Genomic DNA, 57,671 nt, shown 5'->3' on the forward strand with positions numbered 1-57,671 from the left:
GGCTTCCCCCTGTGAGAGTAGGACGTCGCTAGGCACCTAAAAAGTCGAGGATTTATTCCTCGGCTTTTTTGTTTTGTAACATAATAATAAAATGATATAACAATTTAAATGTTAAAATTTACATAATAGGTTAGGATATATAATATACTTCGAGGTATCAATGGATATGAATGAACCACACTCCAGTGAAAAACCTGGCTTAGCAGACTGTCGACTGATAGAATCTACGATGTATAGAACGCCATGAAGAGAGATCCTGATCACTTGCTGGGATACCTGAAAAATAGAAAGAGGCGGTGTCTCACAATGTGCCTCGCCTAAAACATTCGATATATAAACCCGTAACTTATTGCTCAAAGAATGAAGTAGGACGAGCTTTACTAGTTAATTACGTATTAGGTTTATAAAACATATTGTGGTTGGATAATGAGGGGGTAAAAATGAGGCGTAACATCTTTTCAACTATATCTATCTTGTCTTTCATCATTACCTTTTTTATGTTAGGTTATGATTCAACAAAATGGTATGGTAGTTTTTTTAACTTCCTTTATGATATAAGTATATTTACGCCATTTTCATTAGGAGGACTAGGAATAATTAGCGCATTTTTGGGTATTAAAGGTGATATTCGTATGGTTCTTATTGTGCTCAATGCTTTTTTATTATTCATTTTCTTAGGTGCATATTTAATAGGGATCTTCGGATTTCAAAATCCTTAATAAAGAACTGCAGGTTTTATTCCTGCAGTTCTTTTAATTTTTCTTTAAAGGAACATTAAAGGTATAATTCCTTTTAATTAATAAATGATACATCTAAAGGAAGAAACACAAGGTATAATGGAACTAATACGAGGAAAAAGTATGGCAAGATTGAAAGGAAGAAAAATTTGGGAAAACAACAAATTTGGTATGAAGTAGAAGAAAACGAGTCAATTGAAGATTGTTTGGCAAGAATGCGTCGAGATGGTTATATGGCAGTTGGAAGAAAAGAAGAACCGATTTTTCACTTAGTCAATGGAGAACCAACGTATTTACGTCAAAAAATACAGTTTAAAGCGATGTTATGGCAAGATTCCGAGTGAATTTGACTAAAATCCGAACATTTACAAATCACTAAAATAAATTGTTCGCATTTTTGCATTGACGATAGTGAAATGACTTGTTAAAATATGAGTAGGAAAAACAAATAAATCCCACATATATGCTAGAGGATCGGCTCTAGTGTCTCTACCCGGCACCGTAAATGCTGGACTATGCGGGAAAGCACTTTTGGCATGTTACGGGAAGGTTTGTGTGCAGAAATGTACATTTGCATATTCTTTTCATAATAAGTCCTCAAGTAAGCTGCTTTCACGTGTATGGTAGGGAGTAGTTTATTTGAGGATTTTCTTTGTTATAAAAAGTAAAAAATGTAGTAGCTATAATATATTTGATCATTTTTCTAACGTTAAAAAGGAGCGACAATCATGAATCCGAAAATCGGTGTCATTATGGGGAGTTCAAGTGACTGGGAAACAATGAAACATGCATGTGATATTTTAGATGAATTACAGGTGCCGTATGAGAAAAAGGTTGTATCTGCACATCGTACTCCTGATTTAATGTTTGAGTATGCAGAATCAGCACGTGGACGAGGTATTCAAGTAATTATTGCTGGAGCAGGTGGAGCTGCGCATTTACCTGGAATGGTAGCAGCTAAAACAACGTTACCGGTAATCGGTGTACCTGTGCAATCCCGTGCTCTTAACGGTCTTGATTCTTTATTATCAATCGTTCAAATGCCTGGTGGTGTACCTGTAGCAACAGTAGCAATTGGCAAAGCAGGAGCGACGAATGCAGGCTTGCTTGCAGCGCAAATTTTATCGACAACAGATGCAGAGCTTGCTAATAAACTAGATGCTAGACGTGAAGCCACAAAACAACAAGTACTGGAAAGCACAGGTGACTTAGTGTGACGAAGATAATTTATCCAGGGCAGACGATAGGCATTATTGGAGGAGGGCAGCTTGGCCGTATGATGGCACTTGCTGCTAAAGAAGCAGGCTTTAAAATTGCCGTTCTTGAACCATCAATGGATTCACCAGGTGGACAGGTTGCGGATGTACGTATTGTAGCCCCATATGATGATGAGGCAGCTTTAGAAGAGCTTGCCGAGGTAAGTGACGTAATAACGTATGAATTCGAAAATATCGATTATGAAGGCTTAAAACGTTTATCACAAATGGCTTACGTCCCACAAGGAGCAGAGCTAGTACGCATCACACAAGACCGAGTGACTGAGAAAGAAGCGATTATGAACGCAGGTTGTCCAGTAGCCCCTTATTTGGTTGTAAATACATATGAAGAATTACTAGCCAATATCGACAGGATTAGTTATCCTTGTATAGTCAAAACAGCAAGAGGAGGCTACGATGGCAAGGGGCAGCAGCTTTTAAAATCTGCAGAAGACCTACCGTTAGCAAAAGGACTTTTCTCTCATTCACAATGTATTGTTGAGGGATTTGTACCTTTCGTTAAAGAGGTGTCTGTCATTGTTCAAAGAAACGGTAATGGTGAATCATATTGTCAGCCAGTTGGAGAAAATATTCATGTTCATCATATTTTACATGAAACGATCGTACCAGCTCGTATAAAAGAGGAAACATCATTGGCTGCAGAGCGGGAAGCCTTTAAAATTGCTGATTATATAAACTTAGTAGGGACATTAGCTGTAGAAATGTTTGTATTAGAAGATGGTGGAATCGTTATTAATGAATTAGCACCAAGACCTCATAATTCAGGTCACTATTCTATAGAAGCATGTAACGTTTCACAGTTCCACCAGCATATACGTGCTGTTTGTGGTTGGCCATTATGTAAACCACAACTTTGGGCACCATCTATTATGGTAAATGTTTTAGGGCAGCATGTCATGCCACTTAGTAACTCAATTGCTAAATATCCTGAATGGTCTATACATCTTTATGGGAAAGCTGAAGCTAAGGTGAACCGTAAGATGGGCCACGTAACGATTATGACAAAAAACTTAGAAGAAACACTACAACAAATCGAGAGTTCTGGCATTTGGTCAGAATAGAAGGAGAAACGCAATGATCGAACGTTACACAAGACCCGAAATGGGCGCAATTTGGACAGAACAAAATAAATATCAAGCTTGGCTAGAAGTTGAAATTTTAGCATGTGAAGCTTGGGCAGAATTAGGCGACATTCCAAAAGAAGATGTAGCTAAAATCCGTGAAAATGCTTCATTTGATGTTAATCGTATTTTAGAGATTGAGCAAGAAACACGTCATGATGTTGTAGCATTCACTCGTGCCGTATCTGAAACACTTGGCGAAGAGCGAAAATGGGTGCACTATGGTTTAACTTCTACGGACGTAGTTGATACAGCCCTTTCTTATATAATTAAACAAGCGAATGATATTTTACGTAAAGACATCGTGAATTTCATTGATATTATTGCTGCAAAAGCGAAAGAGCATAAGCATACGGTTATGATGGGACGTACACACGGTGTTCATGCTGAGCCAACAACTTTCGGTTTAAAACTAGGTTTATGGTATGAAGAAATGAAACGTAACCTAGAACGCTTTGAAGCAGCAGCAAAAGTAATTGAAACAGGAAAAATGTCTGGTGCAGTTGGAACATATGCCAATATCGATCCTCGAGTTGAGCAATATGTATGCGATAAATTAGGACTAGCAGCATCACCTATTTCAACACAAACATTACAACGTGATCGCCATGCTCAATATTTTGGGGCGTTGGCATTAATCGCAACATCAATTGAGAAATTTGCAACAGAGATTCGCGGCCTGCAAAAATCTGAAACGCGTGAAGTTGAAGAAGCATTTGCAAAAGGTCAAAAAGGCTCATCAGCGATGCCTCATAAACGTAATCCAATCGGGTCTGAAAACATGGTTGGTATGTCACGTTTAATGCGTGGCTATATGGTAACGGCTTATGAAAACGTAGCATTATGGCATGAACGTGATATTTCACATTCATCAGCAGAGCGCGTTATTTTACCGGATGCAACGATTACACTTAACTATATGTTAAACCGCTTCGGTAACATTGTGAAAAACTTAACAGTATTCCCTGAAAACATGAAACGTAATATGGGTCGCACTTTTGGTTTAATTTATTCTCAACGTATCTTATTAGCACTTATCGATAAAGGATTAGTGCGTGAGGAAGCGTATGATACAGTACAACCTTTAGCGATGCAGGCGTGGGACGAGCAAGTTCAGTTCCGTACGTTAGTCGATGCAAGTGAAAAAATTACATCGTATTTAACAAAAGAAGAGCTAGATGATTGCTTTGACTACAACTACCATTTACAGCATGTAGATATGATTTTTGAGCGTCTTGGACTTAACTAAGTAGAGTCACTAGCGGATGTTACAGAATTGAATCGTATACGTACGATTCAATTCTGAACAATACGCGTGTATTTCATAATATCTGGGGGAGTAACGAAATGACTAAAGGTCAACTTTTGTATGAAGGTAAAGCAAAAAAATTGTATACAACAGAGGAGCCAAATGTGTTACTCGTTGAATACAAGGATAGTGCAACAGCGTTTAATGGTGAGAAAAAAGAAGAAATTGAAGGCAAAGGCGTATTAAATAATCGCATTACCTCTTTAATTTTCGAAAAATTACAAGCAAACGGAATTGCGTCACATTTCGTAAAACAATTATCTGATACGCAGCAGCTTGTAAAAAAGGTTGAGATTATTCCAATTGAGGTCGTAGTTCGTAATATAGCTGCAGGTAGTTTAGCTAAACGTCTTGGCCTTGAGGAAGGTACACCATTAAAACGCCCAATCGTTGAGTTTTATTATAAAGACGACGAGCTAGGCGATCCGCTCATTACTACGGAGCATATTGACGTACTTGATCTTGCAACACCTGAAGAAGTGACAGCCATTTATGATGGTGCACTTGTAGTAAACAAAGTTTTGCAACCTATATTTGCAGATGTGAACGTTACACTAATTGACTTTAAATTAGAGTTCGGACGTGACAACGATGGAAATGTACTACTGGCAGATGAAATATCACCAGATACATGCAGACTTTGGGATGCAACTACAAAGCAAAAGTTAGACAAAGATGTCTTTCGTAGAGACCTTGGTAATTTAACTGAAGTTTATACTATTATACTTTCTAGACTCGGAGGCAAATAACAATGAAAAAAGTTAAAATTTACGTAACATTACGTGAGAGCATTCTTGATCCACAAGGTTCAGCTGTACAAGGTTCTTTAGTGAAAATGGGTTACGCTGAAGTAGAAGATTTACGTATCGGTAAATATCTTGAACTAGTAATTAAAGATACAGAACGTGATATTGATACTCTAGTAAAAGAAATGTGTGAAAAGGTTTTAACTAACGTTGTAATCGAAGACTACCGCTACGAAGTCGAGGAGGCTAACTAATCATGAAATTCGCAGTACTCGTTTTCCCTGGGTCTAACTGTGATATCGATATGTATCATGCGATTAAAGACGAGCTAGGTGAAGAAGTAGAATATGTATGGCATACAGCAACAGATTTAAGTGGATTTGATGGCATTTTAGTACCAGGAGGATTCTCATACGGGGATTATCTTCGCTGTGGTGCGATGGCAAACCAATCTAATATTATGGCAGAGGTCAAGAAGGCAGCAGATGCTGGAAAGCCAGTATTAGGAGTATGTAATGGATTCCAAATCTTAACTGAAGCAGGTTTATTACCAGGAGCATTACTTCGTAACAAAAATTTGAAATTCATGTGCCGTACAATTCAGCTTAAAGTTGAAAACAATAATACATTATTCACAAACCAATATGAGCAAGGTCAAATTATCAATATTCCAATCGCACATGGTGAAGGTAACTACTACTGTGACGAGGAAACTTTACAACAATTAAAAGATAACAATCAAATCGTGTTTACATATTCAGGCGAAAATCCAAACGGTTCTTTAGAAGATATCGCAGGGATTACAAACGAGCGCGGCAATGTGCTAGGTATGATGCCTCACCCAGAGCGAGCTGTTGATGCATTGGTGGGCGGAGCAGACGGTCTAGCAGTATTTAAATCAATTGTGAAGCAGTGGAGGGAAAATCATGTCAACAACTAAGTTTGAGCCAACAGCACAGCAAATTAAAGAGCAAAAGCTATACGCTGGTATGGGGATGTCAGACGAAGAATTTGCAATGGTAGAAGGTATTTTAAAACGTCTACCAAACTGGACAGAGACAGGTCTTTTCTCCGTAATGTGGTCTGAGCACTGCTCATACAAAAATTCAAAACCAGTGTTACGTAAATTCCCTACAAAGGGTCCACAAGTTTTACAAGGTCCAGGTGAAGGTGCTGGTATCGTAGATATTGGTGATGAACAAGCAGTTGTATTTAAAATGGAATCACATAACCATCCATCAGCAATTGAGCCTTATCAAGGTGCTGCTACAGGAGTTGGTGGTATTATCCGTGACGTATTCTCAATGGGTGCACGTCCAATTGCGATGCTAAACTCACTACGCTTTGGCGAATTAAAATCAGCACGTGGTAAATATTTATTTGAAGAAGTAGTTGCTGGTATCGCAGGTTACGGTAACTGTATCGGGATTCCTACAGTCGGTGGCGAGATTCAATTTGATCCTTGCTATGAAGGCAACCCACTAGTGAATGCAATGTGTGTAGGTTTAATTGACCACAAAGATATTCAACGTGGAATCGCAGCTGGTGTAGGGAATACAGTAATGTATGTGGGTGCTAAAACAGGTCGTGACGGTATCCATGGTGCAACATTTGCATCTGAAGAGTTAACAGAAGAATCTGAGAATCAACGTCCAGCAGTACAAGTAGGAGATCCATTTATGGAGAAACTTTTACTTGAAGCATGTTTAGAAGTTGTAAAATCGGACGCGTTAGTAGGTATTCAAGATATGGGTGCTGCTGGTCTTACTTCTTCATCAGCAGAAATGGCTTCTAAAGCTGGTTCTGGTGTAGAAATGAACTTAGACTTAGTACCTCAACGTGAGACAGGCATGACAGCATATGAAATGATGCTATCTGAATCTCAGGAGCGTATGCTACTTGTTGTGAAAAAAGGTCGCGAAGATGAAATTAAAGCGATTTTCGATAAATACGATTTAGATGCTGTGGCAATTGGTTGCGTGACGGATGATAAAATGCTACGCCTATTACATAATGGCGAAGTTGTAGCTGAAGTACCTGCTGATGCACTTGCAGAAGATGCACCAGTTTATCATAAGCCATCTGCGGAGCCTGCTTACTATGCTGAGTTCCAGGCGATGGAAAACACAGAACCAGTGGTAACTGATTATAAAGAAACATTAAATGCACTTTTAAAAGCACCAACAGTTGCTTCAAAAGAGTGGGTTTACGATCAATATGATTATCAAGTTCGTACATCAACAGTCGTTGCACCAGGTTCGGATGCAGCAGTAATCCGCGTTCGTGGTACGAACAAAGGATTAGCGATGACTACAGACTGTAACTCTCGTTATATTTTCCTAGATCCAGAGGTAGGCGGTGCCATTGCTGTAGCAGAGGCGGCTCGTAATATCGTAGCCACAGGTGGTACACCATTAGCGATTACTGACTGCTTAAACTTCGGTAATCCTGAGAAACCAGAAATCTTCTGGCAAATTGAAAAATCAGCTGATGGTATTTCAGCTGCTTGTACAGCACTGAATTCACCAGTAATCGGCGGTAATGTATCTCTTTATAACGAGCGTTCTGGTGAAGCGGTTTACCCAACACCAACTATCGGTATGGTTGGACTAATTGAAGATTTAGCACATGTGACAACTCAAGAAGTAAAAGCTTCTGGTGATGTAGTATTTGTGATCGGCGATACAAATACTGAGTTCGGTGGTTCGGAGCTTCAAAAATTATTAAATAATGGGGTTATTTCAGGGAAAGCACCAGCTATTGACCTACAGATTGAAGCTGCACGTCAAGAAGCATTGCTTAAAGCGATTAAAGCTGGAATTGTACAATCTGCACATGATGTAGCAGAAGGTGGACTTGCAGTTGCGCTTGCTGAAACAACATTTAGCGCGAATGGCTTAGGTCTTGATGTGACATTAACAGGCTCTGCTACAACAGCATTATTCAGTGAAACACAATCTCGTTTTGTTGTAACTGTGAAAGAAGAAAGTGCAGCTACATTTGTAGAAATGGTAAAAGACGCAAAGAAAATCGGTGTCGTAACAAACGATGCGCTTGTTAAAATCAACGGTGACAACGGTGTGCTTGTAGAAGGTACAGTGGAGGAATTCCGTTCTAATTGGAAAGGAGCAATCCCATGCTTGCTGAACTCAGAGGCTTAAACGAAGAATGTGGGGTGTTTGGTATTTGGGGCAACTCAAATCCAGCACACCTTAGTTATTACGGGCTTCATGCTCTTCAACACCGTGGCCAAGAAGGCGCTGGAATCGTCGTTTCTGACGGTCAGCATCTTCGCGCGGTGAAAGGCGAAGGACTAGTTAATGATGTTTTCAACGAAGAGAAATTAAAGGCAGTGGACGGAAAAGCAGCAATTGCTCATGTCCGTTATACGACTGCTGGAGGTGGCGGTATAGAAAATGTACAGCCGTTATTATTCCACTCCTCAACTGGTAGCCTTTCAATTGCTCATAACGGTAATTTAGTCAATGCAACACACTTAAAACAGTACTTAGAGCGTCAAGGGAGCATTTTCCATTCTAGCTCCGATACTGAAGTGCTAGCGCATCTTATTAAGAAAAGCTCGCATTCACCATTCCGTGCGAAGGTGAAAAATGCCCTATCGTTATTAAAGGGTGCGTATTCGTTCTTAATTATGACTAAAGATGAAATGCTTGTTGCACGTGATCCACATGGTTTACGTCCATTATCTCTTGGGAAGCTAGGAGATGGCTGGGTTGTAGCCTCTGAAACTTGTGCATTTGATTTAATAGGTGCAGAATTTGTTCGATCTGTTGAACCTGGTGAGTTATTAATTATTAACGATGAGGGTGTAAAATCTGATCGTTTTGCAGATATGGATAAACGTGCAATGTGCGCGATGGAGTACGTTTATTTAGCACGTCCTGATTCTGATATTGATGGTATTAACGTCCACATGGCGCGTAAACGTATGGGCAAACAGCTTGCTCGTGAATGTGCACATATAGAAGCTGATGTTGTAACAGGTGTGCCTGATTCAAGTATTTCAGCAGCAATCGGCTTTGCAGAAGAAAGTGGCATTCCGTATGAGCTAGGTCTTATTAAAAATCGTTATGTAGGTCGTACATTTATCCAACCGACACAGGAATTACGTGAACGCGGTGTGAAAATGAAGCTTTCTCCAGTTGTTCAAGTCGTAAAAGGTAAACGTGTAGTGATGGTGGACGATTCAATCGTTCGCGGTACAACTTCAAGACGTATTGTAAAAATGTTAAAAGATGCAGGGGCTGCAGAAGTACATGTTGTCATTTCTTCACCACCGATGACAGATCCTTGCTATTACGGTATTGATACTTCAACACATGAAGAATTGATTGCATCTAGCCACAATGTAGATGAAATACGTGATGCTATAGGAGCCGATTCACTAACATTCCTTTCCGTTGAAGGTATGGTGGAGACGATTGCAAGACCATATGAAGATGAAAACCGAGGATTATGCCTAGCATGCTTTACAGGTAAATATCCAACAGAAATTTTCCCAGATACAATCTTACCGCACGAAAAAGAACTATTACGTTAAGAAAAACATCTAAACACGTCTAGCGATGATAACAAATCTAGATTCAGATGTGCCAAGGCGATTTGGATGATAAGGAGGAACTCTGCGTGTCAAAAGCATATGAACAAGCAGGTGTAAATATTGAAGCAGGCTACGAAGCCGTAAAACGAATGAAGTCTCACGTTGAACGAACAAACCGTCTAGGTGTGATGGGCACGTTTGGTGGTTTTGGCGGTATGTTTGACTTGTCAGAACTAAATCTTAAGGAACCTGTTCTTATTTCAGGTACAGATGGTGTTGGGACAAAGCTAAAGCTAGCGTTTATGGTGGACAAGCACGACACGATTGGTGTGGACTGTGTAGCGATGTGTGTCAATGATATCGTAGCGCAAGGTGCTGAACCATTGTACTTTTTAGATTATGTAGCCCTTGGCAAGGCAGAGCCAGCGAAAATTGAGCAAATTGTAAAGGGTGTTGCAGATGGCTGTGTGCAATCTGGTGCGGCATTAATCGGTGGAGAAACTGCAGAGATGCCAGGTCTTTATGATGAAGATGAGTATGATTTAGCTGGTTTTGCAGTAGGGGCTTGTGAAAAATCAGCCATCGTAACAGGAGAGAAAATCGTAGAGGGTGACGTGCTTGTTGGTATTGCTTCAAGTGGGGTGCATTCAAACGGTTACTCATTAGTGCGAAAAATTGTTTTTGCAGATAATCATTACGCAGTTGATTCGATTGTGGAAGGCTACGAGGATCTTGGTCCTATCGGGGAAGCCTTGTTAGTACCAACAAAATTATATGCGAAACCTGTACTTGCAGCTTTAAAAGCAGCAGACGTTCATGGCTGTGCACATGTAACTGGCGGCGGTTTTTATGAAAACCTACCACGTATGATGCCAGAAGGTTTAGCAACTGAAATTGACTTAGGATCTTGGCCTGTCTTACGTATTTTTGAGTTTTTAAAAGAAAAAGGCCAGTTAGAGGACAAGGATTTATATAATGTCTTCAACATGGGTATTGGCTTCGTGTTAGCTGTACCTGCTGATGAAGTAGATAAAGTGCTTGCTACAGTAGAATCGAATGGTGAAATAGCATACAAAATCGGTCGCGTTGTGAAAGGCGAGGGTGTTGTATTCAATGGCTCACATGATGGGAGCTTAGTGTAATGACGGCACCAACTAAAATTGCCGTTTTTGCTTCAGGTAGCGGCAGTAACTTTCAAGCTATTCAAGAGGCTATTGAACGTGGTGAACTACATGCAAAGATTGAACTTGTTGTTACAGACAAGCCTAGTGCATTTGTAGTGACACGGGCTGAGAACTATAATATTCCAGTGCTAGCTTTAAGTCCGAAAGAGTTTTCTTCAAAAGCAGATTACGAGACTGCTATTATCGAGGCTCTCCATAAATGTCATGTAGAATGGATTGTGCTTGCAGGTTATATGCGCTTAATTAGTGAAGTATTACTAACTGCATACCCACAGCGCATTGTGAATATTCATCCTTCATTATTACCAGCTTTCCCTGGGAAGGATGCCATTGGTCAAGCGATGGAACACGGAGTTAAGATAACAGGTGTAACCGTCCATTTTGTAGATGAAGGTATGGACACAGGGCCAATTATTGCCCAATCGGCAGTTCAAGTTGTTGAAGGTGACCGTGAGGCAACAGAAATGGCTATCCATAAAGAAGAGCATGGACTATATACAAAAGCTTTGCAGCAATTATTAAAGTAATTCAGTGGTGAGGAGTTAGGCCTTCTGGAACAATACAGCCTAACACTACTCTATCAATAATAGCAAGACATATTCGTGGCAAACACGATGAAAATTGGTTCATCACCAAAAGTTGTGGATGACTTTTGTTAAAACGTCTACTATGAAAATAAGTTGATTAGAGTGGAGGCTGGGCGACTCCTTGGGGATTAGCGGCTCATCGGACGCCCCCAGGAAGCTCTGCTCTGCGCGAAAGCGAAGCGTCAGCGGCAAAGCGCCCAGCCGGAACGGAAATCAACCACACGTTCTGGTGGTGATCCCAAAAAACAGGAGGATATTGTTGTGACAAAACGTGCATTAATCAGTGTTTCCAATAAAGATGGTATTTTAGAATTTGCAAAGGAACTAGTAGCATTAGGTTATGAAATTTTATCAACTGGTGGTACGAAAAAAATGTTACAAGACAATAATGTTGCCGTAACAGCAGTAGATGAAGTAACTAAATTCCCTGAAATTTTAGATGGTCGTGTAAAAACTTTAAATCCAATGATTCACGGTGGACTATTAGGAAAGTTTGACGATGCTTCTCATCAAGCACAAATGAATGAGCATGGAATTGAGCCAATTGAGATTGTTTGTGTCAATCTTTACCCGTTTGTTGAAACAATTTCAAAGCCTAATGTAACTTGGGATGACGCTATCGAAAACATTGATATCGGTGGTCCAACAATGTTACGTTCTGCAGCAAAAAACCATCAATATGTAACAGTAATTGTGGATAGCAATGACTATGCGAACGTATTAGAAGAACTTAAAGCAAATGGTGCAACGACAATAGAAACACGTCGTAAGTTAGCTGCAAAAGTTTTCCGTCACACAGCCGCTTATGATTCATATATATCAAACTACTTAACAGAAGAAGAGTTTCCAGAGAGCTTAACAATGACATATGAATTAAAACAAAACTTACGCTATGGTGAAAATCCTCATCAAAAAGCAGCGTTCTATCAAAAACGTCTAGGCTCTGACTTTTCATTAGCTTATGCTACGCAATTACATGGTAAAGAATTATCATACAACAATATTCAAGACGGGAATGCCGCATTACAAATTGTCAAAGAATTCGAAATGCCTGCAGCAGTAGCTGTAAAGCACATGAACCCTTGTGGTGTTGGAACTGGCGCAACATTAGAAGAAGCGTTTGATAAAGCGTATGAAGCAGATCCAACGTCTATTTTCGGTGGTATTATTGCTTTAAATATGGAAGTAGATGTAGCAACTGCTGAAAAATTAAGCCATATATTTTTAGAAATTATCATTGCACCTGCTTTCTCTCAAGAAGCACTGGATATTTTAACGAAGAAGAAAAATATTCGCTTATTAACAATTCCTTTCGAGCAAGCAAAACAAGACAAATTCAATGTTGTATCAGTCGAAGGTGGTCTTCTTGTACAAGAACCAGATCGCTATGGCTTTTCTAATGCAGATATTAAAGTTGTCACAGACCGTGAACCGACAGCACAAGAATGGGAAGCATTACAACTTGGCTGGGCAGTTGTGAAGCACGTTAAATCTAACGCGATCGTTGTTACAGATTCTCAAATGACACTTGGCGTTGGTGCTGGTCAAATGAACCGTGTTGGAGCAGCTAAAATTGCATTTGAGCAAGCAGGCGAAAAAGCAAAAGGTGCAGCGCTAGCATCAGATGCATTCTTCCCAATGAGCGATACTGTAGAAGCCGCTGCAGCGGCTGGTATTACAGCCATTATTCAACCGGGTGGCTCTATCAAAGATCAGGATTCAATCGATAAAGCTAATGAATACGGCATTGCGATGGTATTTACTGGCGTACGTCATTTCAAGCACTAAAATATCCAAAAACTAGACCGAGATGGGCAACATCTCGGTCTTACGCACAAAAAGGAGGATTCCCTAAAATGAAAGTATTAGTTATTGGAAGCGGCGGTCGAGAGCATGCTATCGCCAAACAATTTAGTATTTCACCATCAGTTAATAAAGTATTTGTAGCACCTGGTAATGATGGCATGAGGGGCGATGCGGAAATCGTTGCTATTGATACTATGGATTTTGCAGGTCTTGCACAATTTGCAAAAGAAAATGCAGTAGATTTAACCTTTGTAGGACCTGAGCAACCACTTGCTGAAGGCATAGTTGATTTCTTTACTGCTCGTGGTTTAAAAGTATTTGGTCCAACAAAGGCAGCAGCACAAATCGAAAGCAGTAAATCATATGCGAAGGAAATTATGAATAAATATAAAATCCCAACAGCAGCCCATGAAACGTTTACTGAAGCTGCAAAGGCTATAGCTTATATTAAAGAGCAAGGTGCACCAATCGTTATCAAAGCAGATGGTTTGGCAGCTGGTAAAGGTGTAGTTGTAGCAATGACTGAAGATGAAGCAATTGAAGCTGTAGAGGATATGATTGGAAACCAACGCTTTGGTGAATCATCTTCTCGTGTTGTCATTGAAGAATTCCTGGACGGAGAAGAATTCTCCTTTATGTCATTTGTCCATAAAGGTCAGATTTATCCAATGGTGATTGCTCAAGACCATAAACGTGCTTATGATGGCGATAAAGGACCAAATACAGGTGGTATGGGAGCCTATTCACCAGTACCTCAAATCGCACAAGAAGTAGTGGACGGTGCTTATAAGACGATTGTTGAACCGACCGTGAAAGGTATGGAGGCAGATGGAGTATCGTTTACAGGGATTTTATATGCAGGATTAATTTTAACGAAAAATGGTCCGAAAGTGATTGAGTTTAATGCACGCTTTGGAGATCCAGAAACACAAGTAGTTTTACCACGTATGGCATCCGATTTTGGGGCATTTATGACAGCATTGATGGATGAAAAGCCATTTGATTTGCAATGGTCTGAAGAAGCCATGTTAGGTGTAGTAATCGCCGCTGAAGGCTATCCTGGGGACGTTGAAAAAGGAAATACATTACCTAACCTAGATTCACTATCAGCTTCACACGCAGTATTCCATGCAGGTACAAAGCTTGTAGATGAGAACTTTGTTGGGAACGGTGGCCGAGTTTTATTAGTTGGCGCTAAGGCATCTACTTTAAAAGAAGCACAAGAAAAAGTATACGCAGGCATTGCAACTGAAAAATGGAACAATTTCTTCTACCGCAAAGATATCGGCTGGCGTACGTTTAAGTAGTCGTTGAGTAACTAAATATCAGGCGTAATGATTAGGGAGATATAGATTTATAATTACTCGATAAAAGGATATTTTATTTACATTTTGCTTAAGTTTATCATCATAGCGTGTGGTTGATTTTCGTTCCGACTGGGCGCTTTCCTGGGGGCGCCCAGTCTCCACTACAATCAACTTAGATACATAGCATATGTTTTATTAAATGTCGCCCAAAGTTTTAGTATAAATTTAATTAGAAGAAGCTCGTTTGCGTTGCAGGCTACTAAATGGTTAATAACAAATATTTTATAGTTTTGTGAAATTTCTTTAGGTGTATTGATTTGGGAAAAATAGGTTTATTATTGAGTGATAAAAGGGTTTTTTGTGTTGCTATTTTGCTATTAAATTCCCATTTTAACTGATTGTAGCGTAGGGCTACTCGACTCCCGCGGGAAAGCGAGACAGACGAGACCCTGCACGGAGCGGAGCGGAGGAAGCGGCTCGACGCTCGCCCGCAGGAAAGCGAGTAGCCCGTAGCGGAAATCAGAGCCTTCTAATTAATGAAAATGATAACGCACTTGAATTAAATTTTTTTAATCATACTTTGAAACTTCTTATTGTTTTCAAACGTAGGATTAAAAAGGATGAAAGCCGTCTCAACAATACAGTTGAGACGGCTCCTTTGACTAAGAAGGATTTTGTGCTTTATTTGTAGAACTTTTACTTTCTGAGGAATTTTGATTTGAAGTGCTGGAGTCAGATTGCTTTGATGCAGTTGCATTTGATCCTGACGTATTTCCAGAAATAGCAGAGGAGAAATCCTTCATGAGTTTATCGATGTGTTCAGATGACATAGAATTTTGGCCGCTGAACATACTTTGCATAGAAGAGTTGCCGGTGCTATTGTTGTTGCTCATAGCACTCTCCATACAAGAGCTCATTAAAGCTTTAGTTGGGCAATACTTAAAGATACCCTCAGCCATTTTAAAGGCACNATTGTTGTTGCTCATAGCACTCTCCATACAAGAGCTCATTAAAGCTTTAGTTGGGCAATACTTAAAGATACCCTCAGCCATTTTAAAGGCACCAAATGCAATCATCAATCGACCTTTCGTACATTCAGGATTTCTTGAGACCTTAGCGATACCGAATGCCGTTAAACTTACACCCATTGCAAAGCGACAAAAGGCATTTTTTTCGCTTAAATTTGTTTCGTGCATCATATAATATTTCCTCCTTTAGTCATTGTGGAAAAAATAAAGCGGGGTGCACTTTGCTTTATGAAAGTGCTGTGTTACGATTGAAACAAGATGATTGCATAAAGCATTAATTTTATGAAAGAAAGCGTTTATGCAGTAGTAGTATGTGATTTCACGTAGGATTTACACAATGAAATTTTACGTAATTTAGGAAGGGGCGAATAGAATGGATCCAGTATGGAAAATTACAGAATTACGTCAGCAATTAGCTGTAATAGATGGTAAAAAGGCACCGGATATTGTATTAAAAAATGCACGTTATTTACATAGCATGCTCAAACAGTGGGTAGTAGGGAACATTTGGGTTTTAGGAGATCGTATTGTCTATGCTGGTGATAGAATGCCTCCGTTATTAGAAGGAACAGAGGTCGTCGATTGTACGAATAAAACAATTGTACCAGGATATATTGAGCCACATGTTCATCCGTTCCAGTTATACCATCCGCAATCTTTTGCTGATTTTTGTGGACAACTAGGAACGACAACTTTTATTTCAGACAATTTAAGCTTCGTTTTATCTTTAGAAAATAAGAAAGCGTTTTCAATATTGGATAATTTGAAAAAGCTACCGTTTTCATTTTATTGGTGGACTCGTTTTGATTCGCAAACTGAAATGGAACAGGAGGAAGAGATTTTTTCTAATACGTCCATTTTAGAATGGTTGGAACGAGATGATGTTTTACTTGGAGGAGAATTAACGGGCTGGCCAAGGTTGTTACATGGAGATGACCAAATGCTCTATCGTATGCAAATGGCTAAGGGCTATGGGAAAAAAATTGAAGGACATTTCCCTGGTGCATCAGAACGAACTTTAGCACGTATGAAGCTACTTGGTGCAGATGGTGATCATGAAGCTATGACAGTAGAAGAAGTAGAGCGACGTATAATGCAAGGATATGCTGTAACGCTGCGTCATTCTTCAATACGTCCAGACTTACCAGATCTATTAAAGGGGATAGTTGAAAAAGAGCTACCTATTTTTGATCATTTAATGATGACAACAGATGGCTCACCACCTGCATTTCATGAGGATGGTGTGATGGATAAATGTATTCAAGTAGCCTTAGATGCAGGTGTAGCACCAATAGATGCTTATCAAATGGCTTCCTATAATGTGGCCCGTTATTATAATATGTCCAACTTACATGGCTTTATCGCAACGGGTCGATTTGCCTCCCTTAATATTTTACAAGATGAATGGCATCCAGTTCCTGAGAGTGTACTTTCGAAGGGAGTTTGGCTAAAACGCGACGGAGAGCAAGTGCAAAAACTTGCTGAAATTGATTATTCAGCGTTACCTACATTTGACTTAGATTTTTCATTAACGTCTCATGATTTTCAATTCTCGATGCCATTTGGAATTGAGTTGGTCAATGATGTTATTACGAAACCATATAACTCATTAATTACTAGAGAAGGTCAGCTTGCAGATCATGATGAATGTTATTTAATGCTCATGAATAGAGATGGCAATTGGCATGTTAACACGATGATTAAAGGTTTTGCTACTAGTGTTCAAGGATTTGCCTCATCTTATTCGAATACAGGCGATATTTTACTAATCGGAAAAAATAAAGACGATATGATCAAAGCCTTTGAAGAAATGAAGGCAATGCGTGGTGGTATTGTCCTTGTTGAAACAGGCGAAGTAATTGCTACCGTTCCTTTAACAATTGGCGGTTTTTTATATGATGGAGATGTTAAGGAGCTAGCAGAAAAAGAGAAGTTCTTAAAACAAGCATTAGCGGATCGGGGATACCACTTAGGAGATGCAATTTATTCTTTACTATTCTTACAATCGACACATTTACCATATATCCGTATAACGCCAAAAGGGATTTTTGATGTTATGAAGAATAAGTTATTATTACCAGCAGTGATGCGCTAATTGAAGTTTTCCTATGGTTGATGTAATCGATAAAAGGAGAGTAATGCTTGTGTTCAAATCGAAGAAACTAATTATCGCAATGGCTTTTAGCACCTTATTAATAGGAGGATGTTCAAAAGATTCTTTAGAAGTGAAAGAAGATGATACAAACAAGGTTGACGATGGAACTGCTATTGAAGAGCCTGTTCAAGAAGTGGCATATGTTGCTCCGTTAACAGGTGAAGCTGTAAAGGAAGAAATTACGCAACGCCCAATTATTGTTACCGTTAATAATCACCCGAAAGCACGTCCACAATCAGGAATAGAAGCGGCAGATATCATTTATGAAATGCTGGCAGAAGGTGATGTTACGCGTTTATTAGCAGTTTATCAAAGTGAACTGCCAGAAAATGTAGGGCCTGTTCGTAGTGCTCGATCTTATTTTGTTGATCTTGCGAAAGGCTTTGATGCATTTTACGTAGCACATGGTTATAGCCCAGAGGCAAAATCGATGCTTGATAATAATGTAGTCGACAATATAAATGGTATGGAATATGATGGCATACTTTTTAAACGTTCAAAAGACCGTGTTGCTCCACACAACTCGTATATTACGTCTGAAAATATATTAAATGGAGCGAAAAAAGTAGGCGCTTCAATGAGTTACCATGAAAAAGTACGTGAGGCTTTTTATGAACCCGATGAACGTGGTAAAATAGGCAATGAAACAAGTCGAGTTGACATTTACTACGGAAATAGTGAGAATTTCCATAATTCGTATTCGTATGATAAGCAAAGTAATCGTTATGGACGACAATCGGCTGGCGTTGACACAAAGGATATTTTAACAGGCGACACATTATCATTTTCAAATGTTCTATTTTTTGAAATGAAACATCGAACGATTGATAATGAGGGGCGCCAAGATATTGATTTAACTTCTGGTGGAAATGCGTATGTATTTCAAAATGGCTATATGAGAGAAGTCAAATGGGCTAATATTGATGGGATACCAATGGCTGTAGAAGAGTCTGGGGAGCTTGTGAAGCTAGTACCAGGGAAGTCTTGGGTTCATTTCGTACCAACTTCACCAGGGTTACAAGCAATGGTGAAAACGCAGCCTTAAAGGGAGGAAGATTGCATGCAAATCGAAAAAATTCGAGGGCATCAAACAGATCAATTATTTAAAGCAGTGTTAGAGCTGAAAGACATCGAAGAATGCTATAAATTTTTTGATGATTTATGTACGATTAGTGAAATTCAATCGCTGGCACAACGCTTTGAGGTTGCGCATTTACTACGTTTAAAGAAAACCTACGAATCCATTAAAAAGGAAACAGGTGCAAGTACAGCAACTATTTCGCGTGTACGTCGTTGCTTTGATTATGGGAATGATACATATGATGAAATGTTAGGTCGTTTGTATCCAGATGAAAAGCCGTTTCAAGCACCAAAAGAATAGTAGGTAAAGAGGCTGGGTAGAGTTTTTACCCAGTCTTTTTCATTTTTTTGTAGACAGTCATAAGCTATACTTGTAAACGAATAGATAGAAAATGATAGGTGGTAAAAATAGATGGATTATTTAGAATGGAGACATGTGTTCAAGCTAGACCCAGCTAAAGATATTTCAGATGAGGCACTAGAAAAAATTTGTGAATCAGGTACAGATGTTATTATAGTTGGTGGAACAGACGGTGTAACTTTAGACGGTGTATTAGATTTACTTGTTCGTGTAAGACGCTTTGAAGTACCAATAGCGCTTGAAATTTCTGCGATTGATTCGGTAACACCAGGTTATGACTATTATTTCATTCCAACCGTGTTAAATAGTGATGATCCAAAGTGGATTAAAAATTTACACCATGAAGCCATTAAAGAATATGGAGATATTATGGTGTGGGATGAATTAGTCGCTGAAGGTTATTGTATTTTAAATCCGGATTGTAAAGTAGCGGAAGTAACGAATGCGAAAACTGATTTATCCATTGATGATGTCGTTGCCTACGCACGTTTGGCAGAAAATTTCTTTAGACTACCTGTATTTTATGTAGAGTATAGCGGTACTTATGGTGATATTGAAGTTGTAAGTGCTGTGAAAAATGAACTGAAAAATACTCGACTGTTTTACGGTGGTGGCATTACATCTGCTCAGCAAGCAGCAGAAATGGCAAAATATGCAGATACAGTAGTAGTTGGTAATATTATTTACGAAGATTTAAAAGCTGCACTTGCGACTGTTAAGGCTGTAAAAAATAATATATAATTTAACTTCTTTCAGCAGAAGTTTCCCCACCTCTATAGGGGTGAGATGAATACGGATTTAAGTTACTTTTCAGTGGGTGTCCAAACACCTGTACCTGTCGCTACGCTTTCGGTACAAAAGACACCTGCTGAAAGAAGTTAAAGCCTCCGGCGAATGTCACAGAATCGGAAAGGAGTTCTTTGTGCAAGCACAAAGCCGATTCCGGACGCAATTATGCCGAGGCATAATTGATGAAAAAATGTTTGTAAGGCGGTGCAAAATGGAGCAGTTAACGAAAAACTTATTAGCAGGTATGAACCCTGAGCAGGAAAAGGCGGTCAAAACAACTGAGGGACCGCTTCTTATTATGGCTGGTGCTGGATCAGGGAAGACACGTGTATTAACACATCGTATAGCATACTTAGTAATCGAAAAAGAAGTATACCCATCAAAGATTTTAGCAATCACATTTACAAATAAAGCTGCACGTGAAATGCGTGAGCGTATTGATGGAATTCTTGGTAACGGAACTGGCGATAGTATGTGGGTATCGACATTCCACTCAATGTGTGTGCGTATTTTACGACGTAATATTGATCAGCTTGGGATATCACGTAACTTTTCAATTTTAGATTCTACTGACCAGCTATCAGTTATTAAAAATGTTATGAAGGATGAAAATTTTGATACTAAGCGTTTTGAGCCTCGTGCGATTTTAAATGCGATTAGTTCAGCAAAAAACGAATGTAAAACTGCGGACGATTATGCAGGTCAAATCAATGAAAATAATCCTTACGAAAAAACGATTGCCCGTGTTTATCAAGGTTATGAAAAAAGACTACGTCGCAATCAGTCACTCGATTTTGATGATTTAATCATGACAACTATTACATTATTCAACCGCGTACCAGAAGTGCTTGAATACTATCAAAATAAATTCCAATATATTCATGTAGATGAATATCAAGATACGAATAAATCCCAATATTTACTCGTTCAGTTGCTTGCTAAGAAATTTAAAAATATTTGTGTTGTAGGTGATTCAGACCAATCGATTTATCGTTGGCGTGGTGCAGATATTGGCAATATTCTTTCATTCGAAAAGGATTATCCGAATGCTAAGGCCATTATGCTTGAGCAAAATTATCGTTCAACAAAACGCATCCTACAAGCGGCAAATGACGTCATTCAAAATAATACAACACGTTATCCAAAAGAACTGCGTACAGAAAATGCAGAAGGTGAAAAAATTGTGTTGTACAAAGCGTATAACGAGCAAGAGGAAGCGCAATTCGTTGTACAAACAATCCAACAGCTTATTCAAAAAGAAGATCGTACATTTGATGACTTTGCGATACTATATCGTACAAATGCTCAGTCCCGTGTGATGGAGGAAGTGCTTGTTAAGTCCAATATGGCTTATCAAATAGTTGGTGGTACTAAGTTCTATGATCGTAAAGAGATTAAGGATTTACTTGCCTACTTGCGCCTTATTGCCAATAATGATGATGATTTATCACTCGCACGTATTATTAATGAGCCAAAGCGTAGTATAGGTGCAACTTCCTTTGAAAAAATGGCTCGTTATGCGATTGAACAGGATCGCTCTATTTTTGATGCTATGAATGATCTTGTATTCATGGGTCTTTCAGGGAAGGCTGCTAATTCAGCTGAGCAATTTTACGCAATGATTAAAGGCTTTACAGAGATGCAAGAATATTTATCGGTGACAGAAATTGTAGAGCAGGTCATTGACAAATCTGGTTATCGCGCAATGCTACAAAACGAAAAGACGATTGAAGCGGAAAGCCGCTTAGAAAATATTGAAGAGTTTTTATCAGTAACAAAGGCTTTTGAAGAGCGTAGTGATGATAAAAGCTTAATCTCCTTTTTAACAGATTTGGCTCTAATTGCAGATATTGATGCACTTGATAAAGAGGACGCTTCGAAGGGCAACATTATTTTAATGACGATGCATGCCGCAAAGGGCTTAGAATTCCCTATCGTCTTTATCATTGGAATGGAGGAAAATATCTTCCCGCATTCTCGTTCACTTGATGATATGGATGAAATGGAAGAAGAACGACGATTGATGTATGTCGGCGTGACGCGTGCCGAGGAACGTTTATATTTAACGAGTGCACAAAGTCGTACGATTTTTGGTCGTTTTAGCTATAACAATGTGTCACGTTTCTTAGGTGAAATTTCGGAGGATATTACAGAGTCAATATCCAAAGGTGGCTCGAAGCCTGAGGTTCCGTTTGCCTCTAGTAATCGTTCTGCAGGTGGCTATCAAAAACGTACACTTGGAGCGGTTCAGAAAACACAGTCTGCAACAGCTCGTTTACAAACAACTGGTGGAGACCAATTTGGCTGGAAGGCTGGAGACAAAGCGATCCATAAAAAATGGGGAACAGGTATGGTTGTAAGTGTAAAAGGTGAGGGTGATAGTACAGAGCTAGATATTGCCTTTCCACAACCTATTGGTATTAAGCGATTACTAGCACAATTTGCACCTATTGAAAAAGGGTAAGCGAGGGAACTTAAATGAACGAAATCGAACAGCGCGTTGTGGAGTTAAATAAATTATTACACGAATACGGTCATGCCTATTACGTGTTGGATAAACCTGTCGTAGCAGATAGTGTTTATGACCAATTATTACATGAGCTTATTGCATTAGAGGAAGCGAATCCGTCACTTATTTACCCAGATTCACCTACACAGCGTGTTGGTGGAGCTGTGGTAGCAGGCTTTAAAAAAGTGACTCACGATTACCCTATGCTAAGTCTTTCAAACGCTTTTAATGAAGAAGACTTACGTGAATTTGACCGTAAAGTGCGTCAAGCAATCGGTGATAACTTTTCCTATGTTTGCGAGCTGAAAATTGATGGTCTTGCCATTTCATTAAAATACGAAAATGGCGTTTTTGTACAAGGAGCAACGCGAGGAGACGGTGTTGTCGGGGAAGATATTACAGCAAATTTAAAAACGATTCGGGCAATACCTCTTCGATTGAAGGAACCACTTACAATTGAAGTACGTGGTGAGGCGTATATGCCTAAAAAATCATTTGAAAAATTGAATACCCTACGTGCTGAAAATGGAGAAGAATTATTTGCTAATCCGAGAAATGCAGCTGCTGGTTCATTACGTCAGTTAGATCCTAAAATAGCAGCGAGTCGACAGCTATCAACCTTCATTTATGCAATCGGGGGAGATGGCGAGGCGTATGGTATTGACGGTCATGCGGAGATGCTCGATTATTTAGAGGGACTAGGCTTCCCATCAAACAAAGAGCGTCAACGCTGCTCAACGATTGAAGATGTACTAGCATTTATCGGAAAATGGACTGAAAACCGTCCGAATTTAGCCTATGAAATTGACGGTATTGTTATTAAGGTGGATCGTTATGCGCAACAAGACGAGCTTGGTTATACAGCAAAGAGTCCACGTTGGGCAATTGCCTATAAATTCCCTGCTGAGGAAGTAGTGACAACATTACTTGATATTGATTTAACCGTTGGGCGTACAGGTGTTGTTACACCGACTGCTATTTTATCGCCTGTTCAAGTAGCGGGTACAACGGTTCAACGTGCATCATTACACAATGAGGATTTAATTCGAGAGAAAGATATTCGACTAGGAGATACGGTCATTATCCGAAAAGCTGGAGATATTATTCCACAAGTTGTAGGTGTAATATTGGAGCAGCGCCCTAAAGACTCAGTGCCATATGTAATGCCTGAAAATTGTCCTGTTTGTGATAGCGAACTTATTCGTATTGAAGGAGAAGTGGCATTACGTTGTGTAAATCCAGCATGCTTTGCACAAATTGCGGAGAGCATTAAATATTTCGTATCGCGTAATGCTATGAATATTGACGGTCTTGGTGATAAAGTCGTTGAGCAATTATTACGTGCAGATTTAATTCATGATATCTCTGATTTGTATCACTTAACTGTAGAAAAGCTTGTCGAGCTTGAGCGTATGGGAGAAAAATCAGCTACGAATTTAGTCAATGCTATTCAGGCTTCCAAGGAAAATTCGATGGAGCGTTTACTAATTGGATTAGGGATACGACATGTTGGTGAAAAAGCAGCAAAAATTGTTTCAGAGGAGTTTGGAACGATGGAAGCGGTGATGGCAACAACAGAGGAGCAACTAGTGGCGATTCATGAAATCGGCGATAAAATGGCTTCATCACTTGTCGAGTATTTTTCAAATGAGGATGCATGTGCAGTCATTGAGCGCCTTGCTGAAGTAGGCGTAAATATGACGTATAAAGGTAAAAAGATTGAGGTAGCTGTAGGGGATAATCCTTTTGCAGGTAAAACAATCGTATTAACTGGTAAACTTGAGCAATTGACACGTAACGAAGCAAAGGCGAAAATAGAAGAGTTAGGTGGTATTGTTACAGGTAGTGTCAGCAAAAAAACTGATCTTGTCATTGCAGGAGCAGATGCGGGTTCTAAACTAACAAAAGCCGAGCAATTAGGTATTGAAGTTTGGAATGAAGACAGCCTGATCGAACAATTTAACCTCGTCCAATAATGGAAAATATTATAGTTAAAGTATGCTGAATTGTCCTAGCCACTTGGTGGGAAGTAAATGGATTTATATGTCTTTTTCGGTCCATAGGTGGTGTGAACAATTCGTCGAGCAGAATTTTAATTTCAGTAAAGGAGTACTAAGATAATGAAGTCATTTCGACTCATTCCAGCAATTGTCGCTGCTGCAATGCTAGTCGGCTGTGTGCCTTCTAATAAGAAGGAAACAGAGCTTACACAGGAGACGCAACAGGAAAAAGCGGAAACAACAATTATTCCAAGCTTACAGATTGATGAATCATATTATAGAACGCTAACTCCTTACAAACAAAGTGCTAGCAGAGGATTAGTAGTTTCAAATATTTTTACAAAATATGATATGAAGGAAGTTGAAACAGGTTTAATGCGTCTTTCTCAAGATGAGTTTGATACAGAAAACTACTTCTTCCAAGAGGGGCAATATTTAGCGGAAAGCACAGTGACAGATTGGCTTGCACGTAGTTCACAAACGAAGGATGGTTTAAATCCTCCAACGACGGACTCAATGCCAGCAGAAGAACGTGCAACAAAGGCTCCAATCTATTTATCACATATTGTTGAGCAAAATTATTTAACTAAAACTAGTGATAACAAAGTAAAATTAGGCGGTATTTCGATAGGACTTTCCTTAAACACTATTTATTACTATCAAAAAGAAAAATATGGGGAGTACTATGAGAAGCCAATTGAAGAGGCAAAACTCGTTGAGCAAGGAAAGAAAATGGCCGCTGAAATTGTGTCCCGCCTAAGAGCTCGTGATGAATTGAAAGATATACCGATTGTAGTAGGCTTGTTTAAACAAAAAGCTCGCAATGACATTATTCCAGGAACGTATTTTAGCTATGGCGTATCAAAAGCAGGACAAAACGACGTAGCTGATTGGAAAGGTATTGACGAAGAATATGTTCTTTTCCCAACGAGTGAATCACAAGATGTATACCGAGATGTTAGCAATAACTTTAAGAATTTTAAACAAGATATAGATAAATACTTTTCTAACTATACTAGTGTAATAGGAACAGGCTTCTACAAAGATAAAAAAATTCAAAAGCTAAAGATTGAAGTGCCTATCCAATTCTACGGTAAGTCTGAAATTATAGGCTTTACTCAATATTTAACAGGTGTTCTGATCAATCAATTTGATAACATCAATGTTGAAGTGAATATTACCTCAATAAATGGTCCAGAGGCATTGATCGTAAAGAATTCCAGCGAAAAGGAACCATACGTCCATATCTATTAATTTATAGTCAGCCACGTGCTGACTATATTTTTTTTGGAAGAAAAATGAGATTTGTTCGTTGTAAGAAATCAGAATGATGGATAGACTTTTTAGAGCGACGGAAAGAGCGATCGAATCGACGGAAGCTCTCCCCGATTTGACAATTAGAAGAGCTGCAGCACACAATCCAAGCCCTTCTCCCAAAAAGCGAAGTCTATATGAAGGACTCTAAAGGTGGCCCTTAAAGACAACACTTCGTCATAGTAGTGAAAGTTTCTTTATTTTTGGTGAAAGTTGTGATTTTTAATATGAAAAATGTTATGATTACTTGCATGGTTAACTTTATTCAACCCTATTGTTATCGACAAAAACAATGAATTGAGTGAGTATTCGGAGGTGTGGAAAAATGGCAAAATTAACAAAAGAAGAAGTTAAGCACGTTGCAAATTTAGCACGTCTTGCAATTACTGAAGAGGAAGCAGAGAAATTTGCTGAACAGCTTGGTAAAATTACAGACTTCGCAGAGCAACTAAACGAGTTAGATACAACGAATGTTGAACCAACAACTCATGTTTTACCACTAGTAAACGTAATGCGTGAAGATGTTGCAACAAAAGGCTTAGACCGTGAAGTAATGATGTTAAACGTAAAAGAACAAGAAGATGGTCAAGTAAAAGTACCAGCTATCATGTAATACTAAAACATAGGAGGATTCCTCATGACGTTATTTGAACGTTCAGCAAAGGAGCTACAAGCTGACATTAAAGCGGGTAAGCTAACAATCGCTGATTTAACAAAAGAAGCATACGAACGTGTGGCGAAGCTTGACGGCGATGTACAAGCTTTCCTTGCTTCAAACGAAGAAAAAGCAACTGCACAAGCAGCTGAAATGGACAAAGTGCCATTTGAAGAGCGTGGACCACTTTTCGGTCTTCCTATCGGTGTTAAAGACAACATCGTGACAGAAGGATTAGAAACAACTTGTGCTTCTAAAATTTTAGAAGGCTTTATGCCAATTTACGATGCAACAGTAGTTAAAAAGCTACGTGAAGCTGGTATGGTCACTATCGGTAAATTAAACATGGACGAGTTTGCAATGGGTTCTTCAAACGAAAACTCATACTATAAAACAACAAAAAATCCATGGAACTTAAACCACGTACCAGGTGGATCTTCAGGTGCGTCTGCAGCAGCAGTAGCAGCAGGTGAAGTACCATTCTCACTTGGTTCTGATACAGGTGGTTCAATCCGTCAACCAGCAGCATACTGCGGCGTTGTAGGGATGAAACCTACATATGGTCGTGTATCTCGCTTTGGTTTAGTTGCATTTGCATCTTCTTTAGATCAAATCGGGCCTATTACTCGTAATGTTGAAGATAATGCTCTATTACTTGAAGCAATTGCAGGATTAGATCCTAACGATTCAACTTCTGCAAACGTAGAAGTACCAAACTACGCAGCAGCCCTTACAGGTGATGTAAAAGGTTTACGTATCGCTGTGCCAAAAGAATTCCTTGGTGAAGGTGTTGGCGAAGCAGCACGTCAATCAGTGCTTAAAGCATTAGAAGTATTAAAAGGCTTAGGTGCTACAGTAGAAGAAGTATCACTTCCTCATTCGAAATACGCACTTGCAGCATACTATATTCTTTCTTCTTCAGAAGCGTCTTCTAACCTTTCTCGTTTCGACGGTATCCGTTATGGTTTCCGTGCAGAAAATGTTAATAATTTGATGGACCTTTATAAAGAAACACGTGCACAAGGCTTTGGCGATGAAGTAAAACGTCGTATCATGCTTGGTACTTACTCACTAAGCGCAGGTACGTATGATGCTTACTACAAAAAAGCTCAACAAGCACGTACACTTATCAAAGCAGACTATGACAAAGTATTTGAAGACTTTGACGTAATCATTGGACCAACTTCTCCAACACCAGCATTTAAAATTGGTGAAAACGTCGATGATCCAATGACGATGTATGCAAATGATATTTTAACGATTCCTATGAACTTAGCTGGTGTGCCAGCCATTTCAATTCCATGTGGCTTTGAAAATGAACTGCCATTAGGCTTACAAATTATCGGTAAATATTTCGACGAAGCAACAATTTACCGTGTAGCTCATGCTTTTGAACAAGCAACGGAGTTCCATAAACAAGTTCCTCAAATTTGGGAGGGAAAATAACATGAACTTTGAAACAGTCATTGGTTTAGAAGTACACGTTGAGTTAAAAACGAACTCAAAAATCTTCTCACCAGCACCAGCTCACTTCGGTGCTGAACCAAATACAAATACTACAGTTATCGACCTGGGCTATCCTGGTGTCCTTCCTGTACTTAATAAAAATGTTGTAGATTTCGCAATGCGTGCAGCACTTGCACTTAACATGGAAATCGAGCAAGAAACAAAATTTGACCGTAAAAACTACTTCTATCCAGATAATCCGAAAGCTTATCAAATTTCTCAATTCGATAAACCAATCGGTAAAAACGGCTGGATTGATATCGAGGTTGACGGCTATACAAAACGTATCGGTATTACGCGTCTTCATATGGAAGAAGATGCAGGGAAGCTTTCTCACTCTGGTGACCACTCTTTAGTTGACTTTAACCGTCAAGGTACACCACTTGTAGAAATCGTTTCTGAGCCAGATATTCGTACAGCAAACGAAGCGTATGCTTACTTAGAAAAATTAAAATCAATTATCCAATATACAGATGTATCTGACTGTAAAATGGAAGAAGGTTCACTACGTTGTGACGCTAACATTTCAATTCGTCCATATGGTCAAGAAGAATTTGGTACGAAGACAGAGCTTAAAAACCTTAACTCTTTCAACTATGTTCGCCGTGGTATAGAGCACGAGGAAGTGCGCCAAGCTGATGTCCTTCTTTCAGGTGGGGTAATTGAGCAAGAAACTCGTCGCTTCGATGAAAAAACAGGTAAAACAATTCTTATGCGTGTGAAAGAAGGAACAGATGATTATCGTTACTTCCCAGAGCCAGACTTAGTTCGTCTATCGATCTCTGATGAATGGTTAGAGCGAGTTAAAACAGAAATTCCAGAGCTTCCAGATGCTCGTAAAAAACGCTATGCTGAAGAATTAGGCTTAACTCCATATGATGCAGGAGTTCTTGTTATTTCAAAAGAAATCTCAGACTTCTTCGAGGCTATGGTAGTTAAAGGTGCAGATGCAAAGCTTTCAGCAAACTGGCTTATGGGTGATGTTTCTGCATACTTAAATGCTGAACAAAAAGACCTTAAAGATACTGCATTAACACCAGAAAACCTTGCAGAAATGGTGAAATTAATTACTGACGGTACAATTTCTTCTAAAATCGGTAAAAAAGTATTTACTGAATTAGTAGAAAATGGCGGTTCTGCAGCAGAAATCATTAAAGCAAAAGGTTTAGTTCAAATTTCTGATGAAGGTGCATTACTTGCTATCGTTACAGAAGTTCTAGACAACAATGCACAATCAATCGAAGACTTCAAAAACGGTAAGGATCGCGCTATCGGCTTCTTAGTTGGTCAAATTATGAAAGCTACTAAAGGTCAAGCGAACCCACCAATGGTCAATAAATTATTACAACAAGAAATTGCAAAACGTTAATTGCGATTGCAAAAAGGCCAAGAAAGCAAATTTGTTTTCTTGGCCTTTTATTTTGTAAATCAATACATATAAAAGACTCTTTGGGGTATCTATACAAGATAAATGCCCTGACAAGCAAAATTTTGAATGCAGGCAGTATGGAAATAATACTCATCACCAAAAGTCGGGGATAATTTATGTTAAAACGTATGTCATTTGAATAAGTAGATTTCAGTTCGTACTGAACGCCCCTAGTTAGAACTGAAGTCAATTTAGACTAAAAAATACCAAATTAACACTTAATAGTTGTCTTAAAAGCGTATTCATAGCAAAATATAGAATAGAACATGATAAAACTTTAGGAGGTCAATCAATGAAAACTGAACAACAATATTTCAATGACGCGATTTCGATTCAACAATATATGGATAATATGACGACGTTAAAAGAGGAAAGCTTCCGTATTTATGATGGCTTCGAAGTGCCATTAAACGATGGCTTTATCGAATTACTGAAGAAGAAGCAACCAAAAATTTTAACAATTACTGAGGACTGGTGCGGGGACGCAATGTTAAACAATCCAGTTATTCGTCGAGTTGCAGAGGCAGCAGGATTAGAAATGCGCGCAGTACTACGCGATGCTGATACAGATTTAATTGATCGCTATTTAACAAACGGTGGCCGTGCAATTCCAATTTATATTTTATTAGATGATGCTGGTGAGGTTGTTGGAAAATGGGGTCCACGTGCACCGGAATTACAGGAGCTAGTAGTGAGTAAACGAGCTACTTTACCTGATAAAGAAGATCCTACATTTGAAGATGCACAAAAAGCGCTATATGCTGAAATTCGTGAAGAAAATATAACGAATAAATCATATTGGACATTTGTTTATGAGGATTTTAAAAAGCAAGTAACAGCTGCATTATAATAATTGTAAATCGTAAGGCTGCATGTCAGAAAATGAGGACATGCCTGCTTTTGTTGACTATTGGAAGCTAAAGCAACATTTAAACGAATAATTCGTTGAAAGAAATAGAATCTTATGAAGCAAAGAAGGTATGTTATGAAACGAGCAAGAATCATTTATAATCCTACATCTGGACGTGAAGTGTTTAAAAAGCATCTACCAGAAGTATTGGCGAAATTAGAGGTAGCAGGCTATGAGACATCTTGTCACGCAACAACTTGTGAAGGTGATGCAACCATTGCAGCAAAAAATGCAGTTGAACGTGGCTTTGATATAATCATTGCAGTTGGTGGAGATGGCACATTAAATGAAGTTGTTTCTGGTGTGAGCTCTTTTGAGAACCGCCCGAAAGTAGGTTTAATTCCGATGGGCACAACGAATGACTTTGCCCGTGCCGTGCATATTCCGCGAAATATTGATGCTGCCGTTGAAATCATTATTAAAGGCGAAACGTTGCCGGTTGATGTTGGTTTATTAAATGGGGAACGCTATTTCATCAATATTGCCGCTGGCGGACGTATTACAGAGTTAACTTATGAAGTGCCAAGTAAAATGAAAACAATGTTAGGACAGCTAGCTTATTACGTAAAAGCAGTAGAAATGATCCCATCAATTAAAGCTTCCCATATGCGTATCGAATATGATGGCGAAGTGTTTGATGGGGATGCCATGATGTTTTTATGTGGCTTAACAAATTCAGTGGGTGGCTTTGAAAAGCTTGCACCTGATGCAAGTATTAATGATGGCTACTTTACTTTATTAGTATTGAAAAAAGTAAGCCTGCCTGAATTTATTCAGCTTGCCGCAATGGCATTAAGAGGCGAGCATTTGAATGATGATCGTGTAATTTATAAAAAGGCAAGTGTCGTAAAAGTATCTACTGAAGATGAAATACATTTAAATTTAGATGGTGAGTATGGTGGGGATGCGCCTGCTACTTTTGAAAACTTAAAGCGCCATATTGAGATTTTTGTTCCACTAGCAGATATTCGTGAGGAAGACCGTAATTAATAAAACATTAGAACAGGGCGCTCACAATAATCTAGTTTTGTGGATGAAATCGGTAAAAACCCCGTTTATAGGGCTAGATTTTGCCTCTAATTGGTATTGTGAATGAATTAAGAAAAATGTTTGGCAAATGTGCGTATATTACTTGAACAAAATTTGAAACCTTTATAATAGGCCGAAATTCCGGTCCATTATAAAGGTTTTTTTCGTTGCAATAGTGGAAAATGAGGTAGAGATAAGGGAAAGGAAGTGTTGCCTTTGTATAAGTCACAGGAAAGAAAGCTCATTTGGCTAAGCTTTGGTGTTGCAATTATTATGCTACTTTCCATACTTGGAAGAATATTTGGAGGTTAGGGGGGCAATGAAATGGTGAATGAATCAGCAGTCTTTTGGAGTAGAGCATTAACAGAACTAACTTTATCGTTCCATATTATTTATGCAACGATTGGTGTTGGTGTCCCGTTAATGATTATGATCGCCCAATGGACTGGGTATAAAAAAAATGACGAGCACTATATTTTAATGGCAAGACGTTGGGCACGAGGTTTTGTTATTACGGTTGCAGTCGGAGTTGTTACAGGGACAGCAATTGGCTTACAGTTATCTTTACTATGGCCGAATTTTATGCAGCTCGCCGGTCAGACAATTGCATTACCACTTTTTATGGAAACGTTTGCATTTTTCTTTGAGGCCATCTTTCTAGGCATCTACCTATATACTTGGGATCGCTTCGATAGTCAGAAGAAGCATATGCTACTGTTAATTCCAGTTGCTATCGGTGCATCGATGTCAGCTGTGTTTATAACAATTGTCAATGCGTTTATGAATGCACCACAAGGATTTGATATTGTGGACGGCCAGCTTGTGAATATTCAACCATTTTTAGCAATGTTTAACCCAGCGATGCCGACAAAGGTAGCGCATGTTCTCGTTACAGCCTATATGACATCCGCATTTGTGTTAGCATCAATTGCAGGATACCGTATGCTTAGAGGTTCTAAGCATATATATCATAAAAAATCTTTATTACTACTTATGAAGATAGGTCTGATTTTCTCCATTGCGTCAGCGATTATTGGAGACTTTTCAGGAAAGTATTTAGCAGAATATCAGCCAGAAAAACTAGCTGCAGCTGAGTGGCATTTTGAAACTGAAGACAAAGCTTCCCTTATACTGTTTGGTGTATTAGATGGAGAAGAAATAAAATATGCTATTAAAGTACCTTATGCTTTGAGTGTTTTAGCACATAATAATCCAAATGCAGAGGTAATTGGCTTAGATCAATTTGCTGAAGAAGATCGACCACCACTATATATTCATTACCTCTTTGATCTCATGGTGATGATTGGCATGTTCATGGCACTCGTTTCACTGCTTTACGTAACCGGGAAAGCACGTGATTGGCAGTTTATTCATTCACGTTGGTTTAGATGGATTGTTGTTGCAGGCGGACCACTTTCTATTATTGCGATTGAAGCAGGATGGTGGCTTGCTGAAGTTGGACGACAGCCTTGGATCTTATATGGATTAATGCGAACACCAGAAGGGGCCACGACGAGTGACCATGTAGATTTAATGATGCTATTGTTTACAGGAGTGTATGCCGTATTAGCAATAGGAAGTATGGTGGTGTTGATTCGTATGTTCAAAAAGAATCCAATTGAGCGAGAAATAGAAGATCGCCATGCTGAAAAAGGCGGTGACATCTTATGACATTAGAGATTTTAGGTATTTCAGTTTTATGGATTTTCCTATTTGGCTATGTCATTGTAGCTTCAATCGATTTTGGTGCAGGCTTCTTTAATGCCTACAGCCTACTCATCGGAAAAAATCATATTTTAACGAATATTATTAAGCGTTATCTATCACCAGTTTGGGAAGTAACCAATGTCTTTTTAGTATTCTTCTTTGTTGGGATTGTTGGATTTTTCCCACAAACAGCTTTCTATTATGGAACGATATTACTTGTTCCAGTTAGTATTTCGCTAGTGCTTCTTGCAATACGAGGCTCCTACTATGCGTTTGAATCATATGGCGCACGTGGACATATCGGTTACACACTGACGTATGGGGTAGCAGGTTTGCTCATCCCAGCCTCACTCTCTGTTGTATTCGCGATTGCGGCTGGTGGCTATGTTGATATTGTTGACGGGCAACCAGTCTTAAATTACTGGACATTGTATACGAGCCCATTTGCTTGGAGTATTGTCGTGTTAAGTATTGCAGCTGTACTTTATATTTCAGCCGTATTTTTAACTTGGTATGCTTATAAAGCAAAGGATAAAGAAGCCACAAATTTAATGCGAAGATATGCACTTGCTTGGGCGGTGCCTTTAATGGTGAGTGCGCTCGGCATTACGTACGAAATGAAATTCATCAACTCTGAAAGTTACGATAATATGGTTAATTTATGGTGGATGTTCGCCATTTCTGCCGTGTTATTTATTATTACTGTAGTGTTAATATGGATGCGAAAAAATTACGGTCTTGCGGTTGGATTATTGATTGCCCAATTTGCAGTGGCGTTCTTCGCATATGGTATCGCCCAATATCCATATTTACTATATCCGTATTTAACAATTTACGATAGCTTTACAAGTACACAAATGGCGATTGCACTCGTCATTGCGTTTATTTTAGGACTGTGTTTGCTTATTCCATCACTGTTCTTGTTGTTGAAATTATTCCTCTTCAACAAAAACTATGTGACAGGAAAAGAAGACAATCACGCATAGGAGGGATAAAACTATGGCAAGTTTTCTAATGTTTTATGCGCCATTTATAGTCGTCATCCTCGGAGTAGCTGCTGCTTTCTGGTGGGCTCCTAGAGATTACCATACAGTGAGGAAAGAGGGGAAGAGTCGCGAATAGCGGCTCTTTTTTCTACTCGTGTAAAGTGGAAGAGCTATCCGTTCTGGTGCATGGGAAGGAAGAGCTGATTACTTTTTTGTTTGCCTGAGCAGTTTGGGAGGAGAAAGGACATGGCAGTGTGTAGGGAGAGCAGATCGCATTCTTGTCTTACCCGAGCAGTTTGTAGGGAGAGCGGATCACATTCTTGTCTTACCCGAGCAGTTTGTAGGGAGAGCGAATCACATTCTCGGCCAACCCGAGCAGTTTTGGAGCAAAGCGGATCACATTCTTGACCTACCCGATCAGTTTGAAGTCAAACCTGATCACATTCTTGTTTTACCCGAGCAGTTTAGAAGTAGACTAGATCACTTCCTCGTCATACCCGAGCGGTTAATATTAAGCCTTGTTCTTTTTTCATCCGCCACAACATGCTACAATATAGAGATTGAAATGGAGGATGTACGAATGTCAGCACCCGTGAAAAAGAATGACCGACTAACAGTTTATATAGAAGATTTAACACATGATGGCAATGGCGTCGCGAAGGTTGATGGCTATCCATTATTTATCCAAGGTGCACTTCCTAATGAAACGGCGGAAGTACATGTTTTAAAAACATTAAAAAATTACGGCTTTGCGAAGGTTGCAGAAATTCTAAAGCCGTCACCAGACCGTGTGGATGCACCTTGTGAATATTTCAAGCAATGTGGCGGCTGTCAATTACAGCACCTGTCTTATGAAGGACAGTTGAAATGGAAAGAAAATATGGTACGTAATGTCATGCAGCGCATTGGTAAGATTGATGCGCCTGTTTTACCTGTGAAAGGCATGGAAGAGCCTTGGCATTACCGAAATAAAGCACAAATACCTTTCTCCTCAAATGAAGCAGGACAAGCAATTGCTGGCTTCTATAAAACGAAGTCTCATAGCATTGTGGATATGGAACGTTGCTTAATTCAGACAGGAGAAGCGGACGCTATTCTAGCAGGCTTGAAAAAGGAATTAGCTGCTATCGGGATTCGACCATATAACGAGGTATCGCATGAGGGAATGCTACGTCACGTAGTTATTCGTAAAGCACGAGCAACTGGTGAAGTTATGGTTGTTCTTGTAACTAAAAAGAAAAAATTCCTACAAAAAGAAGCCGCTGTTGCGTCAATCCAGAAGCTTGTCCCGAACGTAACATCAATTATGCAAAATGTAAACAGCGACAAAACGAACGTTATTTTCGGTGATGAAACCGTAAACCTATGGGGCAAGGACGTTATTATTGATACAATTGGCGATGTTCGTTTTGAAATTTCTGCTCGTTCATTTTATCAAGTAAATCCTCAGCAAACGGAAGTTCTTTACAAGCAAGCATTGGATTACGCTGACTTACAGGGTGATGAACGAGTAATTGATGCTTACTGTGGTATAGGCACAATTTCATTATTCCTTGCGCAAAAAGCAAAGGCTGTTATGGGTGTAGAAATTGTACCGCAAGCTATTGAAGATGCAAAACGCAACGCGGAATTAAATGGTTTCAATAATACGTATTTTGAGGCAGGTCCAGCAGAGGAAGTAATTCCACGTTGGTATAAGGAAGGTAAAGAAGCGGATGTTTTAGTAGTTGACCCACCGCGTAAGGGCTGCGATGAGGCGCTTCTAAAGACAATTTTAGAACAACGTCCAAAGCGTGTTGTTTATGTGTCCTGTAACCCAGCTACACTAGCACGTGACCTTCGAATTTTGGAAGATGGAGGCTATCAAACACAGGAGATTCAACCTGTGGATATGTTCCCTCATTCGACGCACGTCGAGTGTGTCTCGCAACTAATTTTAAAAGAAGAGGATTAATCCTTTTAAAGAAGACAGCTACCCATCGAGGTTACTGTCTTCTTTTTGCGTTTAAAGTAAATTTTAAGGTATGGAAAGATATGAATATTCCATACCAAAAGCCTCTATAGTAGACGGATTAAAAAAACGATAAATTCTTGTTGTTTTAAAAAAATGTTATTAGAATGCCCGAATTAATAATGGCAATAGTCAAGGGAATAGGATGGGATGACAACAGTGCAAAAGTGTTTACTTTTAGATAACGATAAGATAAACTAACGTGGATAATTATTATCCATGTTAGTTTTATTTGTTTGGTGGAAAATATTTAGAAAGTTATTAGAAAAGGCGGTGATATTAATGCAAATGAAGACGGGAGTTGAGCAGTCAGTGTATGCCATTCTAATCCTTAACATGTTGCCGGATAAAGCGGTATTACCTGGCGAAGCGATCAGTCAACAATTGGGTGCCTCTCCAACGTATTTTCAAAAATTGTTGAGGAAGTTAGTCAGCGCGGACTTGATTACTTCTGTACCAGGGGTGAAAGGCGGATTTAAATTAAAGAAAAAACCTGAAGATATTCGCGTATATGATATTTATCTTGCAGTAGAGGGACAACAATCTCTTTATTCCTCTAGTGGCGTTTTTCTTGGCATGTTTGATGTAGAAGAAAGTAGTTGCTTGTTAACGAACCTAATGGAAGAAGCCGAATTATCTTGGAAATCAGTGCTAAAGAGTGAAACGGTTGCATCATTATTTGAAGAATTAAATGAAAATTATCAACCAAAAGTACAATTACTACATGAATGGATAAAAGAAAAAATGGTTTTATAAATAGAAAAGCGCCAAAGTCAGGTGGAGTAAATATGGAGAAATTTCAATCGCATAATGGTTTTGCGCGAACATTTAAAGAAAATAGATTGACGCTAGGACTTTCGTTTCCTTTGGAGTTGTCTTCGGACAATCTTCAGGCAATGGATTTAGCAGAACAAATGATACTGGCAAAACAAGCGGAAGATCTCGGGTTTGCTTCTTTGTTTGTTAGGGATTCACCACTTTATGATCCTAACTTTGGGGATAATGGCGTTATGTACGATCCTTTCCTATTCCTTGCATACGTAGCAGCACATACGAATAAAATCGCGCTTGGCACTGCGAGTGTTGTTACGTCATTGCGACACCCTCTTCACTTAGCGAAGTCAGCTGCAACTTTAGATAATATGTCTAAACAACGCTTCTTATTTGGTGCTGCAACTGGAGACCGGCCAATCGAATTTCCTGCATTTAAAGTTGAACGTGATGATCGTGCAGAATTGTTTAGGGAGTCTATACTGGTCATGAGAAAAGTGTGGAAAAAATCATTTCCACAAATACAGTCAAAGCGAGTGGGACTTACAGAGGGTGATGTGATTCCTAAGCCATTTTTAGCTGACATCCCCATTTTAGGTACAGGATATTCTGGGCAAACAGTTGAATGGTTAGCAGAAAACACAGATGGCTGGATGTTTTATGCGCAAGAGGTGAATCGTCAGCAGGAGTTAATCAAGCATTGGAGGAAAGTGACGGAAAGATTTAAGCCATTTTCTCAACCTTTAGTTATTAACTTATCAGAGAATCCAATGGCTTCACCTAGCCCAATTCCGATAAAAGTTGGTTTCACATCAGGTCGTAAGTTTTTAATTGATTACCTTTATGCTCTACAAGATAGAGGGATTAATCATGTCATACTTATTTTTAAAAATGGTAATCGTCCTACGGCTGAAGTGATTCAAGAATTAGGAGAGTATGTAGTACCGCATTTCCCTGCACTAACTAAATAAACGGTTTATGTATAGAAATGAAAAACAAATCTAGTGTAGCACTTGTGAAAAGTCGCGTGGCATCAAGGAGAAACAGGTAATTCTGAAGTGACTCAAGATTGAATTATAGACAAAATTAATAAAGAGAATAGAGATGAAATAAGATGATAAATAACTTAGGGCGTATTAATGAATTAGCGAAAAAACAGCGTGAAGAAGGTTTGACAAATGCTGAACTAGTTGAGCAACAAGTATTACGCGAGGATTACTTACGTGAAATTCGCGGACAAATTCTCGACACTTTTTCAGGAATGACTGTACTTGATCCACTTGGAAATGATGTAACACCGGATAAATTGCGTAGAGAAAAGGAAATGGATTTACGAGAAGAATAAATCTATTGGAAGGAGGTTAACTAATTGAGATTAAGCATATTGGACCAAGCACCCATTACGAAAGGGAATACAGCAGCAGACGCTTTGAAGAAGGCGGAAGAGCTAGCGATTTTAGGAGATGAATTAGGCTATCATCGAATGTGGATGGCAGAACATCATGCAACAAATGTTTTTGCAAGTTCAGCTCCAGAGGTGACAGCTGCTTATTTGACTGCTAGAACAAAAAATATTCGGATAGGGACCGGGGGAGTTATGATGATGCATTATTCCCCATTGAAACTGGCGGAAGTGTTTAAAACACTAAGTGCATTTTCACCGGGCCGCATTGATTTTGGAGTTGGTCGAGCTCCAGGAGGGGATAACTACTCCATTTATGCTTTATCTGAAGGACGCCAACCGATGGTGAACAATATGTATGAAAAATTTGATACGACATTGCAGTTGATCAGCGACGAGGTTCCTGATAATGACTTATATAACAAAACAATTGCAACACCGTCCAAAATCTCTCTGCCAGAAGCTTGGCTTTTAGGTTCTAGTGGTAACAGTGCTGTACAGGCTGGGCGTAGGGGTGTTGGTTATTCTTTTGCACAATTCTTTAATGGTGAGATGACTAAGGAAATCTTAGATGTATACAAAAAGAATTTTCAACCTTCAGCTTTTATAGAGAAGCCTGAAATAAATGTTTCCTATATGGTGACAACAGCCGAGACAAAAGAAGAAGCTGAGTTTGAGGCAATGCCACAAGATATTTGGCGTTTACTGTTTATGAAAGGCAAGATTGGGCAAGTTTTGACGCCTGAAGAGGCCTGTGATTATTCATTGACGGAAATGGATCGCATGACGATTAAAGAAAATCGTAAAATCCATTTGGTGGGAGATGTAAAAGAAATCGCAACATTGTTACAGGAAGAGCAAGCTCACTATGGATTTGATGAAGCGATGATTTGCAGCATCCCTCATTCACAAGAGAAGCGTCTGAATGTTTATAAATTATTAGCACAGGAATTGTTTTAAATAAAGGAAGGAAGAAGAAAATGAAAGACTATTTAGTAAAAGCGTTAGCTTATAGTGGACAAGTACGTGCTTATGCAGTCAATACAACCGAAGTAATTGGAGAAGCACAACGTCGCCACAATACGTGGCCAACTGCTTCGGCTGCATTAGGACGATCAATGACTGCTAGTGTGATGCTGGGAGCAATGCTCAAAGGTGAAGAAAAAATAACAGTGAAAATCAATGGTGGTGGCCCTATTGGCACAATTCTTGTTGACACAAACGCCAAAGGAGAAGTAAGAGGCTATGTATCCAATCCTCAAACTCATTTCGACCTTAATGAACAAGGAAAGCTAGATGTGAAAAGAGCAGTAGGAACAAATGGAATGCTGACAGTATCAAAAGATATAGGATTACAGCAACCTTTTACGGGGCAAATCCCAATTGTATCTGGTGAGATAGGTGAAGATTTTACATCTTATCTTTTTAATTCCGAACAAACATCATCTGCTGTAGGAGTAGGTGTGCTAGTGAACCCAGATAACACAATTCAAACAGCCGGTGGTTTCATCATACAACTTATGCCAGGTGCAGAGGATGAAATAATTAGCGCAATAGAAGAAAGACTGAAAGTAATTGCACCAATCTCTTCTATGATTGCTGAAGGTATGACGCCGGAACAAATACTTGAGCAAGTACTCGGTGAAGGAAATGTGAAAGTTCTAGAAAAAATACCGGTTCAATTCCAGTGTCAATGCTCTGAAGAGAGAGTTGCCAATGCCATAATCAGTTTAGGAAGTGAAGAGATTCAAGACATGATTCATACAGACGGACAGGCAGAAGCGAATTGCCATTTCTGTAATGAAACATACCATTTCACTAAAGAGGACTTAGAGGAATTGAGAGAAGCAGCGGTTTAATAAAACTTAACGTTTTCAGCAAAATAAGAAATCCAGTTTAAACTTAAAAGGGTCGATTAAATGAAATGAACACTGCGATGCAAGTATCAATGCACCGCAGTGTTTTGGACTTTATTCTTTATAAAGGTATCGTATCAACCTAGTTACATTAAATGCATTTGAAATTACTCGCTTAGCTTGATAACGATGTGAAGATTTCTCAGAGAATGAATAAGATTAATAATGTGAAGTAATCAAAATTTATGAAGGAATATACTTCAACTAACGGAGACGTTAGTTGAAGAAAAAACTGTTTGAAGATAAATAATAAGGCTAGGTTCTACTATGGTAGGACCTAGCCAATTATATAAACCCACCAACACCATGTGTTGCCACATACACTCCACACATTGTGAAGCGGTCGCGTTGTTGGAGTTGGTATAATAGAAAAGCAGTTGATATAGAAGAAGTCTATACCAACTGCTTTTTTTGTTTAGCTTATTTCAGCGGGTGTCTAAACATCCGTACCTGTCGCTACGCTTTCGGTACAAAAGACATCCGCTGAAATAGAGGAACTCAGTCTAAGAACGCCACGTCCTGTGGCATTACTGAAATGACCGACATCGTGTCGGCCCTCGCGCAGGCCTAAGTACAAAGCCGATTCCGGACGCATTGTTTATCTGCGCGACAGCGGCAAATGTTTTCTGTAGCAAAAGCAAAGCGGCAGCTACAATTATGCTGAGGCAGTATTGATTAAAAGTACCATTCAGGACCGATTTTCGTTAAAATAAACATTGCCGGTTTTCCAAAATTATAAATGTCCAAATGTACGTGTTTGATTATAAGTTATTAAGCATGATATAAGTGTAAAAGAAGCGGAACATTTGGCTTTTTATTTTATGACCGAGAGTTTGAAGCTGTATCGATAGTGAGAGGAATTGAGTTTGAAATGATAGATAATTTTTGGCGTGATTTACCACGACCATTTTTTGTACTTGCACCAATGGAAGATGTGACAGATGTTGTTTTTCGTCACGTAGTAAGTGAAGCTGGCCGACCGGATGTATTTTTCACAGAGTTTACAAACTCGGATAGCTATTGCCATCCAGAGGGCATGAAAAGTGTGCGTGGCCGTTTGATTTTTACAGAAGATGAACAGCCAATGGTGGCACATATTTGGGGAGATAATCCCGAATATTTCCGTCAAATGAGTATTGGTATGGCAGAGCTAGGATTTAAAGGCATCGATATTAATATGGGCTGCCCTGTACCGAATGTGGCATCGAGAGGGAAAGGTAGTGGCCTTATTCTGCGTCCAGATGTAGCGGCAGAGCTTATTCAAGCGGCAAAAGCGGGCGGACTGCCTGTCAGCGTGAAAACACGACTTGGCTTTAGCGATGTAAATGAGTGGGAGGAGTGGTTAACGCATATTTTTAAACAGGATATAGCGAACCTTTCTATTCATTTACGTACAAGAAAGGAAATGAGCCAAGTAGATGCGCATTGGGAGCTAATTCCGGAAATCAAAAAATTACGTGACCGTATTGCACCAAATACGCTACTAACAATCAATGGAGACATTCCTGACCGTCAAACTGGGCTGCAGCTTGCTGAACAATATGGTATTGATGGTGTTATGATTGGGCGAGGTATATTTAAAAATCCTTTTGCTTTTGAAAAGGAACCAAAAGAGCATAGCAGTAAAGAGTACCTTGATCTTTTAAGACTGCAGCTTGATCTTCAAGATCAATATGCGGAAGAACTACCACGTTCAATCACAGGGCTTCATCGCTTTTTCAAAATTTATGTCAAAGGATTCCGTGGAGCGGGTGAATTAAGAAATCAATTGATGAACACGAAATCAACAGATGAGGTGCGTGCATTGCTTGATAACTTTGCATTAAACAATGTTGATTGACGACGGACGGTAGAATGAGCTAACAGCAAAAAAAGTTAGAGTTTATTTAGCGGTAACAGGAATGAATGCGGTATTGAACCGACCAGCAGCACCACATATGTTGTCACATACACTCTGCACATTGTGAATCGCTCGAACTGCTAGAGTTAAAATAATAATCAAACCCTTGAAGATGACTTATTGAAGGCAATTTCAAGGGTTGTTTTTAAGTTGTGAATTGAAATAGTGATATTTTTGGTGTGTTTTAGAGTTATGGATATTTTGTTTTTCTTCTGGTGAATTCAGTTTCTGGTATGGGTAAGAATATCAAATACAGGTGGATGTGCAAAATTCAATGGACAAAATTTTGTAAATCTGTTTCTTTGTATAAATCCAGTAATTTACACTTCGTTTTTGAATTTAATGTATACTTTAATTATCCTGTAAACAAGTAGGAAAGTATTTTCTAGGAGATATACGATGAAATTTGATTGTTTAATTGTTGATGATGAGATTGCTTTAGCTGAAACAACTTGTGAGTATTTTAATATGTTCGAAGTTAAAACGGCATTTGTGGTGAGTGCAGGGGAGTGTAAACGTTTTTTGGAAGAACATGAACCATTATTGATTCTTCTAGACATCAACCTTGGTAATGAATCGGGGTTTGATTTATGTAAAAAATTGCGTAAAACAACGCAGGTTCCGATTCTATTTATAAGTGCTCGTTCTAGTGATGACGACGTGCTAATTGCGCTTAACATAGGAGGTGACGATTACATACAAAAGCCATATACATTAAGTGTGTTACTAGCAAAAGTAAAAGCAGTACTCAAAAGGTATGGCAGTGGTTCTAGCAACCAGCAAGAATTTTTAGAGTTTGGACAGATCCAAATTGATATGAAACTTTATCGTGTTCGAGTAAAAGGTATGGATATTCAACTAAAAACGATGGAATATAAACTTCTCTCGTATTTGGCAAAAAATAAAAATCGTATCATCACAAAAGATGAATTATTTCAAAATGTATGGGGAGATTCCTTTGTTGGGGATGGGACCCTAAATGTACATATTCGGCATTTACGCGAGAAAATTGAAGAGAATCCAAAGGACCCGCAATTTATAAAAACGGTATGGGGAATAGGATATGTGTTAGAGGATACCAACCAATGAGAATAAACCTGATAATTGTTGTGATTTTGGTTGTTTTTGCTGTAGGAATTACTTTCTCAATAAGCACTATTAACAATAAAAATATTTCAGAAGTGGATCTTGTAGCCATAAATGATGTGGTTAAAATTGTCGAAAAAAATTGGGGACAAGTTAGTGAAGAAATTTTTCACGGTAGCGATATAAAACAACAATTTTCTATTATAGATCAATTGGGAAACGTGATTTACCAAACATCAGGCAATCACTTTAACAATATATACGATGCCATAAAAAATAGAGATACATTTATAGATCTGAAACAAAATAACGAAATTGTAGGGAAAGTAATTATTTGCAATAACGAACAAGAAATAGTGGAACAAATGAAAAATGAACTGATCACATCCATAAGTTTAATTTTTGGTCTATTAATGATTATTAGTATTCTATATATCACCTATATTTATAGAACGTTATTGAAACCGTTTCAGCAGCTTCGGATTTTTGCAACAAATGTGGCTAGAGGTAATTTAGATATACCTTTAAATATGGACAAGTACAATTACTTTGGTGCGTTTACGGAAAGTTTTGATTTATTACGTGAAGAACTCGATGCTGCCCGTCAAAGAGAGTATGAATCCAACCGTAGTAAGAAAGAGCTTGTGGCCACATTAAGTCATGATATTAAGACGCCGGTCGCTTCAATAAAGGCAGTTAGTGAATTGATGCTTGTGCAGGCAAAGGATGAAAAGGTCATTAAGCAAGTGAATACAATCTATTCGAAAGCAGAGCAAATTAACTTACTTGTTACAGATATGTTTCACGCCACTTTAGAAGAACTGCAACAGTTAAAGTTAAGGGTAACCGAAGAATCTAGCGAAGTACTTGTTGATATGATTGAAAATGTAAATTATGACCATCAAATCGTCTATGATTCAATTCCACAATGTATTATTTTAACGGATCCTGTACGTATGCAGCAGGTAATAGACAATATTATCAGTAATTCATATAAATATGCAGGAACTAAGGTCACTATTAAGTCACAAATCAAGCAGGGGTATCTTGAACTCCACATCATGGACTTAGGGTCCGGAATTAGCGAAGAAGAATTGCCCCTACTGTTCAATAAATATTATCGAGGAACAAATGTCGAGGGCAAGAATGGTTCAGGACTTGGTCTCTATATATCGAAGTATTTCATGGAAAATATGTACGGCCAAATTAGCTGTTACAATCGGCATGATGGCTTTACCGTAGTATTGAAAATCAAGCTTGCATGAAAATTAAGGATTAGTTAATAATTGCACAAAGATTTAATAAGAATTCATTTTGTATGATAAGGCTGTAATCTTCATTACGGTCTTTTTTATTTGAGTTGAAAATTCAAACATGAGCTTAATAAAGGGAGAGTGCTAAAAAAACATGACAAAGACGATTATCAAAACGGAGAAGCTGTGTAAAACCTTTTCGAGCGGTGGAATTCAACAGCATGTATTAAAAAATCTAGATATCAGTTTAATAGAAGGGGATTTTACAATCATAATGGGTAGTTCAGGGTCTGGAAAGTCCACTCTACTTTATGCAATGAGTGGAATGGATAAACCGACATTAGGCGAAATCGATTTTGCTGGTAAAAATTTAGCTAAATTAAACAACGACCAACTAGCGATATTTAGAAGAGACAATTGCGGCTTTGTATTTCAACAAATTTATTTACTGGACAATATGAGCGTACTCGATAATGTACTGGCAAGTGGTCTTTTAGTAAATAAGAATAAGCGTGAACTCGTAAAAAAAGCAAAAGAATTATTAATACAAGTAGGAATCAATGAAAACGCATGTTCTAAATTTCCGACACAGCTTTCTGGTGGTGAGGCTCAACGAGTTGGGATTGTTCGAGCATTAATTAACAATCCGAGAATACTTTTTGCCGATGAACCAACTGGTGCATTAAATTCGGCATCTAGTGATAGTGTGTTAGATGTTTTAACAAATGTAAATCGAAACGGGCAAAGCATGGTTATGGTCACTCATGATATGAAAACAGCATTGCGCGGAAATCGAATTTTATATTTACGAGATGGCGTAATTTGCGGTGACTTGCAGTTAGGCGCGTTCAGTGAGAAAGAGAATTTCGAACGTCATGAAAAGCTCGGGGCTTTCCTTGCAGAAATGGGGTGGTAAGGTGAAAATCATAAATCTAGCCCTTGCTAATATTAGAAGAAGTAAATCTGCAACAGCTTCTTTATTTACATTTATTTTAGTTGCTGCGCTACTTCTGAATATAGGTTTAATGGTCATTACTCAAATCAATACATTTTTTGATAGTAAAGCTGAACAATTAAAAGATCCTCACGCAATAATTATGATGGATTATGCAAGTTATAATTCAAGTTATGGAGAATTTATAACGAAATATCCTGGGGTGACAGAGTCAGAAACAGAAGAAATTATCAAAATGGACATTGCCAAATATAATTTTGGTGATAGTGAATTTGCTAATAGTACCGCTATTTTTAATGCAGATGATCATCGTAATATCGGTGCGTTGAAGTTGGTTGAAAAACTAAACAGTTCAAGTGCTAATGATATTTTTCTTCCTTACATTTTTAAAACAAATGGTGGTTATGAGTTAGGTGAAGATTTTACCATCACATATCAAAACAAGGACTTTGATTTTCGAATTGCTGGATTCTTTGAAACAACAATGATGGGTACGACCAACACTGGAATCATGAAATTCATGCTACCAGAAATTTCTTATCAAACGTTAGCAGATGAACAACTAACAGAAGGATTGATCATATCTGCAGTGATGGAAGACGAAACACAATCTACAAAGTTACTAAATGATTTTATTAAAGAGTTTCCACAGTCAACAGTAGGTGATATTTGGACGTTAGATATTGAAATGGTGAAAAGTGTGAGCACGTTGACCATTAACATCATAGCTATGATATTAGTAGCTTTTGCAGCCATTATCGTGCTTGTTTCACTAATTGTCATTAAGTATCGTGTATCAAATAGCATTGAAGACGGGATGACGAATATAGGAGTACTTAAAGCAATTGGTTATACAAGTAGGCAAATTCTATCGTCAATTATTTTACAGTTTGTTTTAATTGCTTTTAGTGCAAGTGTGGTAGGGATTGCATTGTCATATTGTCTTATGCCTTTCATAGGAAGCATTATTTCATCTTTATCTGGATTAATATGGTATCAGGGATTCAATATGATTATTAATTTAGCCAATATATTCATTGTTGCTTTTTGTGTTGTAATTGTTGCGTTAATTTCTGCCTTCCGTGTTCGAAAAATTCAACCTATTATGGCACTTCGGGGAGGTATTCAAACGCACAGTTTTAGAAAAAATTATTTTCCATTGGAGAATACGGGAGGTGGGCTTCATTTTTTACTTGCTATTAAATCGATGCTGTCAAATGTAAAACAAAACATCATGATACTTTTAATTATTATCGCATTAACATTCGCATCTGTTTTTTCAGTGGTACTATATTACAACATTGCTTCAGACAAAACCGCATTCGTTAACTTATTTGGCATAGAACCAGCAAATGTGATGATATCTGTTAAACCAGGTACAGATACAACAGAACTTTTGAGTCACATTAAACAAATGGACCAAGTAAGTAAGGTAAATATTTTTGATTTCATTACAACAAAAATTGATAATAAAACTGTATATACGAATGTTACGAATAATTATAATCAGTTCGAAAATAATGTTGTCTACGAAGGTCGTCAGCCAAAATATGATAATGAAATATCCATCTCCTGGGTTGTATCAAATCAAATTAATAAAGGCATTGGCGATACGGTTGAAGTAGAATATGGGACTGAAACAGTTAGTTTTCTAGTAACTGGCCTCAGCCAATCAATCGGTAATTTAGGACAAATAGCCGCATTAACGATGGATGGAATTCAGCAATTACAATCAGATTATAAAGGCACGACCCTTTATGTATATCTAGATGGTATATCAAACCAAAACTTTATCGAAAACGTCCACGAAAAGTACGGAGATTATATAGTAGAAACGTTAGACATAGCTGAAAATATAGAGAGCCAAACAGGTATGTATACAGCTGCAGTGTTTGCAGTTATGACAATGGTTTTGACAATTACTGTTCTAGTCGTTGTAATGATTCTGTATCTGGTCATCAAAACGATGATTATTAAGCGTAAGAAAGAATTTGGCGTAATGAAAGCAATAGGCTACTCAACGATTCAACTGATGCATCAAATATCCATCAGCTTTTTACCCGTGATTATTACAGGAGTGACCATTGGTGGTGTACTAGGGTATTTTTACACAAATCCTATGCTTTCTGTATTGCTTTCAAGTGTAGGGGTTAAACGATTGGCTTTTACCATTCATTTACCGACTATTCTAATGCTATGTGTAGGAATCCTTATATTAGGCTACATTGTCTCGATGTTCGTATCCTTAAAAATCAAAAAAATTTCTGCCTACAGTTTAATTACAGAATAGAAGGATTCGATGGACTCTGAAATTGACTATGGAGAACAGAATTATTTTGCTGAGTGTTGTCTCAGACCATCATGTTCCTAATACAAAAACATACTACTAAGATTCTAATGTATAAGGTATGGTACCTTTATATTCATGAAATTACTCCTTCGTACGAATAAAGTCCAAAAAATACATGCTCGATGCCATTTGAAAAACTGCGATTTGGATATTATCGCCATTATTTCGTCGTCGTATCAACCTAAATTATTCCCTCCATCATGAATGTATTCGCAGTTTGATGCAATTACATTTCTTGTACACAATGATCAGATAAAAAATTATTATCTCTACTTTCTAAGTGCTGAGGTAATTATTTCTACTAAAAAGTATTGCTTTTTCAATAATATTCTTATAGAATGTAGAACGATATAAATGAACGAAATAAATTTCCTTTAATACGGTCCAGAGAGGCTGAAAAGGGCTACATGATATTTTTAAAGCTAACAATATCTTTGTTTTCTCATGCCCTTTTGTCCTCTGTGACAGAAGGGCTTTTATTTTCCCAATTATACCTCTTTTAAAGGGAGTCCCGTGAGGCTTCAAAAGAGAATGGAAAAGAATTGAATAATCCATTCCCTCAAATAGGCTAAAAGAGATTTTTAACTAACAAGAAACTGGAGGATTGTAAGAATGGATTATCGTAAGAAAACAGTGGTAGCGTCAGTAGCTGGTTTAACGTTGGAAGGGATGGACATTATGTTTATCTCCTTTGCGATGACAATGATTATTTCGGAATTTAACATTGATCTCGCAACGGGTGGGTTGATATCTTCTATAACGAATATTGGTATGCTATTGGGCGGCATTATTTTCGGGGTTTTAGCTGATAAGTATGGGCGGGTAAAAGTATTTACTTATACCGTCTTGTTGTTTGCGCTTGGTACAGCTTTAACTGGATTAGCAACAAATATTGAACAAATTTATATTTATAGATTTATTGCAGGTCTTGGTGCAGGGGGCGAATACGGCATTGGTATGGCGCTTGTTGCCGAGGCTTGGCCGAAGAATAAGCAAGGAAGAGCTTCTTCATATGTTAGTGTAGGTGCACAATACGGAGTTATTTTAGCAGCATTACTAAGTGCCATTATACTTCCGACTTTAGGGTGGAGAGCTTTATTCTTTGTTGGTGTAGTACCTGTAATTTTTGCTTTTATTGTACGAAAAAATCTTGAGGAATCACCGGAGTGGCTAGCTGCTCAGAAAAATAAAAAAATCGAAAAGCAACATGAAAAAGGTAAGCTGGCACAATTATTTAAAACGCCACGAACATCGATGACAACAATCGCATTAATCGTTATGGCAACAGTTCAAATTGCTGGCTACAATGGCTTAATGATTTGGTTGCCATCTATGTTGCAAAAAACTCAAGGTCTATCCGTTTCAAGCTCAGCACTATGGACGATTAGCACAGCAGTGGGCATGATTATCGGGATGCTAACATTTGGACGATTTATGGACCGATTTGGAGCAAAGCGTGCATTTGGTTTCTTTTTACTTGCTTCAGCATGTGCTGTGTTTTTATACTCATATGCCACAGGAGGTGTCGCAATTTTAATCGGTGGTGCAATTGTCGGCTTCTTCTCAAATGGTATGTTTGCGGGGTATGGAGCTTTAATTAGTAGCTTTTATCCAGTGCAAATTCGAAGTACAGCTACAAACACGATTTTTAACTTCGGTAGAGCAATTGGAGGATTTTCACCGATCTTTGTCGGATATATCCTTCAAAGTTATGATATGACGATCGTTATGATCTACTTAGCTGCCTTATATTGCATTTCCTTTATTGTGATGCTAACTCTTAAAAAGGGGACAAGCGAGGCTTTACAACTGGTTGAAATTAATTAAATCAAATATGCCTCGGCATATTTGCGTCTGGAATCGGCTTTATGCTTAGGCCTGCGAGAGGGCCGACACGATGTCGGTCATTTCGGTAATGCCACAGGACGTGGCGTTTTTACGGATGCAGGTCTGTTAGCCGTTATCGCATGGATGCGATGATTTTAGGCTAACATCCTCTAAGAATTCCTTTCCGATTCCGTGACATCCGCCGGAGGCTTTAGGCCAACAAATGTTTTTTGCGCGAAAGCGTAGTGCAAACGCGGCGACAGGTACGGATGTTTGGACACCCTATGAAAGAAGTCAAAACATGAAAGAACGAATTCCAATTTAAAAAGGGATTCGTTCTTTTTGAAATTTATTATTATAATAAACCTTTTGAACGTTTTTCAGCCATTTCTACGAGGCGCTTTGTAATTTCTCCTCCGACTGAACCGTTTGCACGTGAAGAGGCTTCTGGCCCTAATTGTACATTAAATTCTTGTGCGATTTCATACTTCAATTGATCAACAGCTTCATGTACACCAGGAACTAGAAGCTTATTTGAACTGCGATTAGCCATTTTTCTCACCTCCTTGTGATTAGAATGGTCGAGAGTTAGCTAATCATACATGTTAAAAAGTAAAATGCACATTCTAAATACTATAGTAAAGTAACTTTTGGAAAGCTATCTAAAATTGTGAATGTCTCTGCTATAATAAAGTAATGCTTCAATTTCGAGGATATGATTATTAGGAGCGCTTTTACAGTCAAAATGGAGGTTTTTTAAATGACGAACAATGATATTTTAATTCGTTTAAGATATGCATTTGATATCAAAAATAAAGATATGGTTGAAATTTTTAAGTTAGGCGGCATGGACTTTACGAAGGAAGAAGTATTGAACATGCTCATTAAAGTTAATGATGAGGAAGAAGCACCAGAAGAATACATCAAATGTAATAATAAAATGGTAGAGGCATTTTTAAATGGATTTATTACATTTAAACGAGGGCCGCAAAAGTCTAAGTCTGGTCAGCCAGAAGGACCACTACCTGTTTCTGGGAAAGAAAGCCCTAATAATATGCTATTAAAGAAAGTGAAGATTGCGTTAGCCTTAACGAGTGAGGAGATACTCGATATTTTATATGACGGAGGCGTTAGCGTTTCGAAAGGCGAATTAGGTGCCATTTTAAGAAGTCCAAGTCATCGTAATTATAAAGAATGTGGCGATCGCTTTGTGAGAAATTTTTTAAGAGGGCTGACATATAAATATAGAGAATTATAAGGATCAACTCTTGATTAGATCTGAGGTGTTGTAGATAGATACGTTCTCCTTGATTTGTCAAGTTCGATTTTTGATAAAGAGCCAATGAATGAATGGTTAAAAAGCAGCTGCAATTTAGCAGCTGTTTTTTTGTGAAAAAAATTACGTAAATTTCTTCGTTCTGATAAAAATATTCTGCAAAAAGCACATTTTTCTTAGTTGAATCTAGTTGACAGTTTGTGACGAAATTGTGTACACTGTAATTGACATAAAGTTGTCACAAAGAGGAAAAATAAATGTTCACGAACAGAGGGGTGCTTTTATGTTTGGTTTAAACATTTTATTAGTTGCTATCGCATGTGTTACTATCCCACTTGTTGTTGCTTCAGTGATGTTAGACATTTTTTATGCAGAAAAGAAACAAGTTCGTTTTTCATTACGCCGTACATCTATATGGTATTCCTGCATGTTTGCTTTATCATTCATACCGTCAGTCTTATACATGACACTAAAATAAATAATTATCTTTAATATGAATAATCATTTAGGGGTAATTGATTATTCAAATTATAGTAGCAGCTACAATATTGCGTTGTAGCTGCTTTTAATTTATTTCAGCGGGTGTCCAAAGACCCGCTGCTGCCGCTTCGTTTCACTACGCTTTCGCACAGTCAAAACACGTTGCTGCCGCTTCGTTTTTTGTTATCGTTAGTTTACTTATTCCACCTTCACAACATGTTCTAGAGATGCATAAAATTGAAAAAGATAAGTCTTTAGACAATGTAGGTAGTAAAGAGGAATTAAAGGAACATTCAAATTGATAAATATTTGTAAATGAAAATGGAAACACAAGGGCGTTGATTTTTATGCCCTTGTGTTTTTTTATGCAGAACATTACACTTAAAAATGACCAATTTTAGCTAGTTTTTACAAAAAAATAAATATTTTGGAAATACCGATATTGCACTAGGGGAAAATATTGTAAAATTTATTGTTACTTTAAAATAAGTATTCATATAGAAAATGAAGGAGATCAACGATGAGAAGTAGCTTAAAAATTAAAATGTTAATGGTATTTTCAATTTTACTTGTTGTTTCGTGTTTGCTGATTAGCTTTTTTATTTATCGTTCGTCATTGGAGCTAGTGAAAGAGACAGTTGGTGAGCAAAATTTAAATATGATTGATCAGGCAATGTCAAAGATAGATGTTAAAGGCTATCAAGAGATAGAAATTGGTGCCAAAAAAGATGACTATTATTACGAATTACAAAAAGAATTGAGCTCTGTTAAAGAGCTTCATAAAGTAACTAGTTTATATACAATGACTCGCGTAAAAAATGGTGAGGGGTATGACTACTACTATATGATAGATAGTGTGCCGAATGATAATTCATCGATTGGTGTTAAAGAGGAATCACCGGATTCTTATCCTAAAATAAAGCAAGTATTTGAAACAGGGCAAACACAATTTCAGCTATCAAATGATTCACAATACGGTGGTGTACTTGCCATCTACGCGCCAATAAAAAATGATGCAGGCGAAGTTATAGGAATAATAGGGGCAGATTTAGATGCCACAGAAGTTTATGCGGACATGAATGCTAATCAAATGAAAATTATATTGATTACGCTAATTATATTAATAGTAGGAATCTGTATTGTTTATTTCTTCACAGATTATTTAACGAGGCCAATAAGAAAATTAACATCACAAGTAAGACAAGTTGGCAATGGTGATTTAACCGTAAAAATAGAAACAGATCGAAAAGATGAAATTGGAGTTTTAACAAATACATTCCAACAAATGGTGCTGGATTTACAAAATATTATCATTGGAATCAATTCTAGCTCTAAGCAGTTAATCGATACGACTAATGGAGTGGCTAAAAGTAGTGAAAAGGCAACTGAGGCTATTAGTCATATTTCAGCCTCCATCCAGGAAGTGTCTGCTGGAGCACATGCACAACATAAAAGTTCAGAGGAAAGCTCTGCAACATTAGAGCAAATGTCGGAGGGCATTCAACATATTGCCGAGGCTTCTTTAAATGTATCTCAATTATCATCTACTAGCTTACAAAATGTAGAGCTTGGCAATGGGAACATTGAAAAAGTAATTCATCAAATGAATATTATTAATGAGTCCGTTCAATTATCCGCAAATGCAATTAAAAAACTAGAGAATCAATCAAATGAAGTATCACTTATTATCAATATGATTCGTGATATTGCTTCACAAACTAATCTACTTGCATTAAATGCTGCGATTGAAGCGGCTAGAGCTGGTGAATCTGGAAAAGGCTTTGCCGTAGTAGCTGAAGAAGTAAGAAAGCTTGCAGAGCAATCAGAAAAATCGGCGAATAGTATATCAAATTTGATTTCCAAAATAAATGAGGATACGAGCTTAACGGTGCAAACTATGAATGTTGTAACAGGAAATGTAGAAGACGGTTTACAAGCTGTTGAAGAAGCTGGAAAATCATTTGAAAGTATTCTCCAATCTATTCAGGGAGTAGTATCTCATACCAAACAAGTTTCTGTAACCTCAGAAGAAATGTCCGCATTTTCTGAGGAGATTACAGCAGGAGTTATGGAAACAACGATGCTTGCTAATAAGGCTGCAAAGGCAACAGAAAGTGTTGTAGAGCGTACGATGGAGCAAGAAAGCTACAATCAAGATATCCTTCATTCTGTTTTAAAACTGAACAAAATGGCAGAAGAACTTGAAAAATCCGTTTCAAAGTTTGATGTAGACGCTAAAAACACAGATATTTCCCACTGAAATTAAGAATGAAAAGATAATCGTTAGAATAAAATTTCTATTAACATGGATGAAATAATCCTATCGATTATCTTTTTGAGGGTGGGATATGGATGAAAACCTTTTTTCTTTTATTTCTAGGAATGATTTATTTATTACTAGCAAAGTCAGTCGAAACGGCTATATTTAGTAACGTATATTTTTTAATTGGTATAGGACTATTAATAGCAGGAATTATTCGATTTATTAAAGAACAATATATCTATAACAATAGATTAAATGAAATGAAAGAGGCAAGTGAGGAGGAGCTTATGGCTATCCCTCATACGCATTGCATCATCTCAAATGATTGTTTAAATGCTTTATTACTAAATGAACCTACAAATACGCTTTTCCTCGTAAGTAGGGAAGATCTAGAAGAAGATTTGATTAAAAAAGAAATCTCATTCAATAAAATATATGAAGTTGCTATAGTAGAGGACGAAATGTTTATTGCTAGGACTAGCAATAGTTTAATAAGTGGTTCATTACTTGGTGAAGATCTGGATATAGAAGAAGAGGAATGTGATGAAGAGGATCCTGAGTATAACACTGTGTCTCAATTGAAGTTGAAAATTGTAGCTGATAACTTATCTGATCCTATTCTAGAATATGTTTTTCTGGATAACGGTGAGCCTATATCAAGAGAAGAGGATGAATATCAAGAAGCGCTAGAGTTATGTGAGGAATGGTTTCAGAAGATCAGTGTGATTATAAAACGGTATGAGCTTGAAAGGGTACCAATTAGACAGTGGCAATAAAATAATATGAAGTAAAGAAAGCTATCTCGAACAAAATGTCGAGATAGCTTTTTAACTTCTAGGATAATTCTAGAGTGACGAGGTGTCGCCTCAAAGTGCTCGAGTGAGCTAGAAAAGTAATCCGGTATCACCACGAAGTACTCGGGGTACCAAAGAAATCTCCGTTAGAGACCCAAAACGTTTACGTTCTTCAAACTACTGTATATTAAGAATCATTCGTACTTTAAATTTTAAATTGCTGTAATTGGATATTTAGCTCTTCAGCCATACCAGCGAGTTGATTTGCACTCCTTGAAATTTCCTCCATAGTAGCGGCAGTTTCCTCTACAGTTGCTGTTGTTTGTTCTACACCAGCTGCAGACTCTTGAGAAATAGAAGCCATTTCATCAACAGAGACATTGATAGACTCGGAATTTTGAGCAACTTTATTTAAATTTCCTGAAATGGTATTTATGTTAAGAATCATTTCTTCAACGGCTCCTGAAATTTGGTCAAATGTTTCATTTGTTTGATTTAGTTGGGCGGTTCCTCTTTTTACTTCCTCATAGCCGGATTGCAGAGCGGTTGTTACATTGCTAGTTTCACCTTGAATACGGTTGACGATTGTCGAAATATCAGTGACAGAGAATTGTACTTGTTCTGCAAGCTTACGAACTTCATCGGCTACAACTGCAAAACCTTTGCCATGTTCTCCTGCACGAGCTGCTTCGATGGCAGCGTTTAAAGCAAGTAAATTTGTTTGATTTGAAATATCATCAATGACAGAAACAAGCTTGGAAATTTCAGCAGACTGCACATTTAAGCCTTCAACTTTTTTCACTGAATCTAACACAATCTCGTTAATAGTTGTCATTTGTTGTGTTGATTGTATCATTAAGTCTTTGCCTGTTGTTGTTAGTTCTTGTACATGACTTGAATGTACTTTTAATTCAATGCCTTCCTGTGTTGTTTCATGAATACTACGCTGGAAAGAAGCCATTGTTTCGGCTAAATCACCTGCTGTAGAGGCTTGTGTTTCTGTGCCAGAGGCTAGCTCCTGCATAGTCACGGTAATTTGTTCTGTACCTGATTGCACTTCATTAGAAGATTGGGCCAGCTCTTCACTACCAGCTGCTACTGTTTCAGAAACAGTATGGATTGAGCTAATCGTTTGCTTTAATTTTTCATTCATTTCATTGGCGGAAAGCATTAATTGACCAATCTCATCACGATGAGTTATTGGAAGTAGTTCATGTTGCAAATTACCATCCGCTAATTCGCTCATGCGCTTTGTGACAATCGTAATAGGATTAGAAATATTTCTAGCAGTGACAATGGCAATTAGGACACCTGCGATTGTCAATACTATGCTAACGATCAGTCCGACTGATTTATTGTTTAAACTTGTTGATACTACGTCATCTCCCACCTTAGTAATGGAATCTGAACGTTTATCGGCCAATTCTTCATATCCATCAAGAACTTCGGTTACGAGATTATTCATAGCTGTTAAATTTTTTAATGCTAAATTTCTATTACCTTTTTTATAAACATCGAATACTTCGGTATTTACGCGATTGCTCCATGTACGTGCCATTTCTACTAGGGCCGCACGCTCAGGCGTATTTTCGTATTTCTCTACAATACTAACACTTTCCTCAGCAATTTGACGATACTCATTAAAAAGTTCTATGTATTTCTCTTCACCAGATACAACATAACTTAAAGCTGCAGAGAGACGAACGCTCATAGACATTGCTAAATTTTTATTTGCGGTTAAGACAAGTAAATCTTCTTTCACTAAACTTTCTGCCTGTTTTTCCATCTTATTATTAGAAATGTAGGTATAGGTTGTAAAACAAACAACTAATACTAATAAAAGAATAAATGCACTTAATATACGAGCTTTAAGTGTTTTAAACTGAAAAATACCTTTCATCTTTTCCCACCCTTTTATTGTTCATTTTCAATGTAGAACTGTAAAAAAATCGAAATAATAATTGTTATAGTACAAATATATTCTATAACTAATTAGATTTATACATAAGCCCTTTTAATGGAAAAATTTAAAAATGGTTTTTTAGTACAATAACAAATCCTGTTATGAATGATAGATAGTTAAATATATACGTCTAAATTGAAATTCTGATGTTTTTTTAATGCCTTTATGTATTTATACCTAACTGATGAGCTTCTATAAAGTTGCTCCTATTATTATCCATATTTTAGTGTGGATGGTATAATTGTTCCAAAAAATAATGCGATTATAGGAGGGATATGGGATGAACAAATGGTTCAAAATAATAGGCTTCGTGATATTTGTGAGCTTTATTGGTAATACTTCAGCAAATGCGGCTTCTTCTACGTCTCTTTTTGTCAACGGTCAAGCTGAGTATGACTTTATTACGGTTGAAGGACGAACAATGGTTAAATTAAGGTCTCTGAGCGACCCGTCATGGCCTGTGCTCGCTTATGATCCTAAGACCGGTGTCGTCACGATTCAAAATAAAGATAAGAGTAAGAAAGTGCAGCTTGTGGCGGGAAGAAAAACAGCAACAGTTAATGGGAAGGCGATAAAATTAGACGCTGCAGTAGTAAACAAAAACGGTAGTACTTATGTGCCGATTCGTTTCATTAGCGAGACACTTGGCGGTTATGTCTATTACAATAACAAAGATAAACGGGTTATTGTCCGTACGCCTGCGGGTCAGGAAGAATACGAGACACTGATGCACGGGGATCTCACGAAGGCGCGTCATATTGCGCTCGGACTAGAAAAACTCACAGAGGAAGCGCCACCTCTTCATGCTGGAGAAGGGTATAATTACTTCTATTACACGTTTCCAGAAGGAGAAGCATTGCGTTTCACGCTAAATTTCGCCGGCTATAGCGATGCTTATTATGAAGTTAATAATGAAGGTCTGGCAGTCATTAAATGGCAGAAGGATGATGTGGCTAAACGAGAGTGGGGAGCGAAACCAACCTTTAAAAGCTATGTTTATTTCTTGGACGAGTATATGCATGGCTTATTCACTTATGGAATTGTAGACGCTCAGGGCAAAGATACGGAGCTGGGAAAATTCAGTCAGGAAAATTGCAACAACAACGATTGCAACAAACTAGTCCTAAAAATTGAAGGGGAGAATCGGACAGATCAGCGGTAGAAAGCTTGTGGTAGATTAGCGACTGAGCTCGGCTAAAAAACATAGAAGCTTTAGAAATTACCGGATATATGTAGCAAAAAAGAAGGATGGATAAAGTCAATTTTATCTATCCTTCTTTTTTGTGTGTAACATTTAATTACTGTTTTGCTTTGCTTTTTTTGCTTGTCGT

At 38.1% G+C, this 57,671-nt stretch carries 49 protein-coding genes and 1 riboswitch (1 of these 50 running past the window's edge); of the genes, 46 read left to right on the forward strand and 3 right to left on the reverse strand.

Going from position 1 to position 57,671, the window contains the following annotated elements; all coding sequences use genetic code 11:
- Positions 1 to 440 precede the first annotated feature (440 nt).
- From ACZ11_RS22300 to ACZ11_RS22500, 41 genes are all read left to right on the forward strand, one after another.
- Entirely contained in the window at positions 441 to 719 is a 279-nt protein-coding gene (locus ACZ11_RS22300) for a hypothetical protein (protein WP_049668766.1), read from the forward strand.
- A gap of 167 nt (positions 720 to 886) precedes the next feature.
- Complete coding sequence (locus tag ACZ11_RS22305) at positions 887 to 1,081, forward strand: NETI motif-containing protein (RefSeq protein WP_049668767.1); 195 nt, start codon at positions 887 to 889, stop codon at positions 1,079 to 1,081.
- Between the two features lie 93 nt (positions 1,082 to 1,174).
- Positions 1,175 to 1,273: riboswitch (purine riboswitch) on the forward strand.
- A 192-nt stretch (positions 1,274 to 1,465) separates the two neighbouring features.
- The gene (purE, locus tag ACZ11_RS22310) at positions 1,466 to 1,954 is read left to right on the forward strand and encodes a 5-(carboxyamino)imidazole ribonucleotide mutase (RefSeq protein WP_049668768.1); all 489 of its coding nucleotides are present in this window, start codon (positions 1,466 to 1,468) and stop codon (positions 1,952 to 1,954) included.
- Positions 1,951 to 3,075 carry a 5-(carboxyamino)imidazole ribonucleotide synthase gene (purK, locus tag ACZ11_RS22315; RefSeq protein ID WP_049668769.1) on the forward strand — a complete coding sequence of 375 codons (1,125 nt, stop codon included), beginning with the start codon at positions 1,951 to 1,953 and terminating at the stop codon, positions 3,073 to 3,075. Before purE ends, purK begins: the two co-directional genes overlap by 4 nt.
- Positions 3,076 to 3,088: 13 nt before the next feature.
- Entirely contained in the window at positions 3,089 to 4,384 is a 1,296-nt protein-coding gene (purB, locus tag ACZ11_RS22320; RefSeq protein WP_049668770.1) for an adenylosuccinate lyase, read from the forward strand.
- Between the two features lie 98 nt (positions 4,385 to 4,482).
- On the forward strand, positions 4,483 to 5,193 hold the full coding sequence (gene purC / locus ACZ11_RS22325; protein WP_049668771.1) for a phosphoribosylaminoimidazolesuccinocarboxamide synthase: 711 nt from the start codon (positions 4,483 to 4,485) through the stop codon (positions 5,191 to 5,193).
- A gap of 2 nt (positions 5,194 to 5,195) precedes the next feature.
- Entirely contained in the window at positions 5,196 to 5,444 is a 249-nt protein-coding gene (gene purS / locus ACZ11_RS22330) for a phosphoribosylformylglycinamidine synthase subunit PurS (RefSeq protein WP_049668772.1), read from the forward strand.
- 2 nt (positions 5,445 to 5,446) lie between these two features.
- Positions 5,447 to 6,130, forward strand: coding sequence for a phosphoribosylformylglycinamidine synthase subunit PurQ (gene purQ / locus ACZ11_RS22335; protein ID WP_049668773.1), 684 nt, complete (start codon positions 5,447 to 5,449; stop codon positions 6,128 to 6,130).
- Positions 6,117 to 8,351, forward strand: a complete 2,235-nt coding sequence (gene purL, locus ACZ11_RS22340) for a phosphoribosylformylglycinamidine synthase subunit PurL (RefSeq protein WP_049668774.1) — start codon at positions 6,117 to 6,119, stop codon at positions 8,349 to 8,351. Before purQ ends, purL begins: the two co-directional genes overlap by 14 nt.
- The gene (gene purF, locus ACZ11_RS22345; RefSeq protein ID WP_049668775.1) at positions 8,327 to 9,751 is read left to right on the forward strand and encodes an amidophosphoribosyltransferase; all 1,425 of its coding nucleotides are present in this window, start codon (positions 8,327 to 8,329) and stop codon (positions 9,749 to 9,751) included. The genes purL and purF overlap by 25 nt, the downstream gene beginning before the upstream one ends.
- A gap of 86 nt (positions 9,752 to 9,837) precedes the next feature.
- The gene (gene purM / locus ACZ11_RS22350) at positions 9,838 to 10,893 is read left to right on the forward strand and encodes a phosphoribosylformylglycinamidine cyclo-ligase (protein WP_049668776.1); all 1,056 of its coding nucleotides are present in this window, start codon (positions 9,838 to 9,840) and stop codon (positions 10,891 to 10,893) included.
- Positions 10,893 to 11,462 carry a phosphoribosylglycinamide formyltransferase gene (gene purN, locus ACZ11_RS22355; RefSeq protein ID WP_049668777.1) on the forward strand — a complete coding sequence of 190 codons (570 nt, stop codon included), beginning with the start codon at positions 10,893 to 10,895 and terminating at the stop codon, positions 11,460 to 11,462. Before purM ends, purN begins: the two co-directional genes overlap by 1 nt.
- Before the next feature lie 321 nt (positions 11,463 to 11,783).
- Complete coding sequence (gene purH / locus ACZ11_RS22360) at positions 11,784 to 13,310, forward strand: bifunctional phosphoribosylaminoimidazolecarboxamide formyltransferase/IMP cyclohydrolase (RefSeq protein WP_049668778.1); 1,527 nt, start codon at positions 11,784 to 11,786, stop codon at positions 13,308 to 13,310.
- A gap of 68 nt (positions 13,311 to 13,378) precedes the next feature.
- On the forward strand, positions 13,379 to 14,635 hold the full coding sequence (gene purD / locus ACZ11_RS22365) for a phosphoribosylamine--glycine ligase (protein WP_049668779.1): 1,257 nt from the start codon (positions 13,379 to 13,381) through the stop codon (positions 14,633 to 14,635).
- Positions 14,636 to 16,036: 1,401 nt separating this feature from the next.
- Positions 16,037 to 17,758: an adenine deaminase C-terminal domain-containing protein gene (locus ACZ11_RS22375; protein WP_049668781.1), complete on the forward strand. Its 1,722-nt coding sequence runs from the start codon at positions 16,037 to 16,039 to the stop codon at positions 17,756 to 17,758.
- 49 nt (positions 17,759 to 17,807) lie between these two features.
- Positions 17,808 to 18,863 (forward strand): DUF3048 domain-containing protein, encoded by a 1,056-nt coding sequence (locus tag ACZ11_RS22380; RefSeq protein WP_053093242.1) that lies wholly within the window; start codon positions 17,808 to 17,810, stop codon positions 18,861 to 18,863.
- A gap of 15 nt (positions 18,864 to 18,878) precedes the next feature.
- Positions 18,879 to 19,199 carry a YerC/YecD family TrpR-related protein gene (locus ACZ11_RS22385; protein WP_004225717.1) on the forward strand — a complete coding sequence of 107 codons (321 nt, stop codon included), beginning with the start codon at positions 18,879 to 18,881 and terminating at the stop codon, positions 19,197 to 19,199.
- 111 nt (positions 19,200 to 19,310) lie between these two features.
- Positions 19,311 to 20,000, forward strand: a complete 690-nt coding sequence (locus tag ACZ11_RS22390; protein WP_049668782.1) for a heptaprenylglyceryl phosphate synthase — start codon at positions 19,311 to 19,313, stop codon at positions 19,998 to 20,000.
- A gap of 259 nt (positions 20,001 to 20,259) precedes the next feature.
- Positions 20,260 to 22,512 (forward strand): DNA helicase PcrA, encoded by a 2,253-nt coding sequence (gene pcrA, locus ACZ11_RS22395; protein ID WP_049668783.1) that lies wholly within the window; start codon positions 20,260 to 20,262, stop codon positions 22,510 to 22,512.
- A gap of 14 nt (positions 22,513 to 22,526) precedes the next feature.
- Positions 22,527 to 24,533, forward strand: a complete 2,007-nt coding sequence (ligA, locus tag ACZ11_RS22400) for an NAD-dependent DNA ligase LigA (RefSeq protein WP_049668784.1) — start codon at positions 22,527 to 22,529, stop codon at positions 24,531 to 24,533.
- Positions 24,534 to 24,677: 144 nt separating this feature from the next.
- Complete coding sequence (locus ACZ11_RS22405) at positions 24,678 to 25,811, forward strand: CamS family sex pheromone protein (RefSeq protein WP_049668785.1); 1,134 nt, start codon at positions 24,678 to 24,680, stop codon at positions 25,809 to 25,811.
- Positions 25,812 to 26,196: 385 nt separating this feature from the next.
- Complete coding sequence (gatC, locus tag ACZ11_RS22410; RefSeq protein ID WP_010857153.1) at positions 26,197 to 26,484, forward strand: Asp-tRNA(Asn)/Glu-tRNA(Gln) amidotransferase subunit GatC; 288 nt, start codon at positions 26,197 to 26,199, stop codon at positions 26,482 to 26,484.
- A 24-nt stretch (positions 26,485 to 26,508) separates the two neighbouring features.
- Positions 26,509 to 27,972, forward strand: coding sequence for an Asp-tRNA(Asn)/Glu-tRNA(Gln) amidotransferase subunit GatA (gene gatA / locus ACZ11_RS22415; protein WP_049668786.1), 1,464 nt, complete (start codon positions 26,509 to 26,511; stop codon positions 27,970 to 27,972).
- Between the two features lies 1 nt (position 27,973).
- A complete protein-coding gene (gene gatB, locus ACZ11_RS22420) occupies positions 27,974 to 29,401 on the forward strand; it encodes an Asp-tRNA(Asn)/Glu-tRNA(Gln) amidotransferase subunit GatB (RefSeq protein WP_049668787.1) in 1,428 nt (475 codons plus the stop codon).
- A gap of 352 nt (positions 29,402 to 29,753) precedes the next feature.
- A complete protein-coding gene (locus ACZ11_RS22425) occupies positions 29,754 to 30,311 on the forward strand; it encodes a thioredoxin family protein (RefSeq protein WP_049668788.1) in 558 nt (185 codons plus the stop codon).
- Between the two features lie 135 nt (positions 30,312 to 30,446).
- A complete protein-coding gene (locus ACZ11_RS22430; protein ID WP_049668789.1) occupies positions 30,447 to 31,361 on the forward strand; it encodes a diacylglycerol kinase in 915 nt (304 codons plus the stop codon).
- 363 nt (positions 31,362 to 31,724) lie between these two features.
- Positions 31,725 to 33,071 (forward strand): cytochrome ubiquinol oxidase subunit I, encoded by a 1,347-nt coding sequence (locus ACZ11_RS22435; RefSeq protein ID WP_049668790.1) that lies wholly within the window; start codon positions 31,725 to 31,727, stop codon positions 33,069 to 33,071.
- Complete coding sequence (locus ACZ11_RS22440; RefSeq protein ID WP_049668791.1) at positions 33,068 to 34,093, forward strand: cytochrome d ubiquinol oxidase subunit II; 1,026 nt, start codon at positions 33,068 to 33,070, stop codon at positions 34,091 to 34,093. Before ACZ11_RS22435 ends, ACZ11_RS22440 begins: the two co-directional genes overlap by 4 nt.
- Before the next feature lie 13 nt (positions 34,094 to 34,106).
- Positions 34,107 to 34,229 (forward strand): cytochrome bd oxidase small subunit CydS, encoded by a 123-nt coding sequence (gene cydS / locus ACZ11_RS27310; RefSeq protein WP_269079339.1) that lies wholly within the window; start codon positions 34,107 to 34,109, stop codon positions 34,227 to 34,229.
- Between the two features lie 444 nt (positions 34,230 to 34,673).
- A complete protein-coding gene (rlmD, locus tag ACZ11_RS22445; RefSeq protein WP_049668792.1) occupies positions 34,674 to 36,047 on the forward strand; it encodes a 23S rRNA (uracil(1939)-C(5))-methyltransferase RlmD in 1,374 nt (457 codons plus the stop codon).
- 339 nt (positions 36,048 to 36,386) lie between these two features.
- Positions 36,387 to 36,860, forward strand: a complete 474-nt coding sequence (locus ACZ11_RS22450) for an RrF2 family transcriptional regulator (protein ID WP_049668793.1) — start codon at positions 36,387 to 36,389, stop codon at positions 36,858 to 36,860.
- A gap of 32 nt (positions 36,861 to 36,892) precedes the next feature.
- The gene (locus tag ACZ11_RS22455; RefSeq protein ID WP_049668794.1) at positions 36,893 to 37,846 is read left to right on the forward strand and encodes an LLM class oxidoreductase; all 954 of its coding nucleotides are present in this window, start codon (positions 36,893 to 36,895) and stop codon (positions 37,844 to 37,846) included.
- A gap of 143 nt (positions 37,847 to 37,989) precedes the next feature.
- A complete protein-coding gene (locus ACZ11_RS22460) occupies positions 37,990 to 38,220 on the forward strand; it encodes a DUF896 domain-containing protein (protein ID WP_049668795.1) in 231 nt (76 codons plus the stop codon).
- 24 nt (positions 38,221 to 38,244) lie between these two features.
- The gene (locus ACZ11_RS22465; RefSeq protein ID WP_049668796.1) at positions 38,245 to 39,237 is read left to right on the forward strand and encodes an LLM class flavin-dependent oxidoreductase; all 993 of its coding nucleotides are present in this window, start codon (positions 38,245 to 38,247) and stop codon (positions 39,235 to 39,237) included.
- A 20-nt stretch (positions 39,238 to 39,257) separates the two neighbouring features.
- Positions 39,258 to 40,136 carry an Hsp33 family molecular chaperone HslO gene (gene hslO / locus ACZ11_RS22470; RefSeq protein WP_049668797.1) on the forward strand — a complete coding sequence of 293 codons (879 nt, stop codon included), beginning with the start codon at positions 39,258 to 39,260 and terminating at the stop codon, positions 40,134 to 40,136.
- 928 nt (positions 40,137 to 41,064) lie between these two features.
- Positions 41,065 to 42,033, forward strand: coding sequence for a tRNA dihydrouridine synthase (locus tag ACZ11_RS22475; protein WP_049668798.1), 969 nt, complete (start codon positions 41,065 to 41,067; stop codon positions 42,031 to 42,033).
- Between the two features lie 459 nt (positions 42,034 to 42,492).
- The gene (locus ACZ11_RS22480; protein WP_049668799.1) at positions 42,493 to 43,182 is read left to right on the forward strand and encodes a response regulator transcription factor; all 690 of its coding nucleotides are present in this window, start codon (positions 42,493 to 42,495) and stop codon (positions 43,180 to 43,182) included.
- Positions 43,179 to 44,444, forward strand: a complete 1,266-nt coding sequence (locus ACZ11_RS22485; RefSeq protein WP_049668800.1) for a HAMP domain-containing sensor histidine kinase — start codon at positions 43,179 to 43,181, stop codon at positions 44,442 to 44,444. The genes ACZ11_RS22480 and ACZ11_RS22485 overlap by 4 nt, the downstream gene beginning before the upstream one ends.
- A 142-nt stretch (positions 44,445 to 44,586) precedes the next feature.
- Entirely contained in the window at positions 44,587 to 45,348 is a 762-nt protein-coding gene (locus ACZ11_RS22490; RefSeq protein WP_049668801.1) for an ABC transporter ATP-binding protein, read from the forward strand.
- Between the two features lies 1 nt (position 45,349).
- Complete coding sequence (locus ACZ11_RS22495) at positions 45,350 to 47,677, forward strand: ABC transporter permease (protein ID WP_049668802.1); 2,328 nt, start codon at positions 45,350 to 45,352, stop codon at positions 47,675 to 47,677.
- A gap of 672 nt (positions 47,678 to 48,349) precedes the next feature.
- Entirely contained in the window at positions 48,350 to 49,564 is a 1,215-nt protein-coding gene (locus tag ACZ11_RS22500; RefSeq protein ID WP_049668803.1) for an MFS transporter, read from the forward strand.
- 355 nt (positions 49,565 to 49,919) lie between these two features.
- Here ACZ11_RS22500 and ACZ11_RS22505 read toward each other — a convergent pair whose 3' ends face one another.
- A complete protein-coding gene (locus ACZ11_RS22505; RefSeq protein WP_049668804.1) occupies positions 49,920 to 50,117 on the reverse strand; it encodes an alpha/beta-type small acid-soluble spore protein in 198 nt (65 codons plus the stop codon).
- Positions 50,118 to 50,324: 207 nt separating this feature from the next.
- On the opposite strand from ACZ11_RS22505, the gene ACZ11_RS22510 reads away from it, so the two are divergent.
- The 4 genes from ACZ11_RS22510 to ACZ11_RS22525 all read left to right on the forward strand — a co-directional run bounded on the left by ACZ11_RS22510 (position 50,325) and on the right by ACZ11_RS22525 (position 54,359).
- The gene (locus tag ACZ11_RS22510) at positions 50,325 to 50,822 is read left to right on the forward strand and encodes a YehS family protein (RefSeq protein WP_049668805.1); all 498 of its coding nucleotides are present in this window, start codon (positions 50,325 to 50,327) and stop codon (positions 50,820 to 50,822) included.
- 301 nt (positions 50,823 to 51,123) lie between these two features.
- On the forward strand, positions 51,124 to 51,318 hold the full coding sequence (locus tag ACZ11_RS22515) for a hypothetical protein (protein WP_049668806.1): 195 nt from the start codon (positions 51,124 to 51,126) through the stop codon (positions 51,316 to 51,318).
- 522 nt (positions 51,319 to 51,840) lie between these two features.
- Positions 51,841 to 53,580 (forward strand): methyl-accepting chemotaxis protein, encoded by a 1,740-nt coding sequence (locus tag ACZ11_RS22520; RefSeq protein ID WP_049668807.1) that lies wholly within the window; start codon positions 51,841 to 51,843, stop codon positions 53,578 to 53,580.
- Positions 53,581 to 53,672: 92 nt separating this feature from the next.
- A complete protein-coding gene (locus tag ACZ11_RS22525; protein ID WP_049668808.1) occupies positions 53,673 to 54,359 on the forward strand; it encodes a hypothetical protein in 687 nt (228 codons plus the stop codon).
- A gap of 223 nt (positions 54,360 to 54,582) precedes the next feature.
- On the opposite strand, the gene ACZ11_RS22530 is transcribed toward ACZ11_RS22525, so the two are convergent.
- A complete protein-coding gene (locus ACZ11_RS22530; RefSeq protein ID WP_049668809.1) occupies positions 54,583 to 56,277 on the reverse strand; it encodes a methyl-accepting chemotaxis protein in 1,695 nt (564 codons plus the stop codon).
- Between the two features lie 343 nt (positions 56,278 to 56,620).
- Here ACZ11_RS22530 and ACZ11_RS22535 point away from each other — a divergent pair, with 343 nt between their 5' ends.
- Positions 56,621 to 57,502, forward strand: a complete 882-nt coding sequence (locus ACZ11_RS22535) for a copper amine oxidase N-terminal domain-containing protein (RefSeq protein ID WP_049668810.1) — start codon at positions 56,621 to 56,623, stop codon at positions 57,500 to 57,502.
- Between the two features lie 132 nt (positions 57,503 to 57,634).
- Here the strand turns inward: ACZ11_RS22535 and ACZ11_RS22540 are convergent, their stop codons facing one another.
- Positions 57,635 to 57,671: the 3' end of a M23 family metallopeptidase gene (locus ACZ11_RS22540; RefSeq protein WP_049668811.1), read on the reverse strand. 968 nt of this gene lie beyond the right edge of the window; 37 of the gene's 1,005 nt are visible here — the last part of the coding sequence; its start codon lies beyond the right edge, outside the window; it ends in the stop codon at positions 57,635 to 57,637.

Source organism: Lysinibacillus xylanilyticus (genome assembly GCF_001183605.1).
GTDB lineage: Bacteria > Bacillota > Bacilli > Bacillales_A > Planococcaceae > Lysinibacillus > Lysinibacillus xylanilyticus.

Excerpts from the sequence above, each read along its gene's own strand:
- ACZ11_RS22525 (WP_049668808.1), top strand. The coding sequence starts at position 53,673 with ATGAAAACCTTTTTTCTTTTATTTCTAGGAATGATTTATTTATTACTA.
- ACZ11_RS22530 (WP_049668809.1), bottom strand. The coding sequence starts at position 56,277 with ATGAAAGGTATTTTTCAGTTTAAAACACTTAAAGCTCGTATATTAAGT.
- ACZ11_RS22375 (WP_049668781.1), top strand. The coding sequence starts at position 16,037 with ATGGATCCAGTATGGAAAATTACAGAATTACGTCAGCAATTAGCTGTA.
- ACZ11_RS22435 (WP_049668790.1), top strand. The coding sequence starts at position 31,725 with ATGGTGAATGAATCAGCAGTCTTTTGGAGTAGAGCATTAACAGAACTA.
- ACZ11_RS22455 (WP_049668794.1), top strand. The coding sequence starts at position 36,893 with ATGGAGAAATTTCAATCGCATAATGGTTTTGCGCGAACATTTAAAGAA.
- ACZ11_RS22430 (WP_049668789.1), top strand. The coding sequence starts at position 30,447 with ATGAAACGAGCAAGAATCATTTATAATCCTACATCTGGACGTGAAGTG.
- ACZ11_RS22450 (WP_049668793.1), top strand. The coding sequence starts at position 36,387 with ATGCAAATGAAGACGGGAGTTGAGCAGTCAGTGTATGCCATTCTAATC.
- pcrA (WP_049668783.1), top strand. The coding sequence starts at position 20,260 with ATGGAGCAGTTAACGAAAAACTTATTAGCAGGTATGAACCCTGAGCAG.
- purF (WP_049668775.1), top strand. The coding sequence starts at position 8,327 with ATGCTTGCTGAACTCAGAGGCTTAAACGAAGAATGTGGGGTGTTTGGT.
- cydS (WP_269079339.1), top strand. The coding sequence starts at position 34,107 with ATGGCAAGTTTTCTAATGTTTTATGCGCCATTTATAGTCGTCATCCTC.
- ACZ11_RS22515 (WP_049668806.1), top strand. The coding sequence starts at position 51,124 with ATGTTTGGTTTAAACATTTTATTAGTTGCTATCGCATGTGTTACTATC.
- ACZ11_RS22480 (WP_049668799.1), top strand. The coding sequence starts at position 42,493 with ATGAAATTTGATTGTTTAATTGTTGATGATGAGATTGCTTTAGCTGAA.
- ACZ11_RS22475 (WP_049668798.1), top strand. The coding sequence starts at position 41,065 with ATGATAGATAATTTTTGGCGTGATTTACCACGACCATTTTTTGTACTT.
- ACZ11_RS22510 (WP_049668805.1), top strand. The coding sequence starts at position 50,325 with ATGACGAACAATGATATTTTAATTCGTTTAAGATATGCATTTGATATC.
- purS (WP_049668772.1), top strand. The coding sequence starts at position 5,196 with ATGAAAAAAGTTAAAATTTACGTAACATTACGTGAGAGCATTCTTGAT.
- ACZ11_RS22505 (WP_049668804.1), bottom strand. The coding sequence starts at position 50,117 with ATGGCTAATCGCAGTTCAAATAAGCTTCTAGTTCCTGGTGTACATGAA.
- ACZ11_RS22385 (WP_004225717.1), top strand. The coding sequence starts at position 18,879 with ATGCAAATCGAAAAAATTCGAGGGCATCAAACAGATCAATTATTTAAA.
- rlmD (WP_049668792.1), top strand. The coding sequence starts at position 34,674 with ATGTCAGCACCCGTGAAAAAGAATGACCGACTAACAGTTTATATAGAA.
- purD (WP_049668779.1), top strand. The coding sequence starts at position 13,379 with ATGAAAGTATTAGTTATTGGAAGCGGCGGTCGAGAGCATGCTATCGCC.
- purQ (WP_049668773.1), top strand. The coding sequence starts at position 5,447 with ATGAAATTCGCAGTACTCGTTTTCCCTGGGTCTAACTGTGATATCGAT.
- purE (WP_049668768.1), top strand. The coding sequence starts at position 1,466 with ATGAATCCGAAAATCGGTGTCATTATGGGGAGTTCAAGTGACTGGGAA.
- purB (WP_049668770.1), top strand. The coding sequence starts at position 3,089 with ATGATCGAACGTTACACAAGACCCGAAATGGGCGCAATTTGGACAGAA.
- ACZ11_RS22460 (WP_049668795.1), top strand. The coding sequence starts at position 37,990 with ATGATAAATAACTTAGGGCGTATTAATGAATTAGCGAAAAAACAGCGT.
- gatC (WP_010857153.1), top strand. The coding sequence starts at position 26,197 with ATGGCAAAATTAACAAAAGAAGAAGTTAAGCACGTTGCAAATTTAGCA.
- purL (WP_049668774.1), top strand. The coding sequence starts at position 6,117 with ATGTCAACAACTAAGTTTGAGCCAACAGCACAGCAAATTAAAGAGCAA.
- ACZ11_RS22520 (WP_049668807.1), top strand. The coding sequence starts at position 51,841 with ATGAGAAGTAGCTTAAAAATTAAAATGTTAATGGTATTTTCAATTTTA.
- gatB (WP_049668787.1), top strand. The coding sequence starts at position 27,974 with ATGAACTTTGAAACAGTCATTGGTTTAGAAGTACACGTTGAGTTAAAA.
- ACZ11_RS22440 (WP_049668791.1), top strand. The coding sequence starts at position 33,068 with ATGACATTAGAGATTTTAGGTATTTCAGTTTTATGGATTTTCCTATTT.
- ACZ11_RS22500 (WP_049668803.1), top strand. The coding sequence starts at position 48,350 with ATGGATTATCGTAAGAAAACAGTGGTAGCGTCAGTAGCTGGTTTAACG.
- ACZ11_RS22490 (WP_049668801.1), top strand. The coding sequence starts at position 44,587 with ATGACAAAGACGATTATCAAAACGGAGAAGCTGTGTAAAACCTTTTCG.
- ACZ11_RS22405 (WP_049668785.1), top strand. The coding sequence starts at position 24,678 with ATGAAGTCATTTCGACTCATTCCAGCAATTGTCGCTGCTGCAATGCTA.
- ACZ11_RS22425 (WP_049668788.1), top strand. The coding sequence starts at position 29,754 with ATGAAAACTGAACAACAATATTTCAATGACGCGATTTCGATTCAACAA.
- ACZ11_RS22300 (WP_049668766.1), top strand. The coding sequence starts at position 441 with ATGAGGCGTAACATCTTTTCAACTATATCTATCTTGTCTTTCATCATT.
- hslO (WP_049668797.1), top strand. The coding sequence starts at position 39,258 with ATGAAAGACTATTTAGTAAAAGCGTTAGCTTATAGTGGACAAGTACGT.
- purN (WP_049668777.1), top strand. The coding sequence starts at position 10,893 with ATGACGGCACCAACTAAAATTGCCGTTTTTGCTTCAGGTAGCGGCAGT.
- ACZ11_RS22485 (WP_049668800.1), top strand. The coding sequence starts at position 43,179 with ATGAGAATAAACCTGATAATTGTTGTGATTTTGGTTGTTTTTGCTGTA.
- ACZ11_RS22535 (WP_049668810.1), top strand. The coding sequence starts at position 56,621 with ATGAACAAATGGTTCAAAATAATAGGCTTCGTGATATTTGTGAGCTTT.
- ligA (WP_049668784.1), top strand. The coding sequence starts at position 22,527 with ATGAACGAAATCGAACAGCGCGTTGTGGAGTTAAATAAATTATTACAC.
- ACZ11_RS22390 (WP_049668782.1), top strand. The coding sequence starts at position 19,311 with ATGGATTATTTAGAATGGAGACATGTGTTCAAGCTAGACCCAGCTAAA.
- purC (WP_049668771.1), top strand. The coding sequence starts at position 4,483 with ATGACTAAAGGTCAACTTTTGTATGAAGGTAAAGCAAAAAAATTGTAT.
- gatA (WP_049668786.1), top strand. The coding sequence starts at position 26,509 with ATGACGTTATTTGAACGTTCAGCAAAGGAGCTACAAGCTGACATTAAA.